This is a genomic window from Deinococcus actinosclerus, assembly GCF_001507665.1.
Taxonomy (GTDB): domain Bacteria; phylum Deinococcota; class Deinococci; order Deinococcales; family Deinococcaceae; genus Deinococcus; species Deinococcus actinosclerus.
Window position 1 is genome coordinate 1386869 of record NZ_CP013910.1, and the last position, 56603, is coordinate 1443471.

The window sequence follows — 56603 nt, forward strand, 5'->3', positions numbered from 1 at the left end:
CGGCGAACACCAGGGTCTCGGCCAGCGTTTCGCTCATCAGGTATTCCTGCCACGCCTCGGCGGCCTCGCGGGCGTCGCCGCTGAGGTCCAGGTGGAGGGCGATGCGGTCCTGCACCTCGAATCCGGCTTTCTTGCGGGCGTCCTGCACGCCGCGCACGAGGTCGCGGGCGAGACCCTCAAGTTCCAGTTCGCGGGTGAGGGTGGTGTCGAAGGCCACGAGGTACCCGGCTTCCTCCTGCGCGGCGAAGCCTTCGGGGGACTTGGCGTCCACGAGGACCTCGTCTGGCCCGAGTTCGAAGCGTTCACCGGTCGGTGCCACGACCTCGAACTGCTTGCCGTCGCGCACGAAGCGGGCGACCTCGCTGGCGTCGGCGGCGGCCAGCGCGGCGCGGACCTGCGGGACGGCCTTCCCGAACTTCTTGCCCAGCACCGGGAGGTTGGGGCGCAGCACGTAGCTGACGAGTTCGGTGAACTGGTCGATCAGTTCGACCTCCTTGACGTTCAGTTCCTCCTTGAGCTGCTCGGCGAAGCGGCCCAGCGCCTGGGTCTGGTCGGCGGTGCGGGCGCGGACCATGACCTTCGGCAGGGGCTGACGCTGGCGCATGCCGGTCTGTCCGCGCACGGCGCGGCCCAAGCTGACGACACGCAGCACGGCGTCCATCTCGCCCACCAGGGTCGGCGCGGCCAGCGCCTCGTCCACCTTGGGCCAGGGGGTGAGGTGCACGCTGTCGGGTGCGTCCGGCACCAGCGAGCGCACGAGGTTCCCGTACAGCGTCTCGGCCAGGAACGGCGTGAACGGGGCCGTGAGCTGCGTGACGGTCACCAGCGCGTAGTGCAGCGTGGCGTACGCGTTGTGGTCCGCGCCGTCGTCCCCGGCCCAGAAGCGGCGGCGGTTGCGGCGCACGTACCAGTTGCTCAGGTCCTCCACCACGAAGTCCTGCAGGGCGCGGCTGGCCCCGGTCGGGTCGTAGTTCTCCAGCGCGGCCGTGACCGTGCCGATCAGGGCCTGCACCTTGGCGAGCAGCCAGCGGTCCACCTCGGGGCGCTCGGCGGCGGGCGCGGCGGCCGTCAGGTCCGGCTGGTCGAGGTTTGCGTACAGCACGAAGAACGAGTAGGTGTTCCACAGCGTCAGGAAGTAGGAGCGGAACGCCTCACCGACGAGGTTCATGCCGAAGCGGCGGCTGAGTTCGGGCGGCGCGCTGACGTACATGTACCAGCGGGCGGCGTCCGCGCCGTACTGCTCGAACACGTCCCAGGGGTTCACGACGTTCCCCTTGCTCTTGCTCATCTTCGCGCCCTTCTCGTCGAGGATGTGCCCGGAGCAGATGACGCTCTTGTACGCCACGGAATCGAACACCATCGTGCCGATCTGATGCAGCGAGTTGAACCAGCCGCGCGTCTGGTCGATGGCCTCCGCGATGAAGTCGGCGGGGAAGCCCCCGTTCTCGAACTTCTCCCTGTTCTCGAAGGGGTAGTGGTGCTGCGCGAACGGCATGGAGCCGCTGTCGTACCAGACGTCCATCACGTACGGCACGCGCCGGAAGGTCTTCCCGCCGTCCTCGAAGGTGATGTCGTCCACGAAGGGCCGGTGCGGGTCGAAGTCCGGGCCGGTCAGTTCGGGACGGCCGCTCAGTTCGGCCAGTTCGGCGTAGCTGCCAATCACGCGGTACTCGCCGTCCTCGGCCTCCCACACGGGCAGCGGCGTGCCCCAGTAGCGGTTGCGCGAGAGGTTCCAGTCGATCAGGTTCTCCAGCCACCCGCCGTAGCGGCCGTTCCTGATGTGCGGCGGGTGCCAGTCGATGGTCTGGTTCAGTTCGATCAGGCGCTCTTTCAGGCGGGTGTTGTTCAGGTACCAGCTCTCGGTGGCGTAGTACATCAGCGGGGTGCCGCAGCGCCAGCAGTGCGGGTAGGCGTGCAGGAAGTTCTTCTCGCGCCACATCAGGCCGCGCGCGCGCAGGTCGCGGACGATCTCGGTGTTCGCGTCGCGGAAGAACACGCCCTTCCACGGGCCGAAGCGGTGCTTGCCCTCGCCGTCCACCCCCACGATCACCGGGAAGCCGTAGTTGCGGGCCAGACGCATGTCGTCCTCACCGAAGGCGGGCGCGGTGTGCACGATGCCGGTGCCGTCACTGTCGGACACGTAGGTGTCCAGGCCCGACATCCACACGGGTTTGCCCTCACCCTCGGCCTCGTACGCTTCCGTGAAGAGGGGCTGGTACGCCACGCGCTCCAGTTCGCTCCCCTTGAAGGTCCTGACGACCTCGGCCTCCTCGCCCAGCACCTCGGTCTTCAGGCTGGCGGCCAGGATCAGCACGTGGCCGTCCTTGTCGCGCGCCGCCACGTACTCGAAGTCCGGGTGGATGGCGACGCCCACGTTGTACGGCAGCGTCCAGGGGGTGGTCGTCCACACCAGGAACGCCGCGCCGTCCTCCAGGCCCAGGCTGGCCGGGTCGGTCAGGCGGAACGGCACGTACACGCTGGGATCCTGGATGTCCTTGTAGCCCTCGCTGACCTCGGCGTTGCTGAGGGTCGTGCCGTCCTTGGGGCAGTACGGCGCCACGCGGAAGCCCTTGTACAGCAGGCCCTTCTCGCTGAGGTTCTTGACGCTCCACCAGATGCTCTCGATGTAGTCCTTGTGCAGCGTCATGTACGCGTCGTCCAGGTCCACCCAGTAGCCCATGCGCTCGGTGAACCTGCGCCACTCGGCCTCGTACTCGAAGACGCTGGCGCGGCACTCCGCGTTGAACCGGTCGATGCCGTACGCCTCGACCTCGCGTTTGCTGTTCAGGCCGAGTTTCTTCTCGACGCCCAGCTCGACCGGCAGGCCGTGCGTGTCCCAGCCGGCCTTGCGGGGCACGTGGAAGCCCTGCATGGTCCGGAAGCGCGGGAAGAGGTCCTTGAACGAGCGCGCCTGGACGTGGTGCACGCCGGGCTGACCGTTCGCGGTGGGCGGGCCCTCGAAGAACGTGAAGACGGGACCGCCCTGGGTCTGTTCCAGCGAGCGTTCGAACACGCGTTCGCGCTTCCAGAAGTCGAGGATCCCCTGTTCCAGTGCGGGAAAGTTCGGGTTGCCCTGCACGGGCGTGAAGAGGGTCTTCTTGTCGGTCATGTGATCTCCGGGTGGGTTGTGAGGGGCTGTGTGGGTCGGGCGTCGGAGGCGGGGGTCACCCGCGTCCGAATCGGCCGCCTGGGCCGGGCGGAGCAGAGGGGAAGTGGGCGGGCCAGTCGGGTGCGGACCGGTCGGGTGCGGGGCATGGTCACCTCCGGGGGGTGCGGGTCAGGGGAGAGGGTGGGCGGGGGCCGGACTAGTCGACGATGAACAGCGTGGCCCCCACGTCGGTGCTCGACCGGTGCGGCTCGGTATGGTCGGCCACCTGATACGACTCGCCGGGCCGCAGCGTGAAGGTGCGCCCGTCGGCCAGTTCGGTGTCCAGCTGACCGGCCAGCACGAGCAGGATGTGCCCCTTCTCGCACCAGTGGTCGGCCAGATACCCGGGGGAGTACTCGACCATCCGCACGCGGACCAAGCCGAACTGCCGGGTGCGCCACACGGCCGCGCCGCGCTCGCCGGGGTGCTCGGTGGCAGGCACGTCGGCCCAGGTGGTCACCCCGAAGGGAATGTCGGTCAGGTGCATGGTTCGGGCCTCCGGGGACAGAACACGGGCGAAGCGGGGCAGGAGTGAAGCGGGAAAGGGGACGGCGGGTCTCAGCGGTCACGCCCCCATGTGGGGGGACGGTGCTGGGACGCGCCGCCCCCTGGGGGAGCTGGTGCGTGGTACCACCCAACTTCACCGGCGCGTGCCGGTCTCCATTGGCCCTCTGACGGGGGGTGTCCGGACGGGTCTAGTGCGCCCCCGGGGGAGCGGTTCTTCCGTCGGCGCGGGAGGTGATCTTCGGCTGGCTGGGTCCGCGTCAGGCTCTCACCCTCCCTGACTCGCTCGTGCGTTCCGCTGGTGCCCGCGTACTGTCCTCTCGGTCGCCCTGATGTCTCACCCCGGTTTGGGGTGCCCCTCATGGTAGGGCGGCAGGCTGGGAACGGTCAACGTGGCTCCCCCGGGAGCCGCGCTTGCGGGTATGCTGGAGGGCAGTCTCTTCCGCTGCCCCCACCCCCTGCCCCCGGCGCGATACGTGTGAAAAGCGTCAGCGCGTGTTTAGAATCGGCCTCAGGAGTAACACGAATGACCTGCCCCACCCATCCCGCCTGCCCGACTGCCTGCCCCGCCCCGCGCGCGGCGGGCCGGTCGGCCGGCGTTCCGCACCTGCCCCCCCTGCCGGAGGCCCCGCTGTGACCGACGCCCACCAGAGCCTCCCCTTCCACGAACTGCAACAGAAGATCCTGCCCGAACTGCACCTGATCGCCGCCGGGTACGGCATCGAGAACTACCGCAAGCTGAAAAAAGACGCCCTGGCCCTGGCCATCATGGAGCGGCAGGCCGCCAGCGAGGGCCAGCTGCTCGCGCGCGGCTTCCTGGAGATCAGCCCCGACGGGTACGGCTTCCTGCAGGCCGACCTGCTCGACCCGAACAGCCGCACGGTGCTCATCAGCGCCGGCGTGATCAAGCAGTACCACCTGCGCACCGGGGACGAGATCATCGGCCGCGCCCGCAAGCCCCGCGAGAACGAGCGCTTCGGCTCGCTCGTGCAGGTGGAAGCCGTCAACGGCGTGGATCCCGAGACGGCCCGCCGCCGCCCGCGCTTCGACGACCTGACCCCCACCTTCCCGGACGCGCAGCTCGTGCTGGAAGACCCCAGCATGGACGACGGCCTGAGCCTGCGCGTCGTGGACCTGCTCGTGCCCATCGGGCGCGGGCAGCGCGCCCTGATCGTCGCGCCGCCCAAGGCCGGGAAGACCAGCCTGCTGAAGAAGGTCGCGAACTCCATCGTCAAGAACTACCCGGACGTGACCGTCATGGTGCTGCTCGTCGACGAGCGCCCCGAGGAGGTCACGGACTTCCGCGAGAGCGTGCAGGGCGCGCAGGTCATCGCCAGCACCTTCGACGAGCCGCCCCAGCACCACGTGCGCGTGGCGGAGTTCGTGCACGAACGCGCCCGGCGCATCGTGGAGGAAGGCGGCCACGTGGTGATCCTGCTCGATTCCATCACGCGACTGGCCCGCGCGAACAACCTCGTGACCCCACCCACCGGGCGCACCCTGTCCGGCGGTCTGGACTCCAACGCCCTGCACTGGCCCAAGCGCTTCCTGGGCGCGGCGCGCAACATCCGCGAGGGCGGCAGCCTGACCATCCTGGCCACCGCCCTCGTCGAGACCGGCAGCCGCATGGACGACGTGATCTTCGAGGAATTCAAGGGCACCGGCAACGCGGAACTCGTGCTGTCGCGCCGCCTCGAGGAACGCCGCATCTTCCCGGCGCTGGACATCCTGAAGTCCGGCACGCGCCGCGAGGAACTGCTGCTACAGCCTGAAGTCCTGAAGAAGATGTGGCTGCTGCGCAAGGTCATCAGCGACATGGACCCGGCGGACGCGATGGAGATGCTGCTCTCCCGCATGGGTAAAACCCGGAACAACGTCGAATTCCTGGCGGCCCTGGCCGGCGGCTGACGTTCGTCTACTCGATCCCCCGATTCGGAGCTCACACTTGTCTTTGCCTTCCCTTCGCCGCGCGACGCGGCTTCTGACCCTCGGCGCGCTGCTGGGCCTCGCCCACGCGCAACAAGCCACCCCCGAAGAGCGCCTGCTGGCCCCACTGCAACTGCAGCTGGACGCCCCGGCGGACGTGGTGCTCAGCCGTGACAGCGGCGAGCGCGTGCTGGAACTCGTCACCTCCCGCAACACGCCGCTGCCGAACGTCGCGCGGCGCTACGGCCTGACGCCGGGCGCCGTGAAGCTGGCCTCGGCGCGCGGCGCCACCCAGGTCGTGCAGCTCAGCCTGCCCGGCCGCGTGCAGGAACGCCAGCCGCAGCGGCCCCAGTCCGTCGTCACGTACCGCGTGAGGCCCGGCGACACCATGGCCCGGGTCGCCAGCCGCTTCGGCCTCACGGTGGTCGATCTGCTGGGCGTGAACCTCGACCGCACCAGCCTCGACCGCCTGCCGGTGGGCAGCACCCTGAACGTCCCCACCGGGGCGCGCGGGCTGCTGGTGCGGATCAAGCCGGGGCAGTCGGCCCTGTCGCTGATCGCCGGGTACGGCGCGGACCTGCTGACCACCGCGCGCGCCAACGACGTGTTGCCCACCGAGCTGGACGTGGGTGACGAGCTGCTGCTGCCCGGCATCCGCGCCGAGGGCTTCGCGCAGCAGCTGGCCGAGAAGCGCGAGGCCGAGCGCCGCGCCGCCATCGCCGCGCAGCGTCAGGCCCAGTACGAGAAGTTCCTGACCTGGAAGCAAGGCCGCGAGAAGGCCCGGCTGGAAGCCAAGTACGCCGCGCAGGAGCAGTACGAGAAGTTCCTGGCCTGGAAGAACAGCCCCGAGCGCAAGGCCGCCATCGCCGCGCTGGAACGCCAGCAGCAGTTCGAGGCCGCGCAGGCGGCCGCCCAGGCCCGCGCGCGGCAGACCGCGCAGCGCGCCGCCGTGGCCACCGTCAGCCTCGCGCCGGGCCGCAGCGGGCTGGTGTGGCCCATGCGCAGTTACCGCCTGACCAGCCGCTACGCCGAGCGGGACATCGCCTTCCACCAGCAGGTGTTCCACGGCGGGATCGATCTGGCTGCTCCCTACGGCACGCCGATCTACGCGGCGTCGGCAGGTCGCGTCACGCAGAGCGGCTACGGGGCGTATGGTCTGAACGTGTACACGCAGAGTGGAGACAGCACGCTGGTCTACGGCCATATGAGCCGCGCGGCCGTCACGGCCGGGCAGAACGTGGCGCAGGGGCAGCTGCTGGGGTACATCGGCTGCACCGGGATCTGCACCGGGCCGCACCTGCACTTCGAGGTGCGGCTGGGCGGGCAGACCGTGGATCCGCTGGGCCTGCTGCCATGACCGGCGGCGCGGTGCGCTTGCTGGTTGTGGACGACGAGGAGCAGATCCTGGAACTGCTCGATCTGACCCTGGCGATTCACGGTTACGAGGTCTGCACGGCCAGCAGCGGCCCACGGGCGCTGGAGCTGCTGGCCCACGAGGCCATCGACGTGATCGTGATGGACGTGCTGATGGCGCCCTGGGACGGGTTCGAGACGGTGCGGCGCATGGCGGCCCAGCACGGCCCGGCGCTGCCGCCGGTGGTCTTCCTGTCCGGGCTGGCGCGGCCGGCCGTGATGCCGGAGCTGGGGCCGGACGTGGTGCAGGAGTACCTGGTCAAGCCGTTCCGCCCGTCGCAGCTGGTCGAGCGGATTGAGGAGGCCCGCCGCCGCAGGCCGTCCAGCTAGCCCCACCCCCCAGAAACTGACCCCACCGGCTACCTGAAAGTGACCCTCCCGGTGGGGTCAGTTCTCGTTTACCCTGCGGGCATGACCGAAGCGACCACCGGTACCCCCGCCCTGAAGCAGGGCTTCGCTGAGATGTTCAAGGGCGGCGTCATCATGGACGTCGTCACCGCCGACCAGGCCCGCATCGCCGAGGCCGCCGGCGCGACCGCCGTCATGGCCCTCGAGCGCGTCCCCGCCGACATCCGCAAGGACGGCGGCGTGGCCCGCATGAGCGACCCCAAGATGATCAAGGAGATCATCGGCGCCGTCAGCATCCCCGTCATGGCGAAAGTCCGCATCGGGCACATCGTCGAGGCGCAGATCCTCCAGGCGCTCGGCGTAGACTTCATCGACGAGTCCGAGGTCCTGACCCCCGCCGACGACCAGTACCACATACTCAAGCACGACTTCAAGGTGCCCTTCGTGTGCGGCGCCAAGAACCTCGGCGAGGCCCTGCGCCGCGTGGGCGAGGGCGCCAGCATGATCCGCACCAAGGGTGAGGCCGGCACCGGCAACGTCATCGAGGCCGTCCGCCACGCCCGCACCGTGCTCGGCGAGATCAAGCACATTCAGGCCCGCCCGGCCGAGGAACTCATGACCGTCTCCCGCGACCTCCAGGCGCCCTACGAACTGGTCCGCTACGTGCACGAGCACGGCAAGCTGCCCGTCGTGAACTTCGCCGCCGGTGGCGTCGCCACGCCCGCCGACGCCGCCCTGATGATGCTGCTGGGCCTCGACGGCGTGTTCGTCGGCAGCGGCATCTTCAAGAGCGACAACCCCGAGCGCCGCGCGCAGGCCATCGTGAAGGCCGTCACGCACTTCCAGAACGCCGACGTGCTCGCCGAGATCAGCGAGGACCTGGGCGCGCCCATGACCGGCATCAACATCGACGACCTGATTCCCGCCGAGCGCCTCGCCGCGCGCGGCTGGTAAACATGGCCCGCATCGGCGTGCTGGCCCTCCAGGGCGCGTTCCGCGAGCACCGCGCCGCCCTGGACCGCCTGGGCGCCCAGGTGACCGAGGTGCGCCTCGCCGCGGACCTGGACGGCCTGCACGGCCTGATCCTGCCCGGCGGGGAGAGCACCACCATGGCCCGCCTGATGAGCGAGTACGCGCTGTGGGAGCCCCTGCGGGCCTTCCACGCGCGCGGCGGGCAGCTGTGGGGCACCTGCGCGGGCGCGATCCTGCTGTCCCGTGAGGTGCAGGGCGCCCCACCGCAGTTCGGGCGGCAGGACAGCCTGGGCCTGCTGGACGTGACCGTGCAGCGCAACGCCTTCGGCCGCCAGATCGACTCGTTCACGACCGGGCTGGACGTGCGCGGCCTGACTGGCGCGTTCCCCGCCGTGTTCATCCGCGCGCCCGCCTTCGCCCGCGTCGGTGAGGGCGTGGAGGTCCTCGCCGAATACGACGGGCAGGCCGTCGCGGTGCGGCAGGGCCGCGTGCTCGCCACGGCGTTCCACCCGGAACTCACCGGCGACGACCGCCTGCACGACCTGTTCCTCCAGGGCTGCCTCACCCCCGCCTGACCGCAGACACAACAGGCCGCCACCTCCGACTGGGGTGGCGGCCTTTCTGTGGTCGTCAATCGTTGCTGGCGGGTGCGGGCGCCTGGGCGGGGTGCGTGACACGCAGGCGCAGGCTCAGCGCCAGGGCCACGGCGACCAGCCCCAGCGCCAGCAGGTAGGCGCGGCGCAGGCCCTCGGCCAGCTCGAAGCCGCCGCTCTGGATAGCGGCCGAGCCGATCAGCAGCGCCATCAGCGCGGTGCCCAGCGCGCCGCCCATCTGCCGGGCGAACAGCACGCCGCTCGTAACGGCGCCCAGTTCCTCGCGGCTGGACGTCTCCTGCGCGGCCAGCAGCAGGCTCAGCATGGAAAAGCCCATGCCGGTGCCCACCGCGAAGCCCAGTGCGCTCGTGACCCACAGCGGCGCGTGCACCGCGAAGATCAGCGCGCCGAACATCACGACGAGCACCGCGAAGCCCACCTGCGCGATGCGGGCCAGCGGGACGGTCTTCACCAGCCGCGCCGTCACGATGGCCGTCAGGGTCCAGCCCACCAGCATGGGGGTCAGGATCGCCCCGCCCGCCGTGGCCCCGCCGCCCGTGACGCCCTGCGCGTACAGCGGCAGGTACGCGATCACGCCGAAGTACGCCGCGCCGCCGAGCAGGTTCCCGGCGAACGCCACGCGCGGCAGCCGCTCGCGCAGGGCGCGCATGGGCAGCAGCGGGTCCGGGTGGCGGCGTTCGAGGACCACCGCGCCCGCCAGCGTCACGGCGCCCAGGATCACGAGCAGCCACTGCCGCTGTTCCAGTCCCCACACGACCAGCCCGCTGCCCAGCGTGAACAGCGCCGCGCCCGCCCAGTCGAGTCTGGCGGGGCGGGGCCGCCCGGTTTCCGGCAGGAAGCGCAGGGCCAGCAGCAGCGCCGCCGCGCCGAAGGGCAGGCTGGCGTAGAACGTCCAGCGCCACGAGAGCGTCTCGGTGAGCCAGCCGCCCAGCAGCGGCCCCACCAGCCCGGACACGCCCCACACGCCGGAGATGAACGACTGCACGCGGCTGCGTTCCTGAAGCGAGTACAGTTCCCCGACCATGGTGAGGGTCAGGGGCAGCAGGCCGCCCGCGCCGACGCCCTGCACGACCCGCGCGGCGATCAGCATGGCCATGGAGTGGCTCTGGCCGCACAGGGCCGAGCCGATCAGGAAGATCAGGACCGCGGCGAGGTACAGGCGTCGCCGGCCGACCACGTCGCTGGCGCGGCCCCACAGGGGGCTGCTGACCGTGCTGGTCAGCAGGTAGACCGCGAAGGGCAGGGCGTACAGGGTCTCGCCGCCCAGGTCGCGGATGACGCTGGGCATGGCGGTGGCGACCACGCTGGCTTCCAGCGCGGCCAGGAACACACCCACGACCAGACCGGTGGTGGCCAGCTGCCGGGCCTGGGGGCTCAGGTTGGGGAGGGCATTCACCTGCGCAGCGTACTCCTGTGAAGGCCCCGTCAAGGGTGGAGCTGGATTCACACGATCTGAATCGTTACAGTCTGCTCATGAGCATGCATCAGCGTCCGCTGGGCCGCACCGGCCTGAACGTCACCGAGATCGGCTACGGCGCCTGGGGCATCGGCGCGGACATGTGGAAGGGCGCGCAGGACGACCACAGCCTGGACGCCCTGCGCCGCTACGTCGAACTGGGCGGCAACTTCATCGATACCGCCATGGGCTACGGCAGCGGCCACAGCGAACGCCTCGTGGGGCAGGTCGCGCGCGAGCACCCCGGTACGCTCGTCGCCACGAAGATCAGCCCGAAGAACATGGAGTGGCCCGCCACGCCCGGCACCACCGCCGACGAGGCCTTCCCGGGCCAGTACATCACCGACATGACCCGCGCCAGCCTGGAGCGCCTGGGCCTGCCGACCATCGACGTGCAGCAGCTGCACGTCTGGAACGACAGCTGGCTGGGCCAGGGCGACTGGCAGGACGCCGTCGCGCAGCTCAAGCGCGACGGGCTGATCCGCGCGTTCGGCATCAGCGTCAACGACCACCAGCCGGACAACGCCGTCAGGGCCGTCGAGGCGGGCGCCGTGGACTCCGTGCAGGTCATCTACAACGTGTTCGACCAGTCCCCACAGGACCGCCTGCTCGACGCCTGCCGCGAGCACGGCGTGGGCGTCATCGTGCGCGTGGCGCTCGACGAGGGAAGCCTGACCGGCACCCTCACCCAGGACTCCACCTTCCCCGAGGGCGACTGGCGCAACGGCTACTTCGGCGGCGACCGCCTGAGCCAGCTGCAACCCCGCCTGCGCGCCATCGAACAGGACCTCGGCATCCACACCGACCAGCTCGCCGAGACCAGCCTGCGCTTCGTGCTGTCGCACCCCGCCGTGTCCACCGTGATCGTCGGGATGCGCTCGGTGCGCAACGTGGAACGCAACGCCGCGCTGGCCGACGGGCGCGGCCTGCCGCAGGATCAGGTGGAGCGCCTGCGCGCGCACCGCTGGGACCGCAACTGGTACCAGAGCGCCGAGTGAACACCGGCGAAGGGGCCGCCGGTATGGGTTCGGCGGCCCCTTCGCCGGTGTCTCCTCAGCTGGCCCGCGGCGGCAGGCGCACGATGGTCAGCATGTACCGGCCGAGCGCCTGGATCGCCTCGTAGAACTTGCCGAACTCGACGGGTTTCACGACGTAACTGGCGGCGTAGGCCTGATACGAGCGCAGGATGTCCTCCTCGGCGCGGCTGGTGGTCAGCATGATCACCGGAATGGTCATCAGCTGCGGATCCTGCTTGACCTCGCGCAGCACCTCCAGGCCGTTCATGCGCGGCATGTTGATGTCGAGCAGGATCACGTCCGGGCGGGGCTGCGCCGGGTCGCGCAGAAAGTCCAGCGCCTCAACGCCGTCGCGCGCCACGTGCAGGTGGGTGTGGATCCCGGCTTCCTGGAAGGCCTCCTGGGTCAGGATGATGTCGGCCTCACTGTCCTCGACCAGCAGCAGGTGGATGGGTATAGGCGTGTGGGTCTGGGTCATGACGGTGCCTCCGGCCCCCGCGGGGCCACTGCTGCCCAGTCTGGCAGGCCCGCATGGTCCGGCCGTGCAGCGCGCGTTTACGGCCCCCGCACGCTTCCTTATGGCTCCCTTGACCTGAGCCGGGCCGCTGACCGGCCGCCTGACCGGGCGCAGGGAGCCGGCGCCCTGCACTAGTCTGGCGGCATGAACGTCCTGCAATACGCTCTGGCGGGTGGCGCGGCCTTCCGCTCGCCCGGTGACCTGCTGGGCGGCCTGACGCTGGCGGAGGCCACCCGCGCCGCGCCGGGAGTGCCGTACACGCTCGCGGAGCTCCTCGCGCACCTTCAGGTCACGCAGCGGGCCAGCCTGGATCTCGCGTCGGGCCGCACCGACCGCTGGCCCGATGGACTGGATGTCTGGCCCGGTGCCCCTGCCAGTGACGCCGAACTGGTCGCCCTGCTGGCCGACCTCCAGACCGGGCTGGCCGAGGCGCAGGCGCTGGCCGCCGGTCCCAGCAGCCGCGCCCGGGACGTCCTGACCGATCTGGCGGCGCACAGCGCATATCACTGGGGGCAGGTGGCGCTGATCCGCCGCCTGCACGGCACGCTGCCCGCGCCGGAGCGCGCGTGACGGTCATCGTCGGGTCCCTGAATCCCGGCAAGGTGCAGCCCGTCCAGGAGGTGTTCGCCGCCCTGTGGCCGGACCTGGCGGTGCGTGGCGCGGCGGTGCCCAGCGGCGTGCGCGACCAGCCGCTCGGGGTGGGGGAGACCCGCCGGGGCGCCCTGAACCGCGCTCGGCGCGCCGCCCGCCTGCCCGGCGCGACCTGGGGCGTGGGCCTGGAGGGCGGCGTGCGGGTCGAGCGGGGACAGGGCTGGCTGTTCGGCGTGGTGGCCGCCGCGCGCGCCGGGGACGGCCTGCTCCTGAGCGCCCGCACCGCCGAGCTGCCCGTGCCCCCGGCCGTCCTGCCGCGCGTGCTGGCCGGCGAGGAACTGGGCGGCGTGATGGACGAGCTGCTGGGCACCCACGACCTGAAACGCGGGGCGGGCACGGTGGGGGCCCTGACCGGCGGACTGGTGACCCGGCCGGGCGTGTGGGCGCAGGCGCTCGCGCTGGCCCTGGCGCCGGCGCGGCATCCCGAGCTGTACCCGCCGGCTCTGCCGGTGCGAACGAACGTGCGTTAGGCGTGGTCTGGTAGGCTCGGGCGCGTGAGCACCTGGATCCAGTCCCGCCAGATCGGCCCCGCTGCCGTCCACTCCCTGACCGACGGCCAGTTCCGCCTGGACGGCGGCGCGATGTTCGGCAGCGTGCCCCGCGTCCTGTGGGAACGCGCCACGACCCCCGACGAACTGAACCGCATCCGGCTGCGCATCAACCCCCTGCTGATCCAGCTCGGCGGCGAGAACATCCTCGTCGAGACCGGCATGTGGGACCAGGGCGGCGAGAAATTCGAGGCCATGTACGCCCTGGACCGCGACGAGACCGTGTTCCGGGGTCTGGACGCCCTGGGCCTGAGCCCCGGGGACATCCACCTCGTGATCAACACGCACCTGCACTTCGACCACGCCGGCCGCAACGTCACCACGCTCGGCGACCCCACCTTCCCGAACGCCCGCTACGTCGTGCAGAAACAGGAACTCCACGACGCCCGCCACACCCACGAACGCAGCCGCGCCAGCTACCTCCCCGCGTACATCGACCCCATCGAGCACGCGGGCCTGTTCGAAGTCGTGGACGGCGAACACGAACTGCGCCCCGGCCTGAGCGTCCTGCCGCTGCCCGGTCACAACCTCGGCCAGCAGGGCGTCGTGCTGCGCCAGGACGGACAGACCCTGGTGTACGTCGCCGACCTGATTCCCACCCTGGCCCACGCGCCCACCGCGTACATCATGGGTTACGACCTCTACCCCGTCACCACCCTGGAAACCCGCAAACGGTACCTGGGCCAGTGGTTTGAGGAGGGCGCCATCATCTGCACCCCCCACGACCCCGACACCGCCTTCGCGCAGCTGCACCCGAACCCGAAAGGCGGCTTCACCCTGAGCGCCGCGCAGCCCTGAGCGCCCCCGCCAGCCCGGCCGCGCTACCCTGGCCATCCATGCGTGCTCTCCTGCCCCTCTGGCTGCTCCTGTGCGCCCTGCCTCCCGTCCAGGCGGCCGGGCTCGACCCCCACTACTATCCCCACCGCCCCGGCACCCGCTGGACGTACACCAGCGGCGAAACCCAGCTCGTCGGGGCGCCCGTCACCCACCGGGGGGTGGGCGTCGTGCCGGTCAGCCACCAGTACGGCGGCACCACCTTCAGCCAGGATCTGCTCGAATACCGCGCCGACGGCAGCGTCTGGCTGCGCGGCGTCAACGCCGCCGGGCGCCTCAGCTGGTACACCCCGCCGCTGCTGGTCTATCCCGCCGGGCCGCTCAGAACGGGCCAGACGTGGCAGTCCGCCAGCGGGGGCCTGAGCATGACCGTCCGCGTGACCGGCACGGCCCCCCTCAAACTCCCGGCCGGGAACTTCAACACCCTGATCCTGCGCAGCGAGACGGTCACGGGGGGAACACCAGCGTGCAGCTCTCGTATTTCGTGCCGGCCCTGGGCATCGTGCGCTACGAGACGGCCGACGGCAGCCGCATCGACCTGCGCCGCTAGGCCTCAGGCGCCGTTCTTGCGGCGGCGGGCCCGGTAGGTCAGCAGCGAGACGTACATCTTCGTGCGGGCCTTCGCGCCGCCCCAGAAGCCCCGCTTCTTCTCCTTGACCACCTGCGCCACGTTCGGCAGCTCCACGTACGCCCAGCGCGCCCCGGTCGCCTTCAGGTGCCGCGTGATCGCCGGTTCCGGCCAGCGCTCGGCCGCCAGATCCGGCACGGCCAGCAGCCACTCGCGGCGGCAGGACCGCTGCCCGCTCAGGTGCGGCGTGAGCTTGTTGCCCCAGTCGGTCACGAAACCGCCCCCCTCGAACACCCCGATGCTCATGTCCAGCTCGCCGCGCAGCACTGGGTCGCTCAGCATGCGCAGATGCTCGGCGCTCAGGCCCGTCAGGTCGGCGTCCAGCAGCACCACCACCTCCGCGTGGGTGGCCAGCAGCGCCGCGTGCAGCGCCCCGCCCTTGCCCACGTTCTGCGGCAGGTCCACGACGACGGCGCCCGCCTCGCGCGCCACGCGCGCCGTGTCGTCCACGCTGCCGTCCGAGGCCACGACCACCTCCGCCGTGAAGGTTCGCGCCACGCGTACCACCTCGGCGACGGTGTCCTCCTCATTGAAGGCCGCAATCACAACCGCAGGAGAAGACGCACTGACCGACATGCCGCCCATGCTACCTGCCCGCGCCCCTCCCACCAACTATCCAGGGCGCGGCGCCCCCTCGCCGGCCGGGGCGCGCCGTCAGTTCGTGACCCGGATGTCCTCGGTCGACAGCTCGGCCGCTTCCAGCGTGACCACCGGCAGGTCCCCGGTCAGGGCCGCGCCCAGCCACGACCCATGCCGCACGAGCAGCAGGTTGCCGACCGGCAGGCGGGCCACCAGCAGATCGTGCAGCACCATGGGCGCCAGGCCCGGCATCATGACGACCAGTTCGCCCTTGTAGTCCCAGCGGACCGTCACGCCCCGCGCCCCCACCTGAATGAACAGCGGTTCGTCCTGCAACACCACGCTGGAAAATGTTCCGGTCTCGGTCAGCTCCAGCTGCGTGCCGGGCTTCCCGGGCGGCAGGGTCTCCGGGTCGTGCAGCGCGATGTGCAGCGCCGCGTGTAGCCGGTCGGCCACCACGCGGTGCAGCCCCAGCGCCTGCGCCGCCCGGCGGAAGGCCTGCGCCGCCTCGTCGGTGGACAGGCGGGCCAGCCGCGCCAACAGGGTCTCGACGCCCTTGCGGGCGAACGACAGCAGCACGTCCGGCGTGGCGTCCCCGTACTTGCGGGCGCTGTCCGGCGTGAGCTTGTCCAGCTGCAACGCGCCGCCCCGCATGACCTGCGCCGCCGCGCGCGCCAGGCGCAGGACGGCAAAATCCACCGCCGGATTCAGCAGCAGCGCCGTGGCCCGCGCGGTGGAGGCCCGGCGCCCGAGTTCCAGCGCCGTCTGGCTTTCCACCACCAGCGTCATGTGCGCCCCGCTGATCAGGGCGCGCAGCTGCTGATCCGGCAGTTTCAGGAGCTGCGCCCGGTCGGGCAGGGGCGCGCCGGGCCGCAGCAGGGTCAGCTGCGGCCCCACCTGCACCTGCCAGTTCGGGCCGATGGGCTGCCACTCGATGTTCAGGCCGCGCCAGCGGGTGCTGCCACCCCCGCGCAGGTACACGGTCAGGCGTTCGGCGCCGTCGTCCGGCACGCGCATGGCGCTCCCCGGATGCTGCGCGAAGAGGATGCTGCCCTGCGGCGCGCCGTTCAGGGTGGGTTTGGGCAGGGCGTCCAGAATGGGGTCGAGCAGCTGCGCGACGTGCCGCGCGGCCGCGCGGATGGCGGGCCGTTCCCGCGGGTCACGCGGCAGGGGGTACTCGGCCCGCAGGGCCCGGATGAGGGCCTCACGCGCCTCGAAGGACAGCGGTTCGCGCTCGGCCGCCGTGATCCGCGCGGCCAGCACGTCCTCGTCGGGATGCCGCGGGAACGGCTCGGCGTGCACGGCCGAGAGTGCCGCGCGGACCCGCGCCCGGCCATCCTCGGTGAGCAGGAGCAGCGACAGGGCCGCCGCGAGCCGCCCGGTGACCTCCGGGTCGTGCAGATCCATCAGGGCGTCGTGGGCGGGCGGCACCGCCAGCGGCTGCGTGCCGGGCCGCGCCAGCCGCTCGGCATTCTCGATCACGGTGTACAGCACCCGCAGGTGCGCGAATTCCGGTTCGCGCTGCCAGCGCAGCGTGAGTTCGCGCGTCTGCACCGACGCCCGCTGATGCCACTGGAGGAGTTGCAGTTCCTCCCAGGCGCGCGACTCGTCCGAATCGGCCGTGGGCGGCGCCGTCCAGGTGCTCTGCCCCCCGTGCCCGGGCCGGGGGTGCTGCGCCGGCGCGCCCTGATGCAGGCGGTAGGCGCGGTCCGCCTCCATCAGGCGCCGCTGCAGCGGCGGCTCCAGCGGCGCGCGCAGCAGCTCGTCGCGCAGCAGGGCCAGGCCGCGCCGCCCGCCACGGGGCACGCGCCCCTCCATCAGATCCTGCACCTTGTACTCATACAGTTCGACGAGCTCAAGCCAGAATTCCACCGGGAACCTCCACTCGCAGCAGTGACGCAGGCATCCCCTGCAGTATGACGGCTCCGGCCTGCCGCGCGGCGTCTATGCGAGCTGGCCCGCGTCTGTAAGGCGGGTGACAGCCACGCCCTGTATAACAGGAGTCAATGACGCGCCACACTCCTCCTTTCCCGCGCGCTGACCGGAGTCCGGCGTGACCCCAGTGCTGCTGACCGCCCTGTTCGTGGTGGGTGTGCTGCTGTCCGTGCGGGTCGGCGAGCGCATCCTGAGCATTGTGCTGGCGGTCGTGGTGGGCCTGCTCGTCGCGCTGCTGGGCGCGCTGGCGCTGGGACTCGGCCGCCCGGACGACGGCGGGCTGCGGCTGGCGGATCTCGGGCGCGCGCAGGGCGCGCTGGTCGTCGCGGCCTTCCTGATCGCCACGGCCGCGTTCCACATGGGCCGCATGCTGCTGCCCAGCCTGGACCGCCCGGGCCGCAAGCCGGTGAAGGTCCAGCGCACCGCCTCGCCCACCCAGGTGCAGCGCCGCACCAGCCTGACCCAGACGCAGGTGACGCACGACCTGCGCTTCCAGGAGTACGAGGTGCTCGACCGGATCGGGGTGGGCGGCATGGGCAGCGTGTACCGCGCCCGGCGCCGTCAGGACGGGCGCACGGTCGCGCTGAAGGTGCCGCAGGACAAGTACCTCGCCGACGCGAAATTCGTCAAGCGCTTCTACCGCGAGGCGGAGGTGCTCAAGCGCTTCAACCACCCCAACATCGTGCGGGTCTACGACTACCGCATGCAGGACCCCGAGCACTACATCGCCATGGAGTTCCTGGACGGCGAGAGCCTCGAAGACCTGCTCGAAAACCGCACGCTGACCTTCACGGAAAGCACACAGATCATCCGCGCCCTGGCCGACGCCCTGCGCCACATCCACATGCAGAACGTTGTGCACCGCGACATCAAGCCCGCCAACGTCATGGTGCTCAAGAACGCCTTCGCGGACGGCCAGCTGCGTGACGGCGGCGTGAAACTCATGGACTTCGGCATCGCGGTGGGCAAGGTGCTGACCCGGCTGACCATGACCGGCGCCCGCGTCGGCACGCCCATCTACATGGCGCCCGAGCAGGCCAAGGGCAACCGCGTGGACGCCCGCAGCGACGTGTACTCCCTGGGCCTGCTGGCCTACGAGATGGTCACCGGGCAGACCGCCTTCAAGGGCAGCTACGAGGCCGTGGTGCACCAGCAGGTCTTCGAGTCGCCCAAACCACCCAAGCAGGTGCGGCTGGAGGTGCCGGGCAAACTGAACGACCTGATCCTGAACATGATCGAGAAGGACCCGGCCTCGCGCCCCACCCTGGACGACGTGATCGCCCGCGTGGACGCCGGGGTCCTCAGTGACGACGTGTTCAACGATCCGGTCGCGCTGGCGCTGAGCGTGCAGGAAAAACGCGGCACGCTGCGCCTGCTGGATCTCAAGGGCAAGCTGCGCGCCAGCCTGCGCGACCAGACCGGCGGCGCGCTGGGTCTCCCGGGCGCCCCGAACGCCATGGCCAGCGATCCTGAAGGCCACCTGTTCGTGACCCTGCTCGACTACCGCCAGGGCCAGCGCGGCGCGATGGTGCGCAAACTCGACCCGGAAGGCAAGGAACTCCTCTCGTTCGGGCCCTACGGCCTCGGCGACGGTGAACTGCTCCAGCCCGTGGGAGTGGCTGTCGCCAGGGGCCTCGTGCACGTGCTGGACGCCGAGGCGCAGCATGTCGTCACGTACGACCTGAACGGCCAGTTCATCCGGCGTTTCGGCGGGAGGGGACAGGGGCAGGGCCGCTTCGAGAAACCCCGCTCGATCGTCGCGGCGCCCGACGGCCACGTCTACGTGCTCGATACCGGCACCAACGAGGTGCAGCGTTTCAGCGCGCAGGGCGAGTACCTCAGCCGCTTCGCGTTCCGCCTGGACCGCAACAGCGACGCCCTGCGGCCCCTGGAAGGGCTGGGCGTGGATCAGTTCGGCGCGGTGTACATCGTCGACAGCGTGGCCCGCAAGGTGCGCAAGATCGAGGCGGACGGCACCCCGGGCCTGACCTTCTCCATGGAAACGCTGGTCGGTGAACCCACCGACGCCCCCTGGCTCATCCAGGTCAGCCCGGAGGGCCAGATGTACGCGGTGCGCCAGGGCGGACAGGTACTGCGCACCTACTCCAGCGTGGGCGACCTGCTGTCCTCGAACGACATGTACGCGCCGGTGCAGGCCATGTCCCTGTTGCAGCGCCCACACGTCCTGCAGCCCGCCTGACCATGCCGCTGCCCACCCTGACTCTGTACACCCGCGCCGGCTGCCACCTGTGCGACCTGGCCGCCGAGCACCTCGCCGCGCTGGAGTTCACGGTCCAGGCCGTCGACATAGACCGTGACCCACAGCTGCGCGCCCGCTGGACGGACCACGTGCCGGTGCTCGCCTGGACGCCGCCCGGCGGACCTGAACAGGTCCTGGGCAAGGGCGCGTTCAGCCGCGCGCGCCTGAGCCAGCTGAAACTGCTGCTTCTGCGCGCCGCGCCGTCCTGAGCGCCGCGCGGCGACCGCCATGCGGGACGCCCGACCGCCCCCGGGGACGCTATGGTGAGGCCCATGACGCCTCAGTCCTTCCACCCCGCCGGAGTGCCCGCGTGAGCTGGCTCGAACGCCTCCGCGACGGGCTCTCCAAGACCCGCAAGCAGATCAACGACACCGCCGGATTCCTGGGCACCGACGTCCGCGACGTCCTCACCAACCGCCTCGAGACCATCGAGGATCTCGAGTACGCCCTGATCGCCGCCGACGTGGGCCGGGCCGCCACCGAGGAGATCCTGGAGGATATCCGCCGCAGCGAGGGCAAGAACCTGCAGGAGGCGCTGATGGACGCCCTGACCCTGCAACTGGAGCCCGACGCGAAACGCGCCGAGTTCCGAAAGCTGGGCTTCAGCCCCGACGCGCGGCGCAGCAGCGTCGATCCCAGGGGCCACGTCGTCATGGTGATCGGCGTGAACGGCGTGGGCAAGACCACCACCATCGCCAAGCTGGGCCAGTACTACATGAACCGCGGCCAGAGCGTCATGTTCGCGGCCGGTGACACCTTCCGCGCCGCCGCCGGGACGCAGCTGGGGGTCTGGGGCGAGCGGCTGGGCATCCAGGTCGTGCAGGGCGCCGACGGAGGCGACCCGGCCGCCGTGGCGTTCGACGGCGCCGCCGCCCGCGTGGCGCGCGGCACCGACCTGCTGTTCGTGGATACCGCCGGGCGCCTGCACAACAAGCACAACCTCATGGAGGAACTCAAGAAGGTGCGGCGCGTGATCGACAAGGCCGACCCGGGCGAACCCGCCGAGGTCTGGCTGGTGCTCGACGCCGTGACCGGCCAGAACGGCCTGCAGCAGGCCAAGAAGTTCCACGAGGCGACCCCGCTGACCGGCGTGATCGTCACGAAACTGGACGGTACCGCCAAGGGCGGCATCCTGGTGCCGATCGTGCGGGAACTGGGCGTGCCCATCAAGTTCATCGGGGTGGGCGAGCAGCCCGGTGACCTGCAACCCTTCGACAGCCGCGAGTTCGTGCGGGCGCTGTTCGACGTGAACATTCCCCGCGAGTGATCCAGCGGCAGAGGCGGCCCCCGGTTCACACTGGGGGCCGCCTCTGCACGCAGCAGTGACTGGGTGTGGCGGTTACTGGGTGCTGCGGGGGTCCAGGACGTCGCGCAGCCCGTCACCGAGCAGGTTGAAGCCCAGCACGGTCAGGAAGATCGCCAGCCCCGGGAAGATCATCGTCCAGGGGGCGTCGAGGTAGTACTGGCGGCTGTCGCTGATCATGGTGCCCCACTCGGGCAGGGGCGGCTGCGCGCCGATCCCCAGGAAGCCCAGCGCGGCGACCTCGATGGTCGCGGTGGCGATGCTCAGGGCGCCCTGCACGATCAGCGGTGAGAGGCTGTTGGGCAGCACGTGGCGGAACACCATGCGTCCCTGCGAGGCCCCCAGCGCTCCGGCAGCCGCCACGAATTCACGCTCGCGCACCGAGAGCACCACGCCGCGCGCCAGGCGCAGGTACACCGGGATCTGCACGAGCGACACGGCGATCATGGCCGTGACGAGCTGCGGGCTGTTCAGCGCGAAGAGCCGGTCGAGGCCCGCGATGAGCAGCGGTGGATTGTCGGCGCTGAAGATGCTGGCGAAGCCGATGGCGAGCAGTATGCCGGGGAAGGCCAGCATCACGTCCGTGACATACCCCAGCACGCTGTCGAGCCACCCGCCGAAATACCCGGCCAGGACCCCCAGCAGCGAGCCCAGCACCAGGGCCAGCAGGGTGCTGACCACGCCGACTTTCAGGCTGATGCGGGTGCCGTGCAGCACGCGGGTCATCAGGTCGCGGCCCAGGTTGTCGGTGCCGAAGGGCGCGGCGAACACGTTCACCTTCCCGCTGACCGGATCGGTGTACGTCTGCTTTGCTTCCTCGTTCCAGAGGGCCGTGATGGACGGCGGTTTCAGGCGCAGGGTGTAGCGGTTGGGTTCGTTGCGCGGGTCGTAGGGTTTCAGGACGCTGGCGAACACGGCCAGCAGCACGAAGGCCAGCACGATCACGGCGCCGACCTTGCCGGGCGTGCTGCGGCGGAAACGCCGCCAGAAGATGCTGTCCTGTTTCGGTGTGGACTGGGGAACAGTCGTTGTCGTCATGGGTCACTGTTCCTTTCAGCTGTACTGGATGCGGGGGTCGAGGGCGGCGTAACTCAGGTCCACGAGCAGGTTCACCACGCTCACCACGAGCGCCGCGAAGATCACGCCGCCCTGGATGATCGGGTAGTCGCGCTGGCTGATCGCGTCGTACACCCAGGAGCCCAGCCCCGGCCAGGAGAAGATCGTCTCGGTCAGCACGGCGCCGCCCAGCAGCGCGCCCGCCTGCAGGCCGATCACGGTCACGACCGGTAGCAGGGCGTTGCGCAGGGCGTGCTTGGTGGTCACGGTGCGCTCCGCAAGGCCCTTGGCGCGGGCGGTGCGCACGTAGTCCTGGTTCAGGACGTCCAGCATGGAGGAGCGCGTGATGCGCGCCACGATGGCCAGCGGAATGCTGCCCAGCGCGATGGCTGGCAGGATCAGGTGCCGCACGGCGTCCCACGCGGCGCCCGGCTGGCCGCGCAGCAGCGCGTCGAGGACGTTGAAGCCCGTGAGGGGCGCAATGTCGAACTCGGTGCCCAGGCGGCCGCTGGGGGGCAGGATGCCCAGCTTCACGCCGAAGAAGTACGACAGCAGCAGGCCCAGCCAGAACACGGGCATGCTCACGCCCAGCAGCGAGATGGTCGTGGCGAGGTTGTCCCAGATGCTGTTGCGCCGCAGCGCCGCCAGGATCCCGGCGGGCATGCCGATCAGCAGCGCGACCAGCAGCGCCGCGACGCTCAGTTCGGCGGTGGCGGGGAAGCGGGCCTTCAGGTCGTCCAGCACGGGAATGTTGCTCTTCAGGCCGGTGCCCAGGTCACCGCGCACCAGCGCCGTGATGTACTTCGGGTACTGCGCGTCCAGCGGGTTGGCCGGGTTGAAGAACCACGGTTTGTTCAGGCCCAGCTGCTCGCGCAGCGCGGCGGCCGCTTCGGGCGTGGCGCGCTCGCCCAGCATGGCGACGGCCGGGTCGCCGGGAATGGAACGGACGAACACGAACACGACCAGGCTGATGCCCAGCATGACCAGCAGGGTGCGTGCCAGTCGGCGGATCAGGTAACTGCCCAAGGTGAATCTCCAGAGGTGTGAGAGGGTCGGCGGCGCACTGGCGTGTCAGACAACCGTGCGGGGCGGGGGGTGGGCGCCAACGGTGAGGGCCGGAGCAGGCCCGTGCAAGGCGCTGCTCCGGCCCTCACGCTTGACCGGGGGTTACTTCTTGCCGGGCACGCTGATGGTGTTGAAGGGTTCGCTGCCCAGCGGGCTGGGCGTCCAGCCCTTCACGTAGCTGCGGGCGGCGGCCAGCGGGTTGCTGTGCACCATGGGAATGCGGTACGCGGCGTTGTAGGTGATCTCGTGCAGCTGCTGGTACACCTTGGCCTTGGCGGCCTGGGTGGCGGCGGCGCGGCCCTGCTGGAGCAGGGTCTCGACGTTCGCGGGGTTCCAGTTGATGTCGTCCGAGGCGTTGGCGCCGTAGTACGCGCCGTAGAAGTTGTCCGGGTCGCCGTAGTCGCCGGTCCAGCCGATCATGTACATGTCGAAGCCGGGTTCCTTGTTGCGGTCGTCCAGGTACTTGGCCCAGTCCTCGGTCTTCAGGTTGACCTTCACGCCGATGGCGCTCAGGTCAGCGGCGATGGCTTCGGCGATGGGCTTGGGCGTGGGGAAGTACGGGCGGCTGACGGGCATGTACCACAGGTCGATGGAGAAGCCGTTGGGGTAGCCGGCGTCGGCGAGCATCTTCTTGGCGGCGGCGGGGTCGAACTTGTAGTCGGCCGGCACCTTGGGGCTGTTCGCCCAGGCGAGCACCGGGGGCAGGAAGCTGGCGTTGCTGGTGCCCAGGCCGTTCCAGAAGGCGTTGGCGATCTCCTTCTTGTTGATGGCCATGCTGATCGCCTGACGCACCTTGTCGTTCTTGAGGTACTGGTTGCGGTTGTTCAGGCTCAGGAAGCCCACGTTGAAGCTGGGGCGCTTGACCGCCACGAGGTTCTTGTCGCTCTGGACGCTCTTGAGGCTGTCGGGAGTCAGGTCGTTGGCGAAGTCGATGGTGCCGGCCTTGAGTTCGTTCAGGCGCTGGCTGGCGTCCTTGATGGACCGGATGACCAGCTGATCGACCTTGGCCTTCTCGCCCCAGTACAGCTTGTTGGGCAGCAGGGTGACGCGGTCACCGGTGCGCCAGCTCTGGAAGATGAACGGGCCGGTGCCGACGGGTTTGCTGGCGGGCGTGCCGTACTTCGCGCCGTCCTTCTTGATGGCGGCCGGGCTGGCGATCCCGAAGTATCCGGCGGCCAGCACGTCCGGCAGGACGCTGGAGGGCTTGTTCAGGTCGACGCGCACCGTGGAGTCGTTGACCTTGACGATGTTCTTGATGACGGCCGTGGCGTCGCCCTTGTACCCGCCGAGCAGCTCGCCGACGATCTCGAAGGTGCGGCCCTGGTCACGGAAGCCGTAGGGGTGGCTCTTGTCCCACCAGCGGCTCAGGTTGAAGATCACGGCGTCGGCGTTCATGGGGGTGCCGTCGTGGAAGCGCACGCCCTTACGCAGCGTGAACGTCCAGGCGGTGTTGTTCGCATTGGCGGTCCACTTGGTGGCCAGGCCGGGCTTGAGGTTGGTGGTGCCGTCCTCGAAGTCGACCAGGGTGTCGTAGATCTGGCGCTGCACCAGGATGCTGATCCCGTCGGTGATGTTGCCGGATTCCAGGCTGACGGGTTCGCCGTTGCCGCCGAAGACAAGGGTGGCCGCCGAGGCGGCGCTCAGGGTGGAAAGCAGGGCGGTCAGAAGCACTTTCTTCATGGAACCTCCGGTCCGGACCGTCATGACGTCAGGGCCCGCGTGGGGCGCATGAGTCTGTGGCAGCCGGACGATGAAAGGAAAAACGTTCGTTCAGGGTATGGGCCACCCCCGGGGGTGTCAAGCTCGCCCCGCTGACCGGCGCGTCAGCGGGGCGCCCTCGCGGGACGCACCGGTCAGACGATCGGGGTGCTCAGGACGCCCAGGCCCTCGACCTCCACCTCGACCGTGTCCCCGGCGTGCAGGGCGCCCACCCCCTCGGGCGTGCCGGTCAGCACCACGTCGCCGGGTTCCAGGGTCACGAAGCGCGTCAGGTACACCAGGATGTCCACGACCGGGAAGATCATCTGCGAGGTGCGGCCGTCCTGGCGGGTCTCGCCGTTGACGCGGGTCTGCACGCGCACGTCGCGGGGGTCGAACTCGGTCTCCAGCCAGGGGCCCAGGGGGCAGAAGCGGTCGGCGGCCTTGGCGCGGAACCACTGCAGGTCGGTCTTCTGCAGGTCGCGGGCCGTCAGGTCCAGCCCGCAGGTGTACCCGGCCACGGCGTCCAGGGCGTTCTCCGGCGTGAGCTGCTGCGCCCGGCGCCCGATCACCAGGGCCAGTTCCCCCTCGAAGTGGAAGTTCTGCGTCCAGTCGGGGCGCTGCACCGCGCCGCCCGGCTCGGCCAGGGCGTTCGGGCCCTTCAGGAAGATGCCGGGCTCCCTGGGCAGGTCGCCCGTATCGTTGCCCAGTTCGCGGATGTGGTCGAGGTAGTTACGGCCCACGCAGACGATCTTGCTGGGCTCGGCCGGGGCCAGGAACGTCACGCCGGCGGCGTCCAGCGTCTCGCCTGTGGGCGAGCCCCCCATGCCGCGCGTGACCTGCACCTGCGTGCCGTCCAGGATGCCCCACTGCGCCGCGCCGTCTGCCGCGCCTTCCACCGAGAACCGAACAAGTTTCATGCGTGCAGGATAGCGGCCCGGGGAGGCGCCCCTCGCGCGGGCCGCAGAAGAAGTCGCAGAAGAAGCGGCGCAGAGGTGACGGTGCAGGTGAGCCAGGCCAGGAGAGACGGCGCAGGGGCGGACAGCCCTGCACGCTGTCCGCCCCTGCGCCGGTCGCAGTTATTTCAGGAGGTTGCGGCTGATCACGACGCGCTGGATCTCGTTGGTGCCCTCGTAGATCATGTTCAGCTTCACGTCGCGCAGCAGCTTCTCGACCGGGTACTCGGCCACGTAGCCGTACCCGCCGTGAATCTGGATGCCCTCGTTCGCGGCGTTGAAGGCCATCTCACTGCAGTACGCCTTGGCGATGGCGCTCTCGAAACCGTGCGGCTGCCCCTGATCGACCAGCCACGCGGCCTTCTGGTACATCAGGCGGCCGGTCTCGATGCCGATCGCCATCTCGGCCAGCTTGAACTGGATCGCCTGGAATTCCGCGATGGGCCGGCCGAACGCGGCGCGGTCCTTGGCGTACTTGATGCTCTCTTCCATGGCGCGCCGCGCGATGCCCACCGAGCCCGCCGCGACCGGAATGCGGGTCTTGTCGAGCGTCTTCATGGCGATCTTGAAGCCGTCACCCAGGCCGCCCAGTTGATTCTCCTTCGGCACGCGGACGTTCTCGAACACCAGTTCGCTCGTCAGGCTGGCGCGCTGGCCCAGCTTGTGCTTGATCTTGTTGTACGAGAAGCCCGGCGCGTCCTTGGGCACGACCAGCGCGACGGTCGCCTTGTGGCCGCCCTGCTTGTCGGTGGTGGCGAACACGACCGTCACCTCGGCCAGACCACCGTTGCTGATCCACATCTTCGTGCCGTTGATGACCCACTCGTCGCCGTCCAGCACGGCAGTCGTGCCCATCGCGGCGGCGTCGGAGCCGTTGTTCGGTTCGCTCAGGGCGAACGCGGCCAGTCCGGCCTTCTCGGTCAGCGGCGTCAGGAAGCGCCTGTGCTGCTCCTCGGTGCCGCCGATCAGGATGGGGGCGATGCCCAGCTCACTGGCCATCAGGACGGTGTAGATGCCCATGCAGCCGTAGGCGATCTCCTCGCCGATCAGGCACTCGTCGAACATGCCCAGGCCCAGGCCGCCGGCGTGCTCGGGGATGCTTGGGTTGAGCAGGCCGACCTCGAAGGCCTTCTCGACGACCTGCCAGGGCAGCTCCTCCTTCTGGTCGTATTCGGAGGCGATCGGGATGATCTCCTTGCGGGTGAAGTCGCGGGCGAGCTGCTGCAGCTGGCGTTGTTCGTCGTTCAGGGTGAAGTCCATGGTCACTCCTCGGGGCGCGCGGTGACGCCAGAATGGGGGGGGATTGTACTGGGTTCAATCTTATCAGGGGCGGCGCCGGCCCGCAGCTGTTCCCACGCGGGTGTCGCCTCCCGTGTCCAGCCGCTCCGACCACGCTGCCCCGATCATGAGCCGATCACGCCCCGCCCGCTACAACACCCGTACGCCGCGGAGGCCGCATGCCCAGACCCAGTGCCCTGCCCGTTCCTGCCCAGCCGCCCGCCCGGGTGGACGTCACGCTGCACCTGAACGTCCTGGGCGACGAGGCCTTCACCTCGGCCGACGTGACCGAATGGTGGCTGCACCATATCCTGTGCCTCGCCGGCGCCGCGCCCCATGAGCAGTTCCTGCGGCTGGGCGGGAGCCGTCACCTGCGCCTGTCCATGCAGGTCGCGCCGGGCGCAGGTGACCGGCCAGCGCCGCTCCTGCACGTCCGGGCCGACCTGAGCGAGGGCCGTCCGGTGGCGGTCACGGCCACCCGGCACCTCCGGCTGGCCCCGGGGCAGCGGCAGACCCTGGACCTGCACCTGCCGGCCGACCCGCAGCCCTACGCGCGCCTGACCGTCACGTCCGGCCTCATGACCGGCAGCCCTGCCCCCCCGGCGGCGCTGCGGGCCCAGGCCGTCACGCTGGGGTGGGCGCCGCCGGATGCGCCGCCCACCGCCCGGGTCATCGCCGGCGGGTATGAGCTGCGCACCCCCAGCGGCACCCTGTACCACGACGGTCAGCGTGTCTGCGCCCTGCACGCCGCCGCCGACCGCGCCTACCGTTCCAGGGGCGGCCCGGCCGGACCGCTGGGCCTGCCGGCCGGCAGCGCCCTGATCCCGGAGCGCTGGCACGTTCCCTTCCGCGCGCACGACCTCCTGCACCGTCCGGGGGGGACGGCGCTGCTGCCGCGCCACGTCTGGGCCGCGTGGTCTTCCGCGCGGGCCCGTCTGGGCGCTCCCACGGGGGACACGGCGCCGCTCGCCGCACGGGGGCTGACCCTCACGCCCTGCCAGCGCGGCACCCTCGTGACCGACGAGGAAACCCGCGCCCGCGTGCCCACCCGCACCGTACACGTCCGCGCCGCGCGGCTCGCCCGGGCGCTCGGGCGGCACCTGCGGGCGCAGCTGCCGCCGGGCGGGCAGGTGCGGGTGTGTCCACCGGCGCCCGGATCGCCGCTGCGCTACGCGGTGGTGTTCACGGGCCCGGCCGGGCCCCCGGTCACGCTGGAGGTGCCGCTCGTCCTGCGCCTGACGCCTGCGCCGGACACCCGGCGCCCGGTGAGACTGAGTGCGCGGCAGGCCGGCGTGATCGACCTGCCCACCGGCCTGCCCGCCGCGCAGGCCCGGACGATCCTGAGGGTGCTGGAGGCGGCGCTGGGCCGGCCCGCCACGCTGCTCCGTCTGCCGGAGGGCAGTGGACTGGTGGGCGCGCGGGTCACCCTGGACGGTGCGCTGCATCTGGATGTCCTGCACCGTCAGGCGGCAGGGGCATGTGGGCGCCAATCCACGGGCCTGTCAGCGGATCCCGACGTGACCTGACCGGGTCTTCATGTCCTCTTGAGGAAAATCAGAATGGCAAAATGCCATTTTCTGCCAGAATGATCTGGCGATATGCCAACGAAGAACCTATCCCGAATACACGCCCTGATCCGCCACGCGCTGGAGGAACACTCCGCGCGCGGCCATCAGGGCGACCTGCCCGAAGGCAAGGTCACGCTGCGCCTCCAGGCGGTCGACTACTACTGGCTGACCCAGCTGGCCGAACTGATGGACGGCAGCCGCACCCGCGCCGCCTCCCAGCTCCTCTCGGCCGCCATCCGCGACGCCGCCGAGGCCGCCGGCCTCCCCACCGAGGGTGACGACTTCCAGGACGCCTTCCGGGCCTTCCTGGACCAGGAATTCCCGCACGAGACCTCGCCGCCCCATCACCCCTGACCGGAGGTCACCATGCCCCACCACACCGAACTCATCGCCGCCCTGGCCATCGGCCTCACCCTGGCCTTCTTCGGCGGGCTCCTCGCCACCCGCCTGCGCCTGCCCCCCTGGTGGGCTACCTGCTCGCCGGGATCGCCGTCGGGCCCTTCACCCCCGGCTTCGTCGCCGACGCCCACATCGCCGCGCAGCTCTCGGAGATCGGCGTGATCCTGCTGATGTTCGGCGTCGGCCTGCACTTCTCGATCCAGGACCTGCTCGCCGTGCGCCGCATCGCCATTCCCGGCGCGCTCGTGCAGATCGTGGTCGCCACGCTGCTGGGTCTGGGCGCCGCGCACCTGTGGGGCTGGCCCCTCGGCCAGGGCCTCGTGTTCGGTCTGGCGCTGTCGGTCGCCAGCACCGTCGTGCTCCTGCGCGCCCTGGAGGAACGCGGCACGCTCGGCACGCCCAGCGGACAGATCGCGGTGGGCTGGCTGGTCGTGGAGGACCTCGTGATGGTGCTGGCCCTGGTGCTGCTGCCGGCCCTGGCGCCCCTGCTGCGGGGCGGCGGCCCGCTGGACGTCGGCGAGATCGCCCTGTCCCTGGGTGTCACGCTCGGCAAGGTCGCGCTGTTCGTCGCGCTGATGATGATCGCGGGCCGCCGCTTCGTGCCCTGGCTCCTGACCCGCGTCGCCCGGCTCGGCTCGCGGGAACTGTTCACGCTGGCGGTCCTGGGCACCGCGCTGGGTATCGCCTACGGCGCCGGCGTCCTGTTCGACGTGTCCTTCGCCCTGGGCGCGTTCCTGGCCGGGGTGGTCGCCAGCGAGAGCAAGTTCAGCCAGCAGGCCGCCGAGGACGCCCTGCCCTTCCAGGACGCCTTCGCGGTGCTGTTCTTCGTGGCGGTGGGCATGCTGTTCAACCCGGCCGTGCTGCTCGACGCGCCCCTGCTCGTCATCGGCACCGCGCTGATCATCATGCTCGGCAAGACCCTGGCGGCGTTCCTGATCGTCCGCCTGCTCCGCTACCCGGTCACGACCGCGCTGACCGTCGCCTTCTCGCTGGCGCAGATCGGGGAATTCTCGTTCATCCTCGCCACGCTGGGCCGCGACCTGAACCTGCTCACCGCGCAGGGGCAGAACCTGATCCTGGCCGGCGCGATCATCTCGATCACCCTCAACCCCTTCCTGTTCCGCGCCATTCCAACCCTGCAGCGCTGGCTGGGGGCTGATCCGGTCCCCGCGGCCCCCGACGCCACGCCCCTGCCGCTGCGGGAGCACGCCCTGCTGATCGGGCACGGCCGCGTGGGACAGCTGACCGCGCAGGCGCTGCGCGGCCAGAGCACCCCCCTCGCCGTGATCGAGCAGGACGAGGACCGCGCCGCCGCCCTGCGCGCCCAGGGCACCCCCGTCATCCAGGGGGACGCCACCCGCCCCGACACGCTCCGGCAGGCGGCCGCCGAACACGCCAGCGTGGTCGTGATCGCCACGCCGGACGCCATCCAGACCACGCTGATCATGGAACAGGTGCGCGCCCTGAACCCGGACGTCCACGTGATCGTCCGCACCCACGACGAGCACACCCGGGACGCCCTGCACGAACTGGGGGCCAGCGAGGTCCTGTACGGCGAGCACCAGCTGGGCCTCGCCATGGGCGAGCGGGCCCGGAGCGCCCTGCTGAACCCGTGACCGCCGCTGCCTGACCACTCCCCCGGCCCGGCCAGGATGGACGACCTGCAGTCCACCCTGGCCGGGTCACGTTGATCGGCGCGCCTGTGACGGCCCCGGCCGAGCGCCGCTAGGGGGTGCAGCCCGGGTGGGCGCGCCTCAGTGCAGTTCGTGCAGCACGGCCGCCAGCAGCAGCACGTTGAGGCACAGCAGGATGTTCGAGAGCGGCACCACCCACCCGCCGTCGACACCTGCGGTCGCCCGCCGCGCTGCTTTGCGTTTCACACGACGTTTCCGGGCCATTGGGCCGCGAAGGTATCATCTGAAGTGCGGCTGGAACGAGAAAAATCATGCAAATGCCCCCGCCGGGGGCACCTGCGCCCCGTGTGGGACGGCGTCAAGCAGGCGGGGCGGGGGAGACCTGCGCCTCCACCCGCCCCGCCCGGCTGGTTACATCCCGAAGCGGGCGTAGATGTCGTCGACGTGCCGCAGGTACCAGCCCAGGTCGAACGCGGCGTCCAGTTCCGCGTCGCTCAGGGGGTTCTCCGGGTCGGCCTTCAGCAGGTCGCGCAGCCCCTCGCCGGTCTCCCAGGAACGCAGGGCGCCCCGCTGCACCAGGGTGTACGCGTCCTCGCGGGTCATGCCCTTCTCGTCGATCAGGGCGTGCAGCACCCGCTGGCTGAACACCAGACCGCCCAGGTCGTTCAGGTTGCGCAGCATCCGCTCGGGGAACACCACGAGGTCGCGCAGCACGCCCGTCAGGCGGCGCGTGGCGTAGCTCGTCGCGGCGGTCGCGTCGGGCAGGATGACCCGCTCGGCGCTGGAGTGGCTGATGTCCCGCTCGTGCCACAGCGGTACGTTCTCCAGGCCCGTCAGCAGGTAGCCGCGCAGCAGCCGCGCCAGACCGGTCACGTTCTCGGTCAGGATCGGGTTTTTCTTGTGCGGCATGGAGGAACTGCCGGTCTGGCCCTTCCCGAAGGGTTCCATCGCCTCGCGCACCTCGCTTCGCTGGAGGTGGCGGATCTCCACGGCGATCTTCTCGACGGTGGTGCCGTAGATCGCCAGGGCGCTCAGGACCTCGGCGTGACGGTCACGGGCGAGCGTCTGGTTCGTGACGGGCGCCGCCTGCCAGCCCCAGGCCTGCGCGACCTCCTCCTCGATGCGCGGCGAGACGTGCGCGAACGTCCCCACCGAACCCGACAGCATGACCACCTGAATGCGCTTGCGGGCGGCGTGCAGGCGCTCCAGGTCGCGGTCCAGGGTCGCCATCCAGTTCAGGAACTTCAGGCCGAAGGTCATCGGTTCGGCGTGGATGCCGTGTGTGCGGCCCACCGTGGGCGTGTGCTTGTGCGCCGCCGCCTGGATGCGGCACACCTCGCGCAGCGCCTCCACGTCCGTGATGATCACGCCCAGCGCCTCGTCCAGCACGAGGTTCTGGGCCGTATCCACCACGTCCGTGCTCGTCAGGCCGTGGTGGATGAAGCGCGCCTCGTCGCCGTAGCGGTCGGTCAGGGCGCGCGTGAACGCCACGATGTCGTGCCGCGTCACCGCCTCGATCTCCGCCACCTTGTGCGCGAACGCCTCGTCGAGCGGGTCGGCCGCGCTCTTGGCGAGCAGGGTGTCGAAGGCGTCCTGGGGCACCTCGCCGTGCCGCGCCTGCGCCTGCATGGCGGCCAGTTCCACGCGCAGCCACGCGCGGTACTTGCTGGCCTCGCTCCACAGCGCCTTCATCTCCGGGGTCAGGTAACGGTCAATCACGGTTTTCCAGCGTACCACCCCCCCGTCACGCCCCGGCGCGCGGTGTCCAGCCGGCCCTGCGGGAGAGGCGGCGCGTCCCCTCTGGCCGGCGGGCACCAGCCTCCGGCGGGACTGCCCCCGATTGGTGGGACAGGCGCGAACTTTTTCGTGTTCACAGCTTCCAGTCAGGTTCGCGGCGCACACTGCGGACGTTGTTCCAATTCACGGTGACCCTGCCGCCACTGCCAGAGGAGGCTCCATGAACCGTACCCTGATCGTCACCCTGACCGCCCTGACCCTGGGCACCGCAACCCCGGGCACCGCCGCCCTTGCCGAGGACGCCGCGACGACCGTGACCCTGCCCGGCACCGTCACCACCAGCGTGAAGGACGCCTGGGCCGCCTTCGCCACGGCCGGCGGGACGGCCGAACTGCTCGGCGCGGACGGCAGCGTCCTCGGCACCCTGAACGCGGACGGCACCGTCAGCCTGACCGGCACGGCGACCCTCGGGGACGTCCGGAGCGTCCGCCTGACCCCCGCCACCGGCGAGGCCATCACCGTGAACGTCACCCGTGACCTCAGCCGACCCGGCGCGATCAAGATCGAGTACACCGACGCCCGCGGCCGCACCCAGTCCCTGCCGCTCCCGGCGGTCGTGAACCGCCTGAAGGCCGCCGCGCCTGCCGGTGAGGACAGCGGCGACACCGACGAGAGCGGCGACGACAAGGGCGCTGGCGACAAGGGCAAGGGCAAGGACGACCAGGGTGAGAAGGGCGGGAAACCCAGCACCACCCCCGGCAAGGGCCGACCCTGAGCTGAAGGCGGTCCTCGGGTGGCGGGACGGTCCAGTCGGGGCGTCCCGCCACCTGTGTCCTGCGCTAGCCTGACCGCATGAGCCTCACGCCCGCCGACCTGCGCGCCGCCGCGCTGCGCACCCTGGCCCCCGCGCCGGACGTGCAGGCCGCCCTGAGCCGCCTGGGCTTCGTGCAGGCCGACCCGATCCGCGCGCCCGCCCGCGCGCAGGACCTGACCCTGATGGCCCGCGTGAAGGACTACCGCGCCGGGGACCTCGAGCGGCTGTACCCCACGCTGGACGCCGAGGAGGACATCATCCCCAACTACGGGTTCGTGACGCGGGACGTGCAGCGCCTCCTGCACCCGCGCGAGGTGCCCGAAACGCGCGTGGAACGCGAACATCCCGGCCTGATCGCGGACGTCCGCGCCGTGCTGCACGAGCGGGGTGAGGTGCACCCCCGCGACGTGATCGCCGCGCTGGGCGCCCGGCGCGCCTCGAACTACTGGGGCGGGAACAGTCAGGCGACCACCCGCGCGCTCGACGCCCTGCACTACCGGGGCGAGGCGCGGATCGTGCGCCGCGACGGTGGCGTGCGCGTGTACGGGCTGGTCCCGCACCTGGACGCCCTGCGGGCCGATCCGCTCCCCACCCCGGACCGCCTGCGTGGGGTCGTGCACCTGCTCGCGCGGCTGTACGGTCCGCTGCCGGAGGCCAGCCTGCGCTACCTGACCAGTCTGTCCGGCTACGGCCTCCCGCACCTGCGCGCGGACCTGCGCAGCTCACTGCGGGACGCCCTGAAGGGCGAACTGGAGGGCGCCCGCGTGGACGGCGTGCCCTACGTGTGGGCACCGGGCGGGCATCCCGGTGACGCCGTGGCCCCGCGCGGCGTGCGGATCGTGAACCCCTTCGATCCGCTGGTGTGGGACCGCCGCCGCTTCGAGCACCTGCACGGCTGGGCGTACCGCTTCGAGGCCTACACGCCCGCCCCGAAGCGCACCATGGGGTACTACGCGCTGCCGCTGCTGCACGCGGGCCGCGCGGTCGGCTGGGCGAACCTGAGCGTCGGCGGCCTGAGTGTGGGCAGCGGCATCCTGAATGCCGAGATCGGTCTGCGGCCCGGCGTGCGGCGCACCGCCACGTTCGCGGCCGCGCTGGACCGCGAACTGGACCGCCACCGCGCGTTCCTGAACGCCGCTCAGGTCGCGGTGTCGTTCGACCACGCCTGAGCGGCGCGCTCCAGCGCCTCCGCCACGCCACCCGCCCCCGCAGACTTGCGCCGCAGGGTCTGCCGGGCGGTGGACAGCAGATTCAGGGCCAGCCCCGCCCGTTCCTGCGCCCGCAGCGCCGCCGGGGACAGGGGAAGCCCCGCCTGGGCCAGCGCGTCCGCGTAGACCGCCCGCAGGTCATCACCCAGCCGCGCGCGTTCACCGGCATCCAGCCGCAGCGCCAGCAGGTGTGCCAGATCCTCGCCCGGCACGCTGGGATGCACCTGCCCGTAATCGATCAGGACTGGCGTCCCATCTGCGCGCGACCACAGCACCTGCCCCGCGTGAATATCCCCGTGCACCAGCGTCCAGACCGGGGCGCCGCGCAGCAGCGCCGGAAGGGCCTGCGCGGCGTCCAGCAGGGCGTCCCGCTGCGCGGCAGGCAGGGCCAGCACCCGGGAATCGTCCAGCAGGCCCCGGACGTGATGGCGGTTCGCGACGTGCTCAGGGCGCCACACCCATTCCCCGCTCAGCGCCGCGCGGCCCGGCCCGGCCCAGTAGGCGTGCAGGGCCGCCAGCAGCCGCACCACGTCCCGCAGGCCCTCCTGACGCGCCGCGTCGTCCGTGAAGAACCCCCAGCCGGTCGTCGCGTCCGTCAGGTCCCGCATGAGCAGATGCGCCAGCGGCCGCTCGGGGCTGCGGGCCGCGTGCAGCAGCGGCGCGTACGGCACCGGGCAGCCCGGTGCGAGGTCGCGCAGGTAGGTTGCCTCCCGCTCCAGGCGCACGGCGGCCCGCGCGTCCCGCCACCCGGCCGGGAGGTACTTCAGGAACAGCGGCCCACCCGCCGACGCGTAACGGGCAAAGGCCGCGCCCTCACCCACCCACGATTCCCGCAGCCGCGCGCCGGGAAACTGCGCCCGCAGCGTGCGAGGCCACACGCGGGCGTCCACCGCCACCTCGCCGGACGGGGCGCGCAGGGCGTCTCGCAGCAGCGCGCCCAGCCCCATCAGCTCAACAGGGACACGAGGCCCAGCAGCGACCCGCCCGCCAGCGCCGCTCCCACCACGAACACGCCCAGGCAGCCCAGCGGCCCCCGGCGGCGCGCGCGGAAATGCCCGCCCTGCCCGTAGTGGTGCCGGTGCCCGTGACTGAACGACGAGCGGCTGTGGTGCCCCAGGAACCCGCCCCGGTGCCCGTGCCCGCTGCGACTGAAGGAAAACGATCCGATCGAGAATCCACTCATGCCCTGCACTACGCGGCCCGCAGCCCGAAAGTTGCGGGGCCCAGGCCGCGTCCAGCCAAGCGCGGCCTCCGGGGAACACGCCGGCGCGTATGATGGGCGCGATCATGACGGAACGGAAGTACTTCGGAACGGACGGCGTGCGCGCCGTCGCAGGCACCCATCCCCTCACGGCCAGCTGGGTCATGACCCTCGGCGCGGCCGCCGGGGAGGTCCTGAGGGGCAGCAACCCGCGCGCCACCGTGGTCATCGGCAAGGACACCCGCCAGAGCGGCGACATGCTGGAAGCCGCGCTGGCCGCCGGACTGACCAGCCGCGGCGTGAACGTCATCCACCTGGGCGTGCTGCCCACCCCCGGCGTGAGCTACCTGACCCGCCACCTGAAGGCCGACGCGGGCGTGGTCATCAGCGCCTCGCACAACCCCTACGAGGACAACGGCATCAAGTTCTTCGGCGCGGACGGCCAGAAGCTCAGCGACGCGACCGAACACGAGATCGAGGCCGCCATCGACCGCGTGCCCGACCTGTCCCCCGTGACCGGCGTGGACCTGGGCGGGGTCACGAACTACTCCGAGGCCGAGCGGCTGTACGTGAACTACCTCAAGGCCCTCGCCCCGGACCTGAGCGGCCTGCGCATCGCCATGGACTGTGCCAACGGCGCCGCGTACCGCGTGGGCCCCAAGGTCTTCCAGGCGGCCGGGGCGGACGTGTTCGCGGTGTATACCACCCCGGACGGCCGCAACATCAACCGCGGCTGCGGCAGCACCCACATGGACCACCTCCAGCGCATCGTGCGCGAAGGGAAGTATGACCTGGGAGTCGCCTTCGACGGGGACGCCGACCGCGCCCTGTTCGTGGACAGCCGCGGGAACGTCGTCCACGGCGACCACATGCTGCTGCTGAACGCCCGCGCGCGCGGCGAGACCGCTGTCGTGACCACCATCATGGCGAACATGGGCCTGGAGGTGAAACTCCGCGACGCGGGCATCCCGCTCGAACGCACCGCCGTGGGCGACCGCTACGTGCACGAACGCCTGCACAGCGGCGGGCTGCACCTGGGCGGCGAGCAGAGCGGCCACATTCTGTTCCTGGACGTGTCGCCCACCGGGGACGGCGTCCTGACCGCCCTGCTGACCCTGAAGAGCATGCAGCAGCTCGGCACCACCCTGGACGCCCTGCATGACGACCTCGTGATGTTCCCCCAGACGCTCGTGAACGTCCGCGTGGCCGACAAGAAGGCCATTGCCCTGGACGCCGAGGTGCGCGCCGCCGTCGACCGCGCCCAGGAGCGGCTGCACGGCAAGGGCCGCGTGAACCTGCGCCCCAGCGGCACCGAGAATCTCATCCGCGTGATGGTCGAGGGACAGGACGAGGCGGAGATCCACGAGATCGCCCGTGAGCTGGCCGGTGTGGTCGAGGCGCGCGGCGCGCGCACGGTCTGACCCGCAGGTGACCCGGGCGAACAATGCCACAGCACCCTCATGCGCCCCCGGGGTACACCTGGGGGGGGCGTCAGACGTGCGTCATACGCCCACGCTCAGAATGAGTCCCGAGATCGCATTCCGCCCCGGAGGACGCCCATGAATCTGCTGCCCCTGTTCCTGATCCTGCTGCCCGGCGCCGCGCTGGCCGCCGCGCCCACCACCCCGAGTCCGGTCAAGCTGACCGCCAGCACCTCAGTCGTCACGAAGACCACCAAGGACGGCAAGACCACCGAGACCCTCACGGACGCCAGCCGGGTCGGCGTGGTCCCCGGCACCGTGCTGGAACTCGCGCAGACCTTCCAGAATGTCAGCGCCCAGAACCTCAGCGGCCTGAAACTGAATCTGCCACTCGACAAGGCCGTCACCTTCCAGAGTGCGTCCTGCACGGTTGCCGGCGTCACGACGCTGTACTCCGTGGACGGCAAGACCTTTGCCCAGGCGCCGCTGATGAAAACCGTGACGGTCACCGAGAACGGCAAGCAGGTGCAGAAGCAGGTGGAGGTCAGGCCCAGCGAGTACCGCAGCGTCCGCTGGGAGTTTGCCACCCTGAAGGCCGGGACGACCGGCCGCTGCGCTGTCCGCGCCGTGGTGCGCTGACCACCGGGCCCACGCAGCCGACGTCCCCCACACCGCGCTGGTGATGGGGGACGGCCTCTGTACTGGGGTGGGCAACGGGAGGGGGGCGCGCCAGCCGCAGCCGACGCGCCCCCCTGGACTGGAGATCAGCCCTGCTGAGCGGCCTTGGCCTTGTTGATGGCCTTGGCCAGGCGGCTCTTCTTGCGGGCCGCGGCGTTCTTGTGCAGGGTGCTGCCCTTGGCGGCCTTGTCGATCAGGCTCTCGGCGCGGGCCTGCACGGCGGCGCTGTCCTCGGCGCCGGTCTGGGCGGCCACCAGGGCCTTCTTGCTGAAGGTCTTGATGGTGCTCTTGCGGCTGCGGTTCAGCAGGCGGCGCTTGAGGCTCTGGCGGTGACGTTTCTGGGCGGACTTGTGACGAAGGGCCATGGTGGTTCTCCTTGTTCTCCCGCCGCCTGTCTGGCGGGTCGGGGCGGTTCCCATGGCGGGAACGCGAGCGTCCGGACCACGGGGGTTCCGGCGCGCCGGGCACGGTGCCGTGACCCGGGCCGCTCACCGCGCGCGGTGGGCAACCTGCGCACTATAGCGGCCTGAGGCGCCGCGCGGCAAGTGCGGGCCAGGTGCGGGCGCGGTGCCGGGGCACCTTCACCTCCTGGCCCACGCGGCATACTGCGCGGGTGAGAGCCCGCCGACCCCGCCCCGCCACTCCGGACGCCGGGCCCGAGGCCCGCCCCGCGCGGCCCCGTGACCCGCAGGAGGAACGCGACGCGCTGCTCGCGTACGCCTTCCGCGCGCTGGGCCAGCGGGCCCTGAGCGCCGCCGAACTGCGCGGCCGTCTGGAACGCCGCAGCGAGAACCCGGACCTGATCGAGGAGGTCCTCAGGCGCGTGCAGGAACTCGGCTACCAGAACGACGAGCAGGTGGCCCGCAGCGAGGGCGCCCGCCGGGGCGTGGGCACCATGCGGGTCCGGCAGACCCTCAAGCGGCGCGGCGTGCAGGACAGCCTGATCCAGGAGGTCGTCGAGGCCCGCGACCCCGACCGCGAGCACGCCGAGGTCCTGACCCTGCTGGAGCGCCGCTGGTCGTCCCTGGCCCGCAAGCGCGACCCACAGGCCAGTGCGTTCGCGTTCCTGGCCCGGCGCGGGTACACCGGGAACGTCATCTGGCCCGCCCTGCGCGAGTTCATGGCGGGCCGCCCGGTCGAGGAACCCGGCGACGAACCGGACTGGCCCGAAGAGGACTGACAGGCGAGGACTGACCGCCTGGGTTCAGGCGTTCAGGAGCCGCACCGCGCCGGGCCGCACCTCGGCCTCCAGTCGGGTGACGGGAGCGCTCAGGTCACCGTCGAGGTGCACGCGGATGGGGCGGCTCCAGCGGACCGAGACCTGCCGCGCCGCCGCGTGGTGCGCCAGCGGGTGGCCCAGGTGCGTGCCGCGCAGCACCCGCGCCAGCAGTCCGCTCAGTTGCAGGCGGGTCATGGGGCCGCCCACGACCACGTTCAGCAGACCGTCGCGCACGTCCGACTGGGGGCTGATCAGGAACCCACCGCCGTAACGGGTACCGTTCATGACCGCCACGATCGGGCTGGGCCCCGCGTACAGCGTCACGCCGTCCGCGTCCACGGTCACGTCGGCCAGCGCCAGGTCCTTCAGGGTCGCCACCGCCGACCATGCGTAGCGCGCGAACCCCCGCACGCGCGGCGGTACGCCGTCCATGTTGGCGGTCACGTCCGCGTCGAAGCCCATGCCCAGGCCGTTCAGCAGCGTCCGCTCGGTCACTCGGCCGTCCGCGTGGTACGCCCGCACCGTCAGGGCGTCCACGGCGCGTGGCGTGAACGCCAGCCGGTCCAGCGCCTCCCCGAACGCGCCCGGTTTCAGGCCCAGCAGCCCCGCGAAGTCGTTCCCGGTGCCCAGCGGCAGGATCGCCAGGGGCCGCCCGGTGTCCACCACGGCGGGCAGCAGCGCCCCCACCGTGCCGTCCCCTCCCACCGCCATCAGCGCCGTGCCCGCCGGGAGGGCCTGCGCCCGCGCCAGGGCCAGCGCGGCATTCTCCTCCTGAATCAGGGTGTGGCGCAGCCCCCGCCGGTCCAGTTCGGCGTGCAGCCGCGGCCACTCCCGCGCCGCCAGCCCACCCCCCGCATTCGGGTTCAGGACCACAGCCAGTTCCGGAAAGTCCACCGGGCGGGGAGAAGCGTCACTCACGATCCCAGCAGGATAAGGCCTGCGCCTGATCCCACCGGCCCGCCTTGACCCGGTTCAGCCGCCGGAGCGGTTCACTTCATGTTCGGGTCGTCCTGCAATTTCCGGGCCTCCATCTGCCCGATCAATTGCAGCCACTCGTCGTCACTCAGGTCGTCCGGGGTGCGGCCACTGGCTTGGAGCAGGTCGCGCATCAGGGCCACCTCGCGGTCGGAACTGGCCTGCTCGCCCAGCCGGGCACGGATCGCGGTGTCGGAGATCATGCCGCACACTAGCGCCCGCCCCGCGCGGCGCGCCTTCACGCGGCCACCAGCGTCCCTTCACCAAACAGAAGAGGGAGCCCCTGACGGCGCTCCCTCTGCGGCGTTGTGGTCCGCTCAGACGATGGCGGGTTCCACGTACTCGCCGTACACGGTCTTCAGGATGTCCATCTGCTCGCCCAGCGTGCAGTAGGCGTGCGCGCACTCCAGGAAGGCGGGCATGGAGTTCGCGCCGGTCACGGCGGTGTCGCGCAGGGCGTCCAGCGCGGCCTGCACCCGATTCGGGTCGCGTTCGCGGCGCACCTGCGCCAGCCGGGCCTCCTGCACCCGCTCGACCTGCGGGTCGATGAGCTGGATGGGCACCTCGACGGCGTCCTGCACGAACTCGTTCACGCCGACCACGATGCGGTCCTTTGACTCGACCTCGCGCTGGTAGCGGTAGGCGGCCTCGGCCATCTCCAGCTGGAAGAATCCGCTGTCGATCCCGGCTTCCACGCCGCCCATCATGCGGATCTGCTCGATGTAGCCCATCGCGGCCGCCTCGATGTCGTCGGTGAGTTTCTCGACGTAGTAGCTGCCCGCCAGGGGGTCCACGACGCCCGCCACGCCGGTCTCGTACGCGATGATCTGCTGGGTGCGCAGGGCGATGGTGGCGGCTTCCTCGGTGGGCAGCGCCAGCGCCTCGTCGAAGGAGTCGGTGTGGAGGCTCTGCGTGCCGCCCAGCACCGCCGCCAGCGCCTGGATGGCCACGCGGGCGATGTTGTTCAGCGGCTGCTGCGCGGGCAGGGACACCCCGGCGGTCTGGGAGTGCGTGCGCAGCATCCACGAGCGGGGGTTCTTCGCGCCGTAACGGTCCCGCATCTGCCGCGCCCAGATGCGCCGCGCGGCGCGGAGCTTGGCGATCTCCTCGAAGAAGTCGTTGTGGATGTCCCAGAAGAAGCTGATGCGCGGCGCGAACTCGTCGATGTTCAGACCGCGTTCCAGCGCCTTCTCCACGTAGTGGAAGCCGTCCGCGAGGGTGAACGCGAGTTCCTGCACGCCGGTCGCCCCCGCCTCGCGGATGTGGTAGCCGGACACGCTGATGAAGTTCCACTTGGGCAGGACCTTCGGGCCCCACTCGAAGGTGTCGATGACCAGTTTCACGCTGGGGGCGGGCGGGTAGATGAATTCCTTCTGCGCGATGAATTCCTTCAGGATGTCGTTCTGGATGGTGCCGCCCACCTGCCCCAGGTCCTTGCCCTGCTTCTGCGCGTTGGCGATGTACATCGCCCAGATGGCGTTCGCGGGGCTGTTGATGGTCATGGACGTCGTGACCTGCGTGGGGTCGATCCCCTGGAAGAGGATCTCCATGTCCGCGAGGCTGCTGACCGCCACGCCGCACTTGCCGACCTCGCCCTTGCTGAAGGGGTGGTCGCTGTCGTAGCCCATCAGGGTGGGCAGGTCGAACGCGGTCGAGAGGCCCGTCTGCCCGGCCTTCAGCAGGGCGTGAAAGCGTTCGTTGGTCTGCTCGGCGCTGCCGAAGCCCGCGAACATCCGCATGGTCCACAGTTTCCCGCGGTACACGCTGGGCTGCACGCCACGCGTGTACGGGAACTCGCCGGGGTAGCCCAGGTCCCGCTCGGCGTCCCAGTCTTTCAGGTCGCCTTCGGTGTAGATGGGTTCTGGCTCCATGTCCGAGAGGTTCTTGAAGTTGTACTTGCGCTCGGGGAACTTCTGCGCGGCGGGGCTGTAGACGCTCTGCATCCACTCGTTCTTGCTTTTCATCGGGGGACCTCCGGGGCGGGGGAGAGGCTGGAACAAACGCTCGTTAGGTTCCTGCCAGGATAGCAGGGCGCCCGACCCCCGGACCCCAGGTGCGGCAACCCACCGGACTGGAGGGCGTTAGCGTGTCCGGCAGTGACGACCACCGACCCCCTGCCCGGCACTCCCGAGCTTCCGACGGCCGCCGAACTGGCCGCCCTCAGCCTCTCGGCGCAGCACCCCGTCACGCACGGGTGGCTGGACCGCGCCGCCCGTCTCCGGAACCTGACGGAGGAACACGAGTTCGACCTGCAACTCGCCACCGACCTCGACCTCGCTGCGCAGCGCGCCGAATTCCTGAAGGCCGGACCCGCCGCGCCCGCCTACCTGAACCGCTGGGTGACGGTGAGCACTGACCTGCGCGCCATGCTCAGCATCCGTTTCAAGGGGCTGGACGTCACGAAACCCTTCGTGGACGTCAGCGTCACCAGCCGCCCCGTCACGCGCACCGACCTTGCGGCGTTGGCGGACGCGGCCCGCGTGTACGCCGCGTTCCACCCGCCGCGCCTGCGCGTCTGGAGCGCCGCGCCCCAGACCGACTGGCCGGACCTCGACCCGGACCGGCGCGTGCTGGCCGCGCCCGTGGGGGCCCTGCGCGGGGATCCCGTCCCGGACGGGCTGACCCTGAGCCCCACCCCCGACGCCAGCCGGTATGCCGACGCGCAGGCCGCGTACGACGCCGTGGACGCCGCCCACCCCCACCACCCGCACGAGGCCCGCCTTCTGAGCGCCGAGGACCTTCAGGAGTGCATCGACGCCGGAACGATGTTCGACGTCCACTGGCGCGGCGGGTGGGCCGGGTATGCGGGCACCCTCGCCTCCCCACAGCTGGGTCTGGACGCGCAGGTCGTGCAGGAACTCCTGCTCGCGCCGCACGCCCGGGGGCGCGGCCTGGGCGCAGCGCTGAGCACCCTGCTCGCCCGGCACCTGCCCGATCCCGCCCAGGTCCTCAGCGGCACCATCCACGGCCGCAACCGGGGCGCGCTGAACGCCGCCACGCGCGCCGGGCGGCACGACGTGGGCGGCTGGTGGTGGGCGCCGCTGCGCTGACCCCCGGCCTAGGGCCGCTGCGGGTCATCCGTGGCGGCCTCGTCCTTACGGGAGAGGAGCGCCTCCTGCACGGCGCGGTCCACGGCCTGCGAGCGGACCGTGCGGGCCGCGCGGACCGTGAACAGCATGACCACCCCGGCGAACAGCATCGTGAAGTACAGGTACGTGCTGGGCACGCCCACCTCGAAGGCCTCCGCGACCAGATTCGTGCCGACGAGCAGCAGGAACGCCGCCGCGAGCAGCTTCAGCGGCGGGTGGGTATCCAGGTAGCGGCTGATCGGGCCGCTGGCGGCCACCATGATGATCATGGCGATCACGACCGCCGTGATCATGACCGGCACGTCGCCACTCACGCCGATGGCCGTGATCACGCTGTCCAGGCTGAACACGATGTCGATCAGTGGAATCTGCAGGATCACGCTCAGCAGCGACACCTGCCCCACCTGCGCCTCGCCGCTGCCGAGCGGATCGGCCGCCATGCGCGACAGTTCGCGGACGCTCTTGACCATCAGGAACAGGCCGCCGCCGATCAGGATCAGGTCGCGGACGCTGAAGTCCTGCCCGAGCAGGCTGAACAGTGGCGCCTGCAGGCGCGTGAGCCACGCGATGCCGGCCAGCAGCGCCACCCGCGTCACGACGGCCAGTCCCAGCCCGACCGTGCGGGCCAGCGCCTGCTGCGCCTGCGGCAGCCGCGAGGCGAGCAGCGTGATGAACACGATGTTGTCGATGCCCAGCACGAGTTCCAGCAGCGTGAGACTCAGGATTGCGACCCAGCCCTGCGGGGTGCTCAGGACATGCAGGAAGTCACTCATGAACTGCACGCTACGCAGTGGGCCCATAGGGGGACGCGGAGGGTAAAGGGACGCTCAAGCGCCCCCGGTGAGGCGCGGCTGACGCGCCGCAGGGCATCGCCCTACACTGGTATTCTCATGAACTGCACATTCCACGCGGCCCGGAGCGGGCCGTGACCCGCCCACCCCGCCCGCCTGCCGGCATCTTCGTGGTGAACCTGCTCCCCGTCGCAGTGGGCGTGATCGCCATCCTGCTGAGCCTCAGCTTCTTCAGTCAGGTCGCCCCCAGCCTGCTGGCGATCACGCTCGCCATCATCGTCGCCACCGCCCTGAACCCGGTCGCGCGGCGACTGGAACGCTGGATGCCGCGCGCCGCCGCCGGCACCCTGACCGTCCTGCTGGTCGTCGCGGTGATCGGCGTGGCCCTGTTCCTGGCCGTGCCGCCCATCGCCGCTCAGCTGGGCAGCATCGGCACGAGCACCTTCGACCTCAGCCGCGTCGAGCCGAAACTGAACGCCTGGCTGCGCGCCCACCCACAGCTGGACGCCATGCTGCCCGCCGACATCTTCGACCGCGCCCAGTCACAGCTGAGCCGGCTGGGCAGCCGCGCGGCCGAGATGCTTCCCAGCGTCCTGTCCCTGATCCTGGGTGGCGTCTTCACCGGGCTGGTCACCCTGGTCATGGTCGTGTACGTGCTCGGCAACCCCGTGCCGCTCGTGAACGGCGTGCTGGGCGCCGTGCCCCCCAGGCACCGGCTGGCCGCCACCTACGCCCTGGCGCAGATCCTCAAGCAGACCGGCGCGTGGGGCCGCGCCACGCTCCTCGTGATGCTCGTCACGGGCAGCTGCACCGCGCTGGGCTTCTACCTGCTGGGCGTGCAGAACTGGCTGGTCTTTGGCCTGCTCGCCGCGCTGGGCGAACTGGTGCCCACCATCGGTCCCATCGTGGCGACCATCCCGCCCGTGCTGTTCACCCTGGCCGACGACCCCCAGAAGGCCGTCTGGGTCGCCGTGTTCGTCCTGGTGTTCCAGCAGGTCAGCGGCTTCGCGCTGAGCCCCCTGCTGGTCGGGGGCGCGGGCAACCTGCACCCCCTGAGCGTCATCGTGGGCGTCGTGCTGTTCGGCGGCGTCTTCGGACTGGTCGGCGCTTTCCTGACCGTCCCGTTCCTGATCGTCATCAAGGCCATCTACCAGCACTTCTACCTGCGCGAAGCCCCGGACATCCCCGACGCGGTCGCCATGGCCCTGATCAGCGGCGTCGTCGAAGACCAGCTCGAACGCGAGGAAGAGGCGAGAGAGGCCGTGCGCAGGGCCCGCGCCGAGGTGCAGGAAGCCGAACTCGAACGCCAGCTCGAGGACGGCGAACTGGACCTGGAAGCCGCGCTGACCGCCGACGTCACCCCCCCCGACACCGGACCGGAAGCGCGTCCGGACGGCGACCCGGACGACCCCGCAGGTGGGCGGCGCCCGTAAGGGTCCCGCATCTGCTAGAATCTACGTTTGGGTGTCCCGCCCACGCGACGTGCGGCGGGCTTTTTCATGCCTACGAGAGCAGAAGGCCGCCGGCGCGCGAGCAGCGCAGAGGGCCAACCGCTCCGACAACAAGGGAGCTGAATCACATGGAATACCGCAACATCGCCATTATCGCCCACGTCGACCACGGCAAGACCACGCTCGTCGACGGCCTGCTCAAGCAGACCCTGAAACTCGGCCACGGTGAGGAAATCGCCGAGCGCGCCATGGACAGCAACGACCTCGAACGCGAGCGCGGCATCACCATCCTCGCGAAGAACACCGCCGTCGAGTACAACGGCGTGAAGATCAACATCGTCGACACCCCCGGCCACGCCGACTTCGGCGGCGAGGTCGAGCGCGTCCTCGGCATGGTCGACGGCTGCCTGGTGCTCGTGGACGCCGCCGAAGGCCCCATGCCCCAGACCCGCTTCGTGCTGCGCAAGGCCATCGAACTGGGCCTCAAGCCCATCGTGGTCATCAACAAGATCGACCGCAACGACGCCCGCCCCGAAGAGGTCGTGAACCTCACCTTCGACCTGATGGCCGAACTCGGCGCGAACGACGACCAGCTGGACTTCCCGATCCTGTACGCCATCGCCCGCGACGGCAAGGCGTTCAAGGACCTGAACGAGCCCAAAGAGGACATGCACGAACTGTTCGACATGGTCCTCGAGCACATCCCAGCGCCGAAGGTCGACCTGGACGCCCCGTTCCAGATGCTCGTCACGAACCTCGACTACAACGAGTACCTGGGCCGCATCGTGCTGGGCCGCGTCAACCGCGGCACCGTCAAGAAGGGCGAATTCGTCCAGCTGATGCACAAAGACGGCACCATGACCAAGACGAGGGTCGTGCAGCCCTTCACCCACATGGGCCTGCGCCGCATCGAGATCGACCAGGTGGGCGCCGGTGACATCGTGGCCCTGGCGGGCATCGAGGACGCCCAGATCGGTGAGACCGTCGCCGACCTCGCCGACCCCGAGGCGCTGCCCATCATCACCGTGGACGAACCCACCGTGAGCATGATCTTCCAGCCGAACACCAGCCCGTTTGCCGGCAAGGAAGGCAAGTACGTCACCAGCCGTCACATCAACGACCGCCTCAAGCGCGAAGTGATGACCAACGTGTCCCTGAAGGTCGAGGAGATCCGCCCCGACGAGTTCAAGGTCAGCGGCCGCGGCGAACTGCACCTCTCGATCCTGCTGGAAACCATGCGCCGCGAAGGCTACGAAGTGCAGGTCGGCGCGCCCCAGGTCATCATCCGCGAGATCGACGGCGAGAAGCACGAGCCCATCGAGCACCTCGTGATCGACGTGCCCGAGCAGCACTCCAGCACCGTCATCGGCGTCCTCGGCGCCCGCAAGGGCCAGATGGTGAACATGGAACCCCAGGGCACCCGCACCCGCGTGGAATTCAAGATCCCCAGCCGCGCCCTGTTCGGCTTCCGCACCCAGTTCCTGAGCATGACCCAGGGCGAAGGCATCATGAGCCACATCTTCGACGGGTACGCCCCGTGGGCCGGTGACCTCAAGACCCGCCAGAACGGCTCCCTGGTCAGCATGGAAGACGGCGTCGCCTTCGCCTACTCCATCTGGAAGCTCCAGGATCGCGGCAGCTTCTTCATCGACGCCGGCCAGGACGTGTACGTCGGCATGATCGTCGGCGAGAACGCCCGCGAGCAGGACATGAACGTGAACGTCTGCAAGAACAAGAAGCTCACGAACGTCCGCTCCAGCGGTGCCGACGAGGCCCTGACCCTGATCCCCCCCAAGCGCATGAGCCTGGAAGACGCCCTGGAGTACATCAGCGAGGACGAACTCGTCGAGCTGACCCCCCAGAGCATCCGCCTGCGCAAGAAGATCCTCAACCCCAGCTTCCGCAAGTAAACTCCGGAACGCGCCGCGCCCCCTCCCTTCCCGGAGGGGGCGCGGCCTTTGGTCTTGTCCCGGCGCTCACCGCCCTCACGACCTGCGCGCCCTACACTCGGAGCATCCAGCGTGACCAGGAGGTGCCCTCCGTGAACTCCACCACCGTCCCCCGCTCCCGCCCGTTGCTCCTGGCCGCCCTGACGCTCGCCGCCCTGACCCTTGCAACGCTGCTGAGCGCCTGCTCGCTGGGCCGCGACGACCGCTCGGCCGAGGCCACCCAGGCGGCCGCCAACGCGACGCTCCGCGACGCCATGACCGCCAGTGCCCGCGCCCTGCAGGGCACCGACCTGAAGGCCGACGCCCGCTGGTTCACCTGTCCGGGCGGCATCGGATCGCGCTACAGCGGCGGCGGCGTCATGACCTCACCCCAGGGCGACCGGACAGACCAGCTGGCCGCCATCCGGGGCGCCGTCCTGGCCGCCGGATTCCAGGACGCGACGCAGGTCGACGGGCACGTCACCGCCCAGCGGGACGACGTGAGTGTGGACATCCGGTTCCGCCTGCCCGACGGGTCATGGACGTTCAGCGTCCTCACCCGCTGCCACACCTACGGCGGGAAGGACCGGGCGCGCGTGACGTCCGGCGACCGCCACGTCATCCTGCCCTGAGCTCAGCCCCGGTGTGCGTGCGTGAGGACCGCCTGGAAGGTCATGCAGCGGTGCCATTCGGCCTGCGGATGCCACTGACCGGCAGCCGGATCGAACAGGCCTCCCGGTTCGGCTGCCGCCAGCTGAAGGCCGGTTCCGGTCAGCAGCAGGCTCAGATCCTGCGGGGAGTAGCAGCGCAGCGACTGCGTGTGCGCGACCCCGTCCTGCCCGGTGTACGTGTCCGTCATGCGGCAGCCGGGCGCGTCGAAGCCGTACGCCTGCGTGTAGGTCTCGGTGCGGCGGGTGAAGCCCGCATGCCGCGCCCAGTACCACGGCGTGTACACGTCCAGCACCGCGTGCCCGCCCGGTGCGAGCCACCCGGCGACCCGGCGCATCAGCTGCCGCTGCTCGTCGTCCGTACCGATACCGAACCCGTCCCAGTACACGATCAGGTCGAACGGGCCGGTCAGGTCGGCGGTGTAGAAGCTCTCCTGCACGACCTCCAGCGGGACGCCGCGCTGCCGGGCCAGCTCCCGGGCGTGCCCGGCCGCCGAGGCGCGCAGCTCCAGCGCGGTGACGGCCAGCCCGGACTGCGCCGCCGTCACCGCGAACTGACCCCCACCCGCCCCGAGTTCCAGCAGCGTGGAAGCCTGCGGGAACTGCGCGCGCAGCCTCCGCACCTGCCCGGCATGACTGGGATGCGGCTCGGCGGAGTAACACCCGGTCAGGGCCTCCTGAACGTCGTAAAAGGGCGCGGCCCACGAAGAGGACGGTGAATGCGGCATGGTTGACCTCCCAGGTCAGACGGGACGGATGTGGATTCGGGCCGTATGGGGCGGGTTCAACGCAGGCGCATCAGGGCACGCTCCATGGGATCGGGTCAGGCTACCCTGGCCGCTGACCCGCGCACATGCGCCATCCGGCAGAGGGTCTCCGGAGTAGGCTGCGGGGGATGCGAGCGCTGTCCCTGCTCCTGTCCCTGCTGGGCGGCGCGTCCGCACAGGTGGCTCCGCTGGTCACGGCCCGGCAGCAGACCCTGGCCCTGACCCAGCAGCATGATCGGCAGTTTCCCGGCCACCGCTGTACCAGTGGCGGTCAGGCGGACTGGCATACCGAGATCGTGGTGTTCCCGACCGGTCGCGCCGACCGCGTGTACACCTTCTCTTATGGTGTGGCGTCCGCGTATCAGCTCGCCGGACACCGCACGCGCCTCGTGTGGTGTGCCGAGGCTGTGGGGGCCCCCGAAGGGTGGACACCCACCACGCCACTGGCACGCGCGCTGGCCTTTCCGCTGCGCACCACCGCCGGAGCGGTACCCGCTGAGCGGGGCGGTCTGGACGTGATCTCCAGCGTGGCGGGGCAGGTGCTCTTCACCCGCCTGGACGGGACGGGACGCCGGGTGTGCCAGCGGGCCACCCCGCCAGATGAGACCCTGCGCACGGCTTTTCAATTCGGCGCCCGCGACCACTGCCCGTGAGGCCGTCCGTCGCGGGCGTCACTGGTAAGCGTCAGTCGCCCAGCACCGTCAGGCCCAGCAGGGCGGGGTTGGCGTTGCCGCCCGCGCTCACCAGGGTCACCGAGCGGATGACCTGATCGGGCCTGGGATTCACCCATTCGAGGACGGGCACGGCGACGTTCAGGCCCTCGCCGGTCACGCCGTTCCAGCCTGGGGCGGGGATCATGCTGGTGGGCGCGGTGTCGGTCCAGGCGCGGATGTGCCGCCCGTACTCCAGCGGCTGCGTGACGCGGCTGCCGTCGGCGTACTCGATCTCGTACTGACCGACCTTCTCGCGGTTGGTCGCGGCGGGCCAGCCGGTGACGTGCAGGAACGCCAGGGCGCGGGCCTTGCGGTTCAGGTCCACCGTGGCGCGCTCGGGCAGGGCCTTGACGCTGGCGCGGCTGCCGCGCGGCATCACGGCGCCCCGGACGTCGAACAGGTACGCGCCCAGGCGCTGCACGCCGCCCCTGAGGTTCCGCAGGTCGATGTCCCGGCCCTTGCCGATCCAGCCGCTGCCGTCCTCGTCCGCCAGGGCGCGCGTGACGACGGGGGAGAGGTCCACCGTGGCGCCGCTCTCGGCGCGGTAGGGGGTGGGCTGGTAGAGGTCGCGGTAGCGGAGTTCGGCGTCCTTCACGGGCGGCGCGGCCGGGTTCCAGAAGGCGCCCGCCGCGCGCACGAACGGCGTGCCCTGGTCGGCGTTCCCGTCCCAGATGCTGGGGTTCCCGAAGTATCCCGTCCAGCGGGTCTGGATCATGCCCTGCGCGCCGATCCTCGCGGCAGCCTGCGCGTGGCCTTCGGCGTTGCCCGGGTCGGACCAGCTGGCCCCGAAGGTCGGGAAGCCCAGTTTCTGGATGGTGTCCAGCATGCCGAAGCTGTTCCCCGGCGCGTAGTTCCAGTACGCCACCTGCAGGTCCTTCGGCAGGCGGGCGGGCAGCGTGCCGATCACCGCGTCGGCGAAGGCGGTGTCGTGCCAGATCATGCTGCCTACGCCCAGTCCCTTGAGGTAATCGTGGAGTTTCACCACGTCGTTCACGAACAGCGTCTCAAAGCCCACCGCCTTCCCGTTCTCGCGGGCGGGGAAGCGGTCGCGGTTGCGGACCTCGTCGTGCCCCAGGTGAATGACCTTCGGCCCGAAGACCTCCACCGCCTCCTTCAGGACAGGCAGGATCACGCGGTCGTACGTGGCGGGGTTGAGGGTGTCGTACGCCCAGAGGTTCTGGCTGTCCGGGTCCTGCCGCAGGTCGAGGTTCTTCCCGCCGTAGAACATCCAGCCCACGTGCGACAGCGTCTCGATCAGGGGGATGACCTCCAGGCCGTAGCTGCGGGCCAGTTCCGCCACGCGTTTCGCCTCGGCCTTGCTGGCCCCGCCGGGGTGCGCGAAGCCCCCCGCCTTGGCCGTGTCCCACTGCACGTAGTTGCTCATGACGAGCACCGCGTTGTACTTCAGGGCGGCCAGCATGGGAATCAGGGCGTCGTTCACGCCCCTGCTGTACTGGTCGAGGTAGATCATCGCCACGCGCTGGCGCAGGGCGGGCGCGTCGGTGATGCGGGCGTAGCGCAGTCCGGCGGGCGTCAGGAGCTGCCGCAGCGTCTGCGCGCCCAGGTACGCGCCGCGCGCGTCCGCGCCCACCACGAACGCCCCGCCGTCGTCCACCCACAGCGCGTAGGCTTCCGCGCCGCCCGGCGTCAGGCCCGCCGCCTTCGCGCGGGCGGCCAGCTCGGCGTCGGCCAACGTGCCGATCACGATGCCCCTGGCCCCGGCTGCGGCGTCGCCGAGTGTCAGGCCCAGTCGCGTCTGCCACTCGGCGCGCAGGTCACGCGCGGCCCAGCCCAGCTCCGGTGCGCTGCCCACCACGCGCACACCCAGCCCGCTCAGGGGCAGCGTGCCGTTCGGGAAGGTGGCCGCCTTCGGCTGCGGGACGAGCGCCGCGAAGGGCGTCTGCACGCGCGCCTCCGCCGCCGGGGTGAGGGTCACGGGCGTCGCCGCCGCGCCCAGGCTCAGGCTGATCATCAGGGCCCCCAGGCCCATCATTCGCTGCTTCATGTGTCCTCCGACAGGGCAAGGAGGCGGGCGCCACCAGTCCGCGCGCCGCCTCCCGCTCCCTGCACCTCGATTACAGGCTGGCGTTCCAGGCCTTCACGATGTCGTCCAGCGCCTGCTTGGCGCTCTTCTGCCCGGCCATCGCGGCCTCGATGTTGTCCTTGAAGACCTTGTTCAGTTTGCTGGCGTCCGGGTACACCAGCGTCAGGTCCTTGGCGCGCTTGAGTTCCGTGGACGCCACGAGGCGGCCCTGGCTGACGGCGTCCGCGCCGCCCTGCTTGAAGAACTTGTCGGTGCTGGCCTTCACGGTGCTGGGGAAGGTCGTCTTCGTGACCTTGCTGAACTGCAGCTGGTTCACGTCGTTCGTGAGGAACAGCGCGAGCTTCTGCGCCAGCGCCTTGTCGCGCACGCCCTTGGGCACCATGAAGCCCATCAGGCCGGTGTGGATGACGTTCCCGGCGATGTTGATCGGGTACGGCGCGACCTTCGTCTGGTCGAAGATGGCCTTGTTGTCGTTCTGCACGCGCAGGATGAACTGCGGCCCCGTGATCAGCATGCCCAGCTTGCCGGCCGAGTACAGCTCGGTGGCGGCCGTGAAGCCCCGGCGCATGGTGTCCTCGGGGATGTAGCCCTTCTTGTACAGGTCCACGTACGTCTGGAGCAGCTTGACGTGCTCGGCGCTGTTGAACACGGCCTTGCTGCCGCTCTTGTCCAGGATGGGCAGCCCCGCCTCCTGGAACATGTACAGCATGTTGATCCCGTTGATGTTCGGCATGAAGCCGTACATGCCGGTCTTGTCCTTGATCTGCTTGGCGGCGGCGATCAGCGTCTGGATGGTGCGGGGCGGGTTGGCAGGGTCCAGGCCGGCCTTGCGGAAGATCTCGGTGTTGTACGCCACGACCTTCGGCGACCAGTACCACGGCACGCCCATGACCTTCCCGTCGTACGTGAAGGTGTTCAGGGGGCTGGCGAAGTACAGTTTCTTCTGCGCGGCGCTCAGGTCGAGCGGCTCAATGGCGCCCTGCTGGACCAGTTTCACGGTCATGTCGCTGCTGAGGTTCACGGCGGCGGGCGGGCGACCGGCGGCCACGGACGCGAGCAGTTTCTGCTCCATGGCGGTGGCGGGCACGTCCACCCACTTGAGTTCCACGGTCGGGTTTTCCTTCTCGAACTGCGCGACCAGGCGGTTCATCTCGTCGTTGAACAGCGGCGCGAGGCTGATCGTCCAGAATTCCAGCTGGGTCTTCTGCGCGTGGGCGGCCCCGCCGAGCATCGCGGCGGTGATCAGGGTGGTGAGGACGCGGTGTTTCATGCTTGAACTCCTGGGGTGAGGGACGCCGGGCGGCGCTGGGAGGACTCCGGCGGGGGAACTTGAGAAGGATGTGCGCCGAATGTAGCGGTTTTCGGCTCCCCACGTCTGAGAACCTGAGCGACCCGCTCTCACCCCACGGTCAGCTTGCCGGGTCAGTGGCCGTCCCGAGCGCCTGCGAGAACCAGCGCGTCACGTGATCCGGCCGCGTGATCGCGCTGCCCACCACCACCGCGTGCGCGCCGCTCGCCAGCGCCTGCGCGGCCAGCTCCGGGGTGTTCAGGCGACCCTCCGCGATGAACGGCCGCCCCGCCCCGGCCAGCGCCCGCATCAGCTCGAAATCCGGCTCGAGCTGCTGCGGACTGTGCGGCGTATACCCGCTCATGGTCGTGCCCACGATGTCGGCACCCGCCGCGTAGGCCGCGCGGGCCTCGGCCAGCGTGCTCACGTCCGCCATCGCCAGCGCCCCGCAGGCGTGCGCCTCGGCGATCAGCTCCGCCACCGCGTAGGGGCGGGGCAGGTCCGTCCCGTCGAACGCCACGACGTCCGCCCCCGCCTGGGCCACCGCCCGCACCTCCTGCGGTGTCGCCGTGATGTACACCGGCGAGCCCGGCTGCGCCTGCTTCGTCAGGCCGATGACCGGCACGTCCGTCAGCGCCCGCACCGCCCGGATATCCTCCGGGCTGCGCAGCCGCAGGCCGCGCGCGCCGCCCAGCAGCGCCGCGCGGCTCATGGCCGCGATGATCCCCGTCTCCCGCATGGGACTGCCCTCGTCGGCCTGCACGCTCACGATCAGGGCGCCCCGCAGGCGCGATAGCACGTCATTCACGCCGCCCAGGGTAGCGGACCGGCGCGGCGAACTGGTGCACGCCACCTCCGGCGGCGCCGCCGGTCGCGCTGGCGTACCCTGGACGGCGTGAGCCCAACCCTGCATAGCCTCCAGTCCAGCGGCGCGCTGGTGATGGTGGACATCCCCGGCCCCACCCTGGACGACGACACGGCCGCCCACCTGCGGCGGCGCGGGATCCGCAGCGTGTGCCTGTTCCGCAAGAACGTGGAATCCGAGGCGCAGCTGCGCCGGCTCTGCGCGGACCTGCGCGCCGTGATGGGCGAGCACGCCCTGATCGCGCTCGATCACGAGGGCGGCGCGATCCTGCGCCCGCTGTTCTGGCCGTTCGCGCCCAGCGCCATGAACCAGGGCGCGGCGGGGGACGAGGCGCTGACCGAGGAGGTGAATGCCGCCCTGGCGCGGCAGCTGCGCAGCGTGGGGATCAACTGGAACTTCGCGCCCGTGCTGGACGTGAACGTGAACCCCGCCAACCCCGTGATCGGCGAGCGGGCCTACGGCGCGGACGTGGGCGTGGTGACCCGCATGGGCGGCGCGGCGCTGGCGGGGCACGACCGCGCGGGCGTGGCGGCCTGCGTGAAGCACTTCCCCGGGCACGGGGACACCAGCCTGGACAGCCACCTGGCCCTGCCGCGCGTGGACAAGCCGCGCGTGGCGCTGGACGCCGGGGAGTTCGCGCCGTTCCGGGCCCTCCTGCCGCGCACGCCGGCCATGATGACCGCGCACATCATCTACCCGGCGCTGGACCCGGACCGCCCCGCCACGCTGTCGCGCGCGGTGCTGACCGGGCTGCTGCGCGAGGAATGGGGGTACGACGGCGTGATCGTCACCGACTCCATGGGCATGAAGGCCATCGACGACCATTACGGCCGGGGTGAGGCGGGCGTCATGGCCCTCCAGGCGGGCACCGATCTGGTGATGGCGCTGGGCCGCCGCGAGGCGCAGGACGCCACCCTGGACGCCATTCAGGCCGCGCTGGACCGGGGCACGCTGGACGCCGGGCAGATGCAGGCCAGCGTGCGCCGTCTGGAGGCCCTGGCCGCGCGGTACCCGGCGCAGGCCGACCCGGCGCTGAACGCCAGGGACGACGCGGCGCTCCTGGCGGACGCCTGGGCGCGCGGCCTGAGCGCGTACCGCAGCCCGGTGGCCCCCACGCCCGGCTCGCGGGTGCTGCTCGTCGCGCAGGCGCGGGTGCCGCGCGAGAACGTCAGCGAGGCCAGCGTGGACGCCCAGACGCTCGCGGCCGAACTGCGCGGCGTGTACGACGTGCAGCTGCATGCCTTCGAGGACCCGGCGGAGCTGGACTGGGCGTCGCTGCGCGCGCAGGGGCTGCCGGTGATCCTGGCGACCACCTCGCGCCACCGCCACGCCGCGCTGCGCGGCGCCCGGCCCGACCTGCACCTCGCGCTGTACAACCCCTACGCCGCGCTGGACGTGGACGCCCCCGCGCTGGTCACCTACGGATTCCAGCCCGAGGCGCGCCGGGCAGTGCTGACCTGGCTGCGCGGGGAGCGACGCGCGACCGGCACGCTGCCCTTCTCCGGGTAGGCCGCACGGGTCAGAACGCCTCGAACTGGACGGAGTCCACGAGCATGTACACCGTGCCCGTCGTGGCCAGGCCGCCCCACCCGGCGCTGTTCGTGGGCCACACGTTGAGCATGATGTGCGCGGGCTGCTGCGGCACGTCCTTGGTGGTCTCCCAGACCCTGACGCCGTTCAGGAAGTAGGTGATGCGGTCGGGGCGCCACTCGTAGGTCAGGGTCTGGAAGGTCTGCCCGAAATTCACGCCGGTCGGCAGCGCGCCGGCGTCCTTGCTGCTCAGCGTGTTCCACACGGCGGCGTTCAGGGTCCTGGGGCGGTTGCCCTCGATTTCCAGGTCGATCTCGGTGGCGCTGTTGTCCACGTAGCTGAACGCCCCGCTGACGTTGCCGCTGAGCACCTTGCCGCTCCTGCTGGGGCTGGCGCTGGTGCTCGCCGCGCGGAACCGGTAGGTGTAGCGGCCGAACCCGAAGGTCTGGGCGCTCTTCACCTCGGCGGCGCGGGCGCACAGGCCGGCCGCGCAGGTCTGCACGTTCAGGGTGAGCAGCAGGTGGCCGCCCCTTACGCTGACCAGGGCCGGGTCGAAGGTGCCGGTCAGGCCGGGCTGCTGCCAGAAGCCACCCCAGCTGGACTTGATCCAGCGCGCGCCGTCGAGCGTGTCGAAGGTCTCGCTCCAGGTGACGCTGGCAGGGTTCAGGGTGACGCCGGTGGCCTCGGGTCTGGAGAGCCCGCTGCAGGCGACGAGGCTCAGGCCGAGCAGGGCGGTGCAGACGGTTCGTGCGGTGATCATGGTGGTTCTCCCTCTGGTGGCCCGGCGGACCCAGGGGGTTCCGTGGCTTTGCGTCCCCGTCTTGCGGCGGGTTTGCCCTGAGCATCGGGATGCTCGACTGCACTGTGAGTTTCTCCTGAATTCTCCTTCAAACGTCTTACATGAATGCCGCTGCGGGCTGGACAGGACAGTCTGCACACCTGTCCTGGGGTGCGCCGCCCAAGGAACAGGGGCGGATCAGCGGCGCGTGCGGACGCAGCGGCGGAACGCGTCCAGTGCCGCCTGGCTGGTCGTCAGGCGCCAGTCCACCCGGCCGTCTTTGAGGTGAAACCAGAAGGCCCGGCGGATCTGCCCGAAGCCCGGCAGCGCGGCGCACATCTCGCGGATCCAGGCGGCCTTGCTGCCCCCCTGCTCCACGCTCGCCAGTTCGCCCAGCTGCACGGGTTTGGTGCCCGCCACGCGCTTGAGTTCACGGTACGACGGGGCGAAGGTGTCCCGGAAACTCAGCCAGCGGTTCCAGGGGTTGGTGCTGCCCCAGTTGTAGCCGTCCAGGCCGACCTCGTGCACCCACTCGCCGCCCGGGTACAGCGCGCGGTACGAGCTGGGCATGCCGGGGTAGAGGATGTTGGGCGTCCAGACCCAGCGGACCGGGGCCCCCTCGGCGCGGAAGACGTTCACGATCCGCCGCCAGGCGCGCACGAAATCGGCCGGGGTGTTGCGGGCGGAGAGCTGGTACGCGCCCCAGTTGCCGTTCATCTCGGGCGCGAACGTGATCCGCAGGGGCACGCCTTCACGGCGGACATCGCGGGCGAACTGCCGCAGGTACGCGTCGTGCCGCCCGGCGGCAATCTCCCGGTACGGCACGCCGCGCACGCCGGCCGACGTGCGCGTCCGGGGCTGCCAGGACAGCTCCAGTTCGCGGTTCAGGCCGGTCAGGGTGCGGGCGTAGGCGCGGTTGTAGGGGGCGTCCCAGTCCTGAAACCAGCGGATGGCCCGGAAGGTGCAGCCCGCCTTGCGTTCCACGGCCTGCAACACGGCGGGGCTGTCCACGGTGAGCCCGAAGATCCCGCAGCTGGCCGCGCTGGCGTGGGAGCCGCTCCAGAGACTGCCCAGGAGGACGGTCAGCAGCAGGCGTCTCATGGGCGGCGCACTCGCCGGGGCGCCGGACCGG

At 70.7% G+C, this 56603-nt stretch carries 53 protein-coding genes and 1 riboswitch (1 of these 54 cut by a window edge); of the genes, 27 read left to right on the top strand and 26 right to left on the bottom strand.

Translation table 11 applies throughout. The features are described from left to right. Together ileS and AUC44_RS06765 are read right to left on the bottom strand one after the other, a co-directional pair. Window positions 1-3109: the 5' portion of an isoleucine--tRNA ligase gene (gene ileS / locus AUC44_RS06760; protein ID WP_062157957.1), read on the bottom strand. Its footprint begins 77 nt before the window's first position; the window shows 3109 of its 3186 coding nt (coding positions 1-3109); its start codon is at window positions 3107-3109; its stop codon lies off the left edge, out of view. Between the two features lie 196 nt (window positions 3110-3305). Further along, window positions 3306-3635 (bottom strand): DHCW motif cupin fold protein, encoded by a 330-nt coding sequence (locus tag AUC44_RS06765; protein ID WP_062157958.1) that lies wholly within the window; start codon window positions 3633-3635, stop codon window positions 3306-3308. Window positions 3636-4285: 650 nt separating this feature from the next. Here AUC44_RS06765 and rho point away from each other — a divergent pair. The 5 genes from rho (at window position 4286) to pdxT (ending at window position 8886) form a co-directional block, all read left to right on the top strand. Continuing rightward, window positions 4286-5560 (top strand): transcription termination factor Rho, encoded by a 1275-nt coding sequence (gene rho, locus AUC44_RS06770; protein WP_062157959.1) that lies wholly within the window; start codon window positions 4286-4288, stop codon window positions 5558-5560. Between the two features lie 43 nt (window positions 5561-5603). Then, the gene (locus tag AUC44_RS06775; protein ID WP_062157960.1) at window positions 5604-6935 is read left to right on the top strand and encodes a peptidoglycan DD-metalloendopeptidase family protein; all 1332 of its coding nucleotides are present in this window, start codon (window positions 5604-5606) and stop codon (window positions 6933-6935) included. A gap of 11 nt (window positions 6936-6946) precedes the next feature. Beyond that, on the top strand, window positions 6947-7321 hold the full coding sequence (locus AUC44_RS06780) for a response regulator (protein ID WP_335338693.1): 375 nt from the start codon (window positions 6947-6949) through the stop codon (window positions 7319-7321). 81 nt (window positions 7322-7402) lie between these two features. Further along, entirely contained in the window at window positions 7403-8293 is an 891-nt protein-coding gene (gene pdxS / locus AUC44_RS06785; protein WP_062157962.1) for a pyridoxal 5'-phosphate synthase lyase subunit PdxS, read from the top strand. Between the two features lie 2 nt (window positions 8294-8295). Continuing rightward, on the top strand, window positions 8296-8886 hold the full coding sequence (pdxT, locus tag AUC44_RS06790; RefSeq protein ID WP_062157963.1) for a pyridoxal 5'-phosphate synthase glutaminase subunit PdxT: 591 nt from the start codon (window positions 8296-8298) through the stop codon (window positions 8884-8886). A 55-nt stretch (window positions 8887-8941) separates the two neighbouring features. Here pdxT and AUC44_RS06795 read toward each other — a convergent pair whose 3' ends face one another. Further along, window positions 8942-10321, bottom strand: a complete 1380-nt coding sequence (locus AUC44_RS06795) for an MDR family MFS transporter (RefSeq protein ID WP_062157964.1) — start codon at window positions 10319-10321, stop codon at window positions 8942-8944. Window positions 10322-10404: 83 nt separating this feature from the next. Here AUC44_RS06795 and AUC44_RS06800 point away from each other — a divergent pair, with 83 nt between their 5' ends. Next, on the top strand, window positions 10405-11379 hold the full coding sequence (locus AUC44_RS06800) for an aldo/keto reductase (protein WP_062159721.1): 975 nt from the start codon (window positions 10405-10407) through the stop codon (window positions 11377-11379). A gap of 55 nt (window positions 11380-11434) precedes the next feature. Here AUC44_RS06800 and AUC44_RS06805 read toward each other — a convergent pair whose 3' ends face one another. Then, window positions 11435-11875, bottom strand: coding sequence for a response regulator (locus AUC44_RS06805; RefSeq protein ID WP_062157965.1), 441 nt, complete (start codon window positions 11873-11875; stop codon window positions 11435-11437). A gap of 183 nt (window positions 11876-12058) precedes the next feature. Here AUC44_RS06805 and AUC44_RS06810 point away from each other — a divergent pair, with 183 nt between their 5' ends. Genes AUC44_RS06810 through AUC44_RS06825 form a run of 4 tightly spaced genes read left to right on the top strand, consistent with a single transcriptional unit; the run spans window position 12059 to window position 14534 of the window. Further along, window positions 12059-12484 carry a DinB family protein gene (locus AUC44_RS06810; RefSeq protein ID WP_062157966.1) on the top strand — a complete coding sequence of 142 codons (426 nt, stop codon included), beginning with the start codon at window positions 12059-12061 and terminating at the stop codon, window positions 12482-12484. Beyond that, window positions 12481-13035, top strand: coding sequence for an inosine/xanthosine triphosphatase (gene yjjX, locus AUC44_RS06815; protein WP_062157967.1), 555 nt, complete (start codon window positions 12481-12483; stop codon window positions 13033-13035). The genes AUC44_RS06810 and yjjX overlap by 4 nt, the downstream gene beginning before the upstream one ends. Before the next feature lie 24 nt (window positions 13036-13059). Then, the gene (locus tag AUC44_RS06820; protein WP_062157968.1) at window positions 13060-13911 is read left to right on the top strand and encodes an MBL fold metallo-hydrolase; all 852 of its coding nucleotides are present in this window, start codon (window positions 13060-13062) and stop codon (window positions 13909-13911) included. A gap of 38 nt (window positions 13912-13949) precedes the next feature. Continuing rightward, window positions 13950-14534: a hypothetical protein gene (locus AUC44_RS06825; protein WP_062157969.1), complete on the top strand. Its 585-nt coding sequence runs from the start codon at window positions 13950-13952 to the stop codon at window positions 14532-14534. Here AUC44_RS06825 and AUC44_RS06830 read toward each other — a convergent pair. Together AUC44_RS06830 and AUC44_RS06835 are read right to left on the bottom strand one after the other, a co-directional pair. Further along, window positions 14501-15151, bottom strand: coding sequence for a glycosyltransferase family 2 protein (locus tag AUC44_RS06830; RefSeq protein ID WP_062157970.1), 651 nt, complete (start codon window positions 15149-15151; stop codon window positions 14501-14503). The genes AUC44_RS06825 and AUC44_RS06830 overlap by 34 nt on opposite strands. 78 nt (window positions 15152-15229) lie before the next feature. After that, on the bottom strand, window positions 15230-17026 hold the full coding sequence (locus AUC44_RS06835; RefSeq protein ID WP_197408587.1) for a hypothetical protein: 1797 nt from the start codon (window positions 17024-17026) through the stop codon (window positions 15230-15232). 181 nt (window positions 17027-17207) lie between these two features. Here AUC44_RS06835 and AUC44_RS06840 point away from each other — a divergent pair, with 181 nt between their 5' ends. From AUC44_RS06840 to ftsY, 3 genes are all read left to right on the top strand, one after another. Then, window positions 17208-19289, top strand: a complete 2082-nt coding sequence (locus AUC44_RS06840) for a protein kinase domain-containing protein (protein WP_062157971.1) — start codon at window positions 17208-17210, stop codon at window positions 19287-19289. A 2-nt stretch (window positions 19290-19291) separates the two neighbouring features. Then, entirely contained in the window at window positions 19292-19558 is a 267-nt protein-coding gene (locus AUC44_RS06845; RefSeq protein WP_062157972.1) for a glutaredoxin family protein, read from the top strand. Between the two features lie 101 nt (window positions 19559-19659). Next, the gene (ftsY, locus tag AUC44_RS06850) at window positions 19660-20616 is read left to right on the top strand and encodes a signal recognition particle-docking protein FtsY (RefSeq protein WP_062157973.1); all 957 of its coding nucleotides are present in this window, start codon (window positions 19660-19662) and stop codon (window positions 20614-20616) included. Window positions 20617-20688: 72 nt separating this feature from the next. On the opposite strand, the gene AUC44_RS06855 is transcribed toward ftsY, so the two are convergent. From AUC44_RS06855 to AUC44_RS06875, 5 genes are all read right to left on the bottom strand, one after another. Beyond that, window positions 20689-21690: an ABC transporter permease gene (locus AUC44_RS06855; protein WP_062157974.1), complete on the bottom strand. Its 1002-nt coding sequence runs from the start codon at window positions 21688-21690 to the stop codon at window positions 20689-20691. A gap of 15 nt (window positions 21691-21705) precedes the next feature. Beyond that, window positions 21706-22734, bottom strand: a complete 1029-nt coding sequence (locus tag AUC44_RS06860) for an ABC transporter permease (protein WP_062157975.1) — start codon at window positions 22732-22734, stop codon at window positions 21706-21708. A 141-nt stretch (window positions 22735-22875) separates the two neighbouring features. Next, window positions 22876-24453 (bottom strand): ABC transporter substrate-binding protein, encoded by a 1578-nt coding sequence (locus tag AUC44_RS06865; protein WP_062159722.1) that lies wholly within the window; start codon window positions 24451-24453, stop codon window positions 22876-22878. 173 nt (window positions 24454-24626) lie between these two features. Beyond that, entirely contained in the window at window positions 24627-25391 is a 765-nt protein-coding gene (locus AUC44_RS06870) for a fumarylacetoacetate hydrolase family protein (RefSeq protein ID WP_062157976.1), read from the bottom strand. 159 nt (window positions 25392-25550) lie between these two features. Further along, entirely contained in the window at window positions 25551-26687 is a 1137-nt protein-coding gene (locus tag AUC44_RS06875; RefSeq protein ID WP_062157977.1) for an acyl-CoA dehydrogenase family protein, read from the bottom strand. A 197-nt stretch (window positions 26688-26884) separates the two neighbouring features. Here AUC44_RS06875 and AUC44_RS06880 point away from each other — a divergent pair, with 197 nt between their 5' ends. From AUC44_RS06880 to AUC44_RS06890, 3 genes are all read left to right on the top strand, one after another. After that, window positions 26885-28231: a hypothetical protein gene (locus tag AUC44_RS06880; protein ID WP_157445206.1), complete on the top strand. Its 1347-nt coding sequence runs from the start codon at window positions 26885-26887 to the stop codon at window positions 28229-28231. 72 nt (window positions 28232-28303) lie between these two features. Next, the gene (locus AUC44_RS06885; protein ID WP_062157979.1) at window positions 28304-28627 is read left to right on the top strand and encodes a hypothetical protein; all 324 of its coding nucleotides are present in this window, start codon (window positions 28304-28306) and stop codon (window positions 28625-28627) included. A gap of 110 nt (window positions 28628-28737) precedes the next feature. Further along, window positions 28738-30288 (top strand): cation:proton antiporter domain-containing protein, encoded by a 1551-nt coding sequence (locus AUC44_RS06890; RefSeq protein WP_231724552.1) that lies wholly within the window; start codon window positions 28738-28740, stop codon window positions 30286-30288. 138 nt (window positions 30289-30426) lie between these two features. Here AUC44_RS06890 and AUC44_RS17190 read toward each other — a convergent pair whose 3' ends face one another. Both AUC44_RS17190 and purB read right to left on the bottom strand, forming a co-directional pair. After that, on the bottom strand, window positions 30427-30552 hold the full coding sequence (locus tag AUC44_RS17190) for a hypothetical protein (protein WP_257721371.1): 126 nt from the start codon (window positions 30550-30552) through the stop codon (window positions 30427-30429). 165 nt (window positions 30553-30717) lie between these two features. After that, the gene (gene purB, locus AUC44_RS06895) at window positions 30718-32025 is read right to left on the bottom strand and encodes an adenylosuccinate lyase (RefSeq protein WP_062157980.1); all 1308 of its coding nucleotides are present in this window, start codon (window positions 32023-32025) and stop codon (window positions 30718-30720) included. Between the two features lie 238 nt (window positions 32026-32263). Between purB and AUC44_RS06900 the strand changes: the two genes are divergently transcribed. Both AUC44_RS06900 and AUC44_RS06905 read left to right on the top strand, forming a co-directional pair. Beyond that, the gene (locus tag AUC44_RS06900; protein WP_062157981.1) at window positions 32264-32818 is read left to right on the top strand and encodes a hypothetical protein; all 555 of its coding nucleotides are present in this window, start codon (window positions 32264-32266) and stop codon (window positions 32816-32818) included. A 77-nt stretch (window positions 32819-32895) separates the two neighbouring features. After that, window positions 32896-34026: a DNA glycosylase AlkZ-like family protein gene (locus AUC44_RS06905; protein ID WP_062157982.1), complete on the top strand. Its 1131-nt coding sequence runs from the start codon at window positions 32896-32898 to the stop codon at window positions 34024-34026. Here AUC44_RS06905 and AUC44_RS06910 read toward each other — a convergent pair. Next, window positions 33996-35012 (bottom strand): phosphotransferase family protein, encoded by a 1017-nt coding sequence (locus AUC44_RS06910; RefSeq protein WP_082688974.1) that lies wholly within the window; start codon window positions 35010-35012, stop codon window positions 33996-33998. The genes AUC44_RS06905 and AUC44_RS06910 overlap by 31 nt on opposite strands. After that, window positions 35012-35248 (bottom strand): hypothetical protein, encoded by a 237-nt coding sequence (locus tag AUC44_RS06915; RefSeq protein WP_062157983.1) that lies wholly within the window; start codon window positions 35246-35248, stop codon window positions 35012-35014. The genes AUC44_RS06910 and AUC44_RS06915 overlap by 1 nt, the downstream gene beginning before the upstream one ends. Before the next feature lie 104 nt (window positions 35249-35352). On the opposite strand from AUC44_RS06915, the gene glmM reads away from it, so the two are divergent. Both glmM and AUC44_RS06925 read left to right on the top strand, forming a co-directional pair. Beyond that, window positions 35353-36687 carry a phosphoglucosamine mutase gene (glmM, locus tag AUC44_RS06920; protein ID WP_062159724.1) on the top strand — a complete coding sequence of 445 codons (1335 nt, stop codon included), beginning with the start codon at window positions 35353-35355 and terminating at the stop codon, window positions 36685-36687. Window positions 36688-36825: 138 nt separating this feature from the next. After that, complete coding sequence (locus AUC44_RS06925) at window positions 36826-37326, top strand: hypothetical protein (RefSeq protein ID WP_062157984.1); 501 nt, start codon at window positions 36826-36828, stop codon at window positions 37324-37326. Window positions 37327-37451: 125 nt separating this feature from the next. On the opposite strand, the gene rpsT is transcribed toward AUC44_RS06925, so the two are convergent. Next, window positions 37452-37730: a 30S ribosomal protein S20 gene (rpsT, locus tag AUC44_RS06930; protein ID WP_046844682.1), complete on the bottom strand. Its 279-nt coding sequence runs from the start codon at window positions 37728-37730 to the stop codon at window positions 37452-37454. A 248-nt stretch (window positions 37731-37978) separates the two neighbouring features. Between rpsT and AUC44_RS06935 the strand changes: the two genes are divergently transcribed. Next, window positions 37979-38545 carry a regulatory protein RecX gene (locus tag AUC44_RS06935; RefSeq protein WP_082688975.1) on the top strand — a complete coding sequence of 189 codons (567 nt, stop codon included), beginning with the start codon at window positions 37979-37981 and terminating at the stop codon, window positions 38543-38545. A gap of 24 nt (window positions 38546-38569) precedes the next feature. Here AUC44_RS06935 and AUC44_RS06940 read toward each other — a convergent pair whose 3' ends face one another. The 3 genes from AUC44_RS06940 to AUC44_RS06950 form a co-directional block, all read right to left on the bottom strand. Then, entirely contained in the window at window positions 38570-39502 is a 933-nt protein-coding gene (locus AUC44_RS06940; protein ID WP_231724553.1) for a diacylglycerol/lipid kinase family protein, read from the bottom strand. 71 nt (window positions 39503-39573) lie between these two features. Further along, window positions 39574-39762: a hypothetical protein gene (locus tag AUC44_RS06945; RefSeq protein WP_155297780.1), complete on the bottom strand. Its 189-nt coding sequence runs from the start codon at window positions 39760-39762 to the stop codon at window positions 39574-39576. 114 nt (window positions 39763-39876) lie between these two features. Beyond that, complete coding sequence (locus AUC44_RS06950) at window positions 39877-41523, bottom strand: methylmalonyl-CoA mutase family protein (RefSeq protein WP_062157988.1); 1647 nt, start codon at window positions 41521-41523, stop codon at window positions 39877-39879. A gap of 132 nt (window positions 41524-41655) precedes the next feature. Here AUC44_RS06950 and AUC44_RS06955 point away from each other — a divergent pair, with 132 nt between their 5' ends. Then, window positions 41656-42609 (top strand): hypothetical protein, encoded by a 954-nt coding sequence (locus AUC44_RS06955; protein ID WP_197408588.1) that lies wholly within the window; start codon window positions 41656-41658, stop codon window positions 42607-42609. Between the two features lie 8 nt (window positions 42610-42617). Here AUC44_RS06955 and AUC44_RS06960 read toward each other — a convergent pair whose 3' ends face one another. Further along, window positions 42618-43448 (bottom strand): TerC family protein, encoded by an 831-nt coding sequence (locus AUC44_RS06960; protein ID WP_157445208.1) that lies wholly within the window; start codon window positions 43446-43448, stop codon window positions 42618-42620. Between the two features lie 125 nt (window positions 43449-43573). On the opposite strand from AUC44_RS06960, the gene AUC44_RS06965 reads away from it, so the two are divergent. From AUC44_RS06965 to AUC44_RS06975, 3 genes are all read left to right on the top strand, one after another. Beyond that, a complete protein-coding gene (locus AUC44_RS06965; protein ID WP_231724554.1) occupies window positions 43574-44872 on the top strand; it encodes an AI-2E family transporter in 1299 nt (432 codons plus the stop codon). Window positions 44873-45018: 146 nt separating this feature from the next. Further along, window positions 45019-46800, top strand: coding sequence for a translational GTPase TypA (typA, locus tag AUC44_RS06970; protein WP_062157990.1), 1782 nt, complete (start codon window positions 45019-45021; stop codon window positions 46798-46800). Window positions 46801-46931: 131 nt separating this feature from the next. After that, window positions 46932-47450, top strand: coding sequence for a hypothetical protein (locus tag AUC44_RS06975; protein ID WP_157445210.1), 519 nt, complete (start codon window positions 46932-46934; stop codon window positions 47448-47450). Window positions 47451-47452: 2 nt separating this feature from the next. Here the strand turns inward: AUC44_RS06975 and AUC44_RS06980 are convergent, their stop codons facing one another. Beyond that, window positions 47453-48214, bottom strand: coding sequence for an SAM-dependent methyltransferase (locus tag AUC44_RS06980; protein ID WP_062157992.1), 762 nt, complete (start codon window positions 48212-48214; stop codon window positions 47453-47455). Window positions 48215-48381: 167 nt separating this feature from the next. Between AUC44_RS06980 and AUC44_RS06985 the strand changes: the two genes are divergently transcribed. Further along, window positions 48382-48906, top strand: a complete 525-nt coding sequence (locus AUC44_RS06985; RefSeq protein WP_062157993.1) for a hypothetical protein — start codon at window positions 48382-48384, stop codon at window positions 48904-48906. A gap of 31 nt (window positions 48907-48937) precedes the next feature. On the opposite strand, the gene AUC44_RS06990 is transcribed toward AUC44_RS06985, so the two are convergent. The 3 genes from AUC44_RS06990 to AUC44_RS07000 form a co-directional block, all read right to left on the bottom strand. Continuing rightward, the gene (locus tag AUC44_RS06990) at window positions 48938-50971 is read right to left on the bottom strand and encodes a beta-N-acetylhexosaminidase (RefSeq protein ID WP_062157994.1); all 2034 of its coding nucleotides are present in this window, start codon (window positions 50969-50971) and stop codon (window positions 48938-48940) included. Between the two features lie 70 nt (window positions 50972-51041). Continuing rightward, on the bottom strand, window positions 51042-52280 hold the full coding sequence (locus AUC44_RS06995) for an ABC transporter substrate-binding protein (RefSeq protein WP_062157995.1): 1239 nt from the start codon (window positions 52278-52280) through the stop codon (window positions 51042-51044). A gap of 139 nt (window positions 52281-52419) precedes the next feature. Next, complete coding sequence (locus tag AUC44_RS07000; protein WP_062157996.1) at window positions 52420-53106, bottom strand: N-acetylmannosamine-6-phosphate 2-epimerase; 687 nt, start codon at window positions 53104-53106, stop codon at window positions 52420-52422. 87 nt (window positions 53107-53193) lie between these two features. On the opposite strand from AUC44_RS07000, the gene nagZ reads away from it, so the two are divergent. Further along, window positions 53194-54672: a beta-N-acetylhexosaminidase gene (gene nagZ / locus AUC44_RS07005; protein ID WP_335338694.1), complete on the top strand. Its 1479-nt coding sequence runs from the start codon at window positions 53194-53196 to the stop codon at window positions 54670-54672. Window positions 54673-54682: 10 nt separating this feature from the next. Here nagZ and AUC44_RS07010 read toward each other — a convergent pair whose 3' ends face one another. Both AUC44_RS07010 and AUC44_RS07015 read right to left on the bottom strand, forming a co-directional pair. Continuing rightward, complete coding sequence (locus tag AUC44_RS07010) at window positions 54683-55453, bottom strand: glycoside hydrolase family 16 protein (protein WP_062157997.1); 771 nt, start codon at window positions 55451-55453, stop codon at window positions 54683-54685. A 12-nt stretch (window positions 55454-55465) separates the two neighbouring features. Beyond that, window positions 55466-55540, bottom strand: a riboswitch (cyclic di-GMP riboswitch). Window positions 55541-55669: 129 nt separating this feature from the next. Then, window positions 55670-56572 (bottom strand): glycoside hydrolase family 26 protein, encoded by a 903-nt coding sequence (locus AUC44_RS07015; RefSeq protein WP_062157998.1) that lies wholly within the window; start codon window positions 56570-56572, stop codon window positions 55670-55672. Window positions 56573-56603: the final 31 nt, after the last annotated feature.

Bases quoted from the DNA above. Each gene is read 5' to 3' on its own strand.
- AUC44_RS06945 (WP_155297780.1), bottom strand. From the start codon at position 39,762: ATGATCTCCGACACCGCGATCCGTGCCCGGCTGGGCGAGCAGGCCAGT.
- AUC44_RS06855 (WP_062157974.1), bottom strand. From the start codon at position 21,690: ATGACGACAACGACTGTTCCCCAGTCCACACCGAAACAGGACAGCATC.
- AUC44_RS06950 (WP_062157988.1), bottom strand. From the start codon at position 41,523: ATGAAAAGCAAGAACGAGTGGATGCAGAGCGTCTACAGCCCCGCCGCG.
- AUC44_RS06985 (WP_062157993.1), top strand. From the start codon at position 48,382: ATGCGAGCGCTGTCCCTGCTCCTGTCCCTGCTGGGCGGCGCGTCCGCA.
- AUC44_RS07015 (WP_062157998.1), bottom strand. From the start codon at position 56,572: ATGAGACGCCTGCTGCTGACCGTCCTCCTGGGCAGTCTCTGGAGCGGC.
- AUC44_RS06765 (WP_062157958.1), bottom strand. From the start codon at position 3,635: ATGCACCTGACCGACATTCCCTTCGGGGTGACCACCTGGGCCGACGTG.
- AUC44_RS06870 (WP_062157976.1), bottom strand. From the start codon at position 25,391: ATGAAACTTGTTCGGTTCTCGGTGGAAGGCGCGGCAGACGGCGCGGCG.
- AUC44_RS06810 (WP_062157966.1), top strand. From the start codon at position 12,059: ATGAACGTCCTGCAATACGCTCTGGCGGGTGGCGCGGCCTTCCGCTCG.
- AUC44_RS06980 (WP_062157992.1), bottom strand. From the start codon at position 48,214: ATGCCGCATTCACCGTCCTCTTCGTGGGCCGCGCCCTTTTACGACGTT.
- AUC44_RS06925 (WP_062157984.1), top strand. From the start codon at position 36,826: ATGAATCTGCTGCCCCTGTTCCTGATCCTGCTGCCCGGCGCCGCGCTG.
- AUC44_RS06805 (WP_062157965.1), bottom strand. From the start codon at position 11,875: ATGACCCAGACCCACACGCCTATACCCATCCACCTGCTGCTGGTCGAG.
- AUC44_RS06905 (WP_062157982.1), top strand. From the start codon at position 32,896: ATGAGCCTCACGCCCGCCGACCTGCGCGCCGCCGCGCTGCGCACCCTG.
- AUC44_RS06995 (WP_062157995.1), bottom strand. From the start codon at position 52,280: ATGAAACACCGCGTCCTCACCACCCTGATCACCGCCGCGATGCTCGGC.
- typA (WP_062157990.1), top strand. From the start codon at position 45,019: ATGGAATACCGCAACATCGCCATTATCGCCCACGTCGACCACGGCAAG.
- glmM (WP_062159724.1), top strand. From the start codon at position 35,353: ATGACGGAACGGAAGTACTTCGGAACGGACGGCGTGCGCGCCGTCGCA.
- AUC44_RS06830 (WP_062157970.1), bottom strand. From the start codon at position 15,151: ATGTCGGTCAGTGCGTCTTCTCCTGCGGTTGTGATTGCGGCCTTCAAT.
- rpsT (WP_046844682.1), bottom strand. From the start codon at position 37,730: ATGGCCCTTCGTCACAAGTCCGCCCAGAAACGTCACCGCCAGAGCCTC.
- AUC44_RS06960 (WP_157445208.1), bottom strand. From the start codon at position 43,448: ATGGGCCCACTGCGTAGCGTGCAGTTCATGAGTGACTTCCTGCATGTC.
- pdxT (WP_062157963.1), top strand. From the start codon at position 8,296: ATGGCCCGCATCGGCGTGCTGGCCCTCCAGGGCGCGTTCCGCGAGCAC.
- AUC44_RS06875 (WP_062157977.1), bottom strand. From the start codon at position 26,687: ATGGACTTCACCCTGAACGACGAACAACGCCAGCTGCAGCAGCTCGCC.
- pdxS (WP_062157962.1), top strand. From the start codon at position 7,403: ATGACCGAAGCGACCACCGGTACCCCCGCCCTGAAGCAGGGCTTCGCT.
- AUC44_RS06990 (WP_062157994.1), bottom strand. From the start codon at position 50,971: ATGAAGCAGCGAATGATGGGCCTGGGGGCCCTGATGATCAGCCTGAGC.
- AUC44_RS06845 (WP_062157972.1), top strand. From the start codon at position 19,292: ATGCCGCTGCCCACCCTGACTCTGTACACCCGCGCCGGCTGCCACCTG.
- AUC44_RS06915 (WP_062157983.1), bottom strand. From the start codon at position 35,248: ATGAGTGGATTCTCGATCGGATCGTTTTCCTTCAGTCGCAGCGGGCAC.
- AUC44_RS06800 (WP_062159721.1), top strand. From the start codon at position 10,405: ATGCATCAGCGTCCGCTGGGCCGCACCGGCCTGAACGTCACCGAGATC.
- AUC44_RS06880 (WP_157445206.1), top strand. From the start codon at position 26,885: ATGCCCAGACCCAGTGCCCTGCCCGTTCCTGCCCAGCCGCCCGCCCGG.
- AUC44_RS06900 (WP_062157981.1), top strand. From the start codon at position 32,264: ATGAACCGTACCCTGATCGTCACCCTGACCGCCCTGACCCTGGGCACC.
- AUC44_RS06825 (WP_062157969.1), top strand. From the start codon at position 13,950: ATGCGTGCTCTCCTGCCCCTCTGGCTGCTCCTGTGCGCCCTGCCTCCC.
- AUC44_RS06910 (WP_082688974.1), bottom strand. From the start codon at position 35,012: ATGGGGCTGGGCGCGCTGCTGCGAGACGCCCTGCGCGCCCCGTCCGGC.
- AUC44_RS06885 (WP_062157979.1), top strand. From the start codon at position 28,304: ATGCCAACGAAGAACCTATCCCGAATACACGCCCTGATCCGCCACGCG.
- AUC44_RS06865 (WP_062159722.1), bottom strand. From the start codon at position 24,453: ATGAAGAAAGTGCTTCTGACCGCCCTGCTTTCCACCCTGAGCGCCGCC.
- AUC44_RS07010 (WP_062157997.1), bottom strand. From the start codon at position 55,453: ATGATCACCGCACGAACCGTCTGCACCGCCCTGCTCGGCCTGAGCCTC.